Origin of the sequence: Sphingomonas yabuuchiae (assembly GCF_001477495.1) — a bacterium.
GTDB classification, from domain to species: Bacteria; Pseudomonadota; Alphaproteobacteria; order Sphingomonadales; family Sphingomonadaceae; genus Sphingomonas; species Sphingomonas yabuuchiae_A.
In genome coordinates this window covers 1-56,693 of record NZ_LDTF01000062.1, presented here as the reverse complement: position 1 = coordinate 56,693, position 56,693 = coordinate 1, and the positions used below count along the sequence as shown (strand labels likewise).

Below are 56,693 nucleotides of genomic sequence, written 5' to 3'. Positions count from 1 at the left end.
AAGTATAGTCGATGCGGCTGCGACCCGACGACGCGCTGATATCGTAGGAAAAGGCATCGGACAGCTCGCCGCGCAATCCGCTATCGGCCTGGATATCAGCAAAGCGCGTCCCGAAACGCGGGGTGAAGCCGACCGGATAGATGCTGCGGAAGCTGAACCCCGGAAAGGCACTGCTGGCATTATAGACGCTGCCCGTCCCCGCCGGATTGCGCCAGTTGAAGTCGGTCACGCCCTCCCCCTGCTGTGCCGTGCCAAAGGCATAGAGGGTTACGCCGGGAACGAGTTCATAATGCATGTCGAGCGCGCCGCGCAGCCGTTCCTCGTCGGGCTGGCCCCAGCGCTGGACGGGATTGGGGACGGTCAGCGTCGGGTTCGCCGCCTGGAACGCGATGGCGTCGGGGCGCTGGCGGGTGCGCGAGGTGGCCTCGGCATGTTCGAACTGGCCGGTGAAGACGATCGCGCCGCGCTCGCCCAGCGCGATGCCGCCACGCATCCCCGACTGATAATCATTGCCGTCGCCCGCATCATATCGGCCGAACTGGCCATAGGCCTCCATGCCGGGCGCATCGTCGAGGATGATGTTGATGACGCCCGCAATCGCGTCCGACCCATATTGCGCCGAGGCGCCGTCGCGCAGCACCTCGATCCGCTTGATCGCCAGGCTGGGGATGCTGGCGAGGTCGGGGGCCTGTGCGCCGCGCGTGCCGAGCAATGCCGAGCGGTGGTAACGCTTGCCGTTGACCAGCACGAGCGTCTGGTCCGCCGACAGCCCACGCAGGGTGGCCGGGCGGACGAATGCCTGGCCATCGGCGGCAGGCAGGCGCTGCACATTGAAGGAGGGCAACAGCTGCGCCAGCGTGTCGTTCAGGTCGCCCGACACGCCCGAGCGGATCAGCGTTTCGGGCAGCACGTCGACCGGGGCCAGCGTATCGAACTGCGTCCGGCCCCGCTCACGGGTGCCGGTAACGATCACGTCGCTGTCCGCGCCCGTATCCGGCGCGGTCTGCGCCCAGGCGGCGGGGGCAAAGGACAGATGCAGCGCCACAATGGCGCTGGCGGTAACGAATTTCATGATGGAGCCTTCCCCATAGGCGATGCGCGTGGCGCTTGTGGGGGCTGCGCCTATGGGGAGGACGTTTCAGGCGCGTTACGTCCCGGCGGCGATTTGATGACGCCCTTTTTTAAGCGCACGATGCCGCTCCGATGCGGTAACGCTTTGCACAAGCGATATTCCGGACGGACGACCGACCCTCATGAGCGACGCGAAAGCCTATCCCCTGATGAAGGACATTCTGGGCGTCGAGGCGGTGACGATCATCGCCGATGCCGGTGCCGCGGCGTCGCCCGTCTTCGACCGCGCGGCGTTTCTCGATACGGCGTTGGAGGGACTCAACGGGCTGTCGATCATGGAGCGGGTCCGCCATATCGCCGACGCGCTCCATGAAGCCCTGGCCACCGATTACGCGACCGCAATCCATGTCGTCAGAGCCATCGCGCCGCGCCTGACCCATGCTTTCCAGGCGATGGCCGTCACCGAATTCGTCGCCAGGCACGGCTTGCACGATTTCGATCGGTCGATGGAGGCGCTGGCCGATCTGACCCGGTTCGGCTCGGCGGAGTTCGCGATCCGTCCGTTCCTCGCCGCCGATCCCGGGCGGGCGCTGGCGCAGATGCTCCGCTGGACCACCGACCCGAACGAGCATGTCCGCCGCCTCGCCAGCGAAGGCAGTCGCCCGCGCCTGCCCTGGGCCTCGCGCGTCCCGGCGCTGCGGGCCGATCCGACCCTGGCTGCCCCGATCCTGGATGCGTTGCGCGACGATCCCAGCCTCTATGTCCGCAAGTCGGTCGCCAACCATCTGAACGATATCGGCAAGGATCGTCCCGATTGGCTGGTCGAACATCTGCAAGGCTGGGACCGGGAAAGCCCGCGCACGGGCTGGATCATCCGCCATGCGCTCCGTTCGCTCATCAAGAAGGGCGATCCGCAAGCGCTGGCGCTGATCGGGGTCGCGCACGGGGCAGAGGTGCGCGTCGACCGGTTCACCGTCGAGCCTGCAACCGTCGCGCTGGGCGAGGCCGTGACGATCGCCGTTGAGCTATCCTCCCTCACCCAGGCCAACCAGCGCCTCGTCGTCGACTACCGCCTCCATTACGCGCGGGGCGCGGGCAAGACGGCGGCCAAGGTCTTCAAGCTCAAGACCTTCAACCTTGCCGGATCGGCCACCGCCAGGCTGGGCATCCGTCAGGTCATGCGCGACTTCAGCACGCGCCGCCACCATTCCGGTTGCCATGAGGTCGAATTGCTCGTCAACGGCCGGACCATGGCCACCGCCGCATTCGATCTGGTCTGCCCGGTCTGAGCCCCCTATCTCCTCCCCTTGCAGGGCAGGAATAAAGCCGAATTTAGCCTCAATTCCCCTCGGCGTCGACCGTGAAGACCACCGGCCGGCCGCGCGACATCGGGTCCCATCCCGCCGCCAGCGCCGAGCGTACGCAGCGCGTGATCGTCGGTTCGTCGAGCTGGAGCCGCCCGCGCGGCAAGCCCTTGAGCAGCCGCTTCGGAGCCGGAAACTCCATATGCGCCTCGCGCCCGGCGCCCTGTTCCGAAAGCGCGATGGTCATGCCCTTCCACCCTTCGTCGTCCGACAGATGAGGCTCGCGCTGGAGGTGCCAGTCATAGGTGATGCCGTCGACGATCACGCTGCCGGCCTGAATTTGGGTTTTCGACATGGCCCGCCCCTAGCACGTTCGCCGCGCCAAGGCACAGGCCACAGCCAACACGATCACTTTCCGAAATTCTCGTCCGATTCCGAAGCTTTAGCACCTTGATAACGAATTCGGGCTTTTGATCAGGCGTGATTTGGAGGCACAATATCGTGAAACCCTATCTCGCACCTCTCGGCATTGCGGCACTGGGCTGCATGCTGATCGCCGATCCCGCCGCCGCGCAGCAGAGCACGCAGTTTCAGGTGTCGTTGACGATCCAGGCCGAATGCCGCCTGACCTCGGCCAGCGACCTGGCCTTCGGCAATACCGGCGTGATCCAGGCCGCGATCACCTCGACCAGCACGATCGGTGTCCAGTGTACCAACACCACCCCCTATAATATCGGCCTGAATGCCGGTGCGGGTACGGGGGCGACCGTGGCGGCGCGGCGGATGACCTCGGGCGCGGGGGCCACAATCGTCTATGAGCTGTTCCGCGACCCCGCCCGGTCACAGATCTGGGGCAATACCGCAGGCACCGATACGCTGGCCGGGATCGGCAACGGCGCGGTCCAGTCGCTGACGGTGTACGGGCGCGTCCCGGCCCAGACCACTCCGGCGGCGGGCAGCTACACCGATACGGTCCAGGTCACGGTGACGTACTGATGATCCGCTGGCCCAGAAGGTCGCTTGCGGGGATGGCGATAGTCCTGGCGATCCCGGCGGTCGGCCACGCCTCGGACATACGGGTCGCGCCGGTCGCCATCGACCCTCTGCCGGGCGCGCGCACGACCTCGCTGACGCTCAGCAACGCCGAGCAGCGGCCGGTGCGGGTCCAGGTCCGCGTGATGAAATGGACCTCGCGCGACGGCACCGATGTCCTCACCCCCACGAATGACGTGGTCGCCAGCCCGCCCTTCTCGACGCTGGCGCCGCAGCAGCAATATCTGATCCGTGTCGTCCGCACGGCCAAGGCGGCGCCCGTCGGCGAGGAAGCGTATCGCGTCCTGATCGACGAAGTGCCTGAGCCGACCCGCGCGCAACCGGGCACGGTCAATCTGGTCGTGCGTCAGTCGATCCCCGCCTTCTTCTCCGACATCCCGCGCCGGATGCCCGATGTGGAATGGCGGATCGACCGATCGGGCGGCGGCGCGGCGCTGATCGGGCGCAACAAGGGCAACAGGCGGCTGCGGGTCGCCGACCTCCAGCTGATCGCGGGCAGTCAGCAGCTTCTCGCCCGGTCGGGGCTGGTGGGCTATGTGCTGGCCGGCTCCGAACTTCGCATTCCGCTGAACCCCGGTAACACCCTGCCCGGCGGCACCGACCTGCGGATGCGGGCCGTCTCCGATGGCGGCCCGATCGAGGTCTCCCTTGCGACCCAGCCGCGCCGGTGAGCTGGCCTGGATCATCTTGGCCATGCTGGGCTGCGCGCAGACGGCCGGTGCGCAGGACAGCGACAGCCTTCGCGTCGGAGTCGATGTCGACCCCAGCCGCCAGGAACAGGCGCTTCAGCTCGAGGTCTATCTGAACGACAAGCCCACCGGCTATGTCGCCTCGTTCACGCAACGCGCGGACGGCAGTTTCACCGCACCCGTCGCGCAACTACGGACTCTGGGCGTCAAGGTCCCGCCGGATGCCCAGACGGGCGACGTGTCGCTGGAGCGTATTTCCGGGCTGCGCTATCGATATGAGCAGATGCGCCAGATCATGTGGCTGGCCGCCGGCCCGACCGTGCAGAGCCCGACGCTGATCGACGGCGGGCGCGGGAACCGTTCCGCCCTGACGCCCGACCGGCCGCCCTTCGGCGCGGTGCTGGACTATACGTTGTTCGCCAGCGGGGACCGGAGCGCGGTCGGCCCGCGCTTTACCGGCGCATCGGGGGCGTTCGGGACGCGCGTCTTCGGCGCGTTCGGCCTGTTCGAGAGCAGCGCGGTCGGCCTGTTGTCGGGCGGGCCGCGTTTCACCCGGCTGGCCACGAGTTACAGCTATGAGGACCCCAGGCGTCTGGTGACGCTGCGCATGGGCGACACGATCAATGGCGGCCATGCCTGGACCCGCCCGATCCGCATGGCGGGTCTTCAGATCCAGCGGACCTTCGGCATGCGGCCAGACCTGGTCACCATGCCCGTGCCACGCCTGCTGGGCAGCGCCGCCGCCCCCTCGACGCTCGACCTGTTCATCGACCGCGTCCGCACCCTGTCCGCCGACGTGCCCCAGGGCCCCTATGCCGTCATGCACCCGCCGGTCGTCCAGGGCGCGGGCGTCGCCACCGTCGTCGTCCGCGACGCGCTGGGCCGGGAAACCGTGCAGACCGCGCCCTTCTATGCCTCGCCCCAGTTGCTGGCGGAGGAGCTGACCGATTTCAGCACGGAGATCGGCTTTGCGCGGCGAAGCTATGCGATCCTGTCGAACGACTATGACCGGCGGCTGATCGCCTCGGCATCGGTACGGCGCGGCATGACCGACCGGCTGACGCTACAGGGTCACGCCGAGCTGGGCGCGGGTCTGGTCCAGCTGGGCGCGGGCGGCGTCGTGACGTTGCAGGACCAGGCCTTGTTGTCACTGGCCGGGGCGATCAGCCAGGCGGGTGGCCGCACCGGCGGGCTGATCGACATCGCCTTCGAGACCCGCCGATCCGGCTTTTCGGTGCTGATCCGATCGATGCGGGCGATCGGCCGCTATGAGGATCTGGCGTCGCGCACATCGTCCTTTGGCCCGATCCTGGTGGGCGACCGGCGCATCTTCGGCGCGCCGCGCGAGGTCGACCAATTCTCCCTGTCGCTGCCCGTCCCAGCGACCTCGGCCTCGGTCGGGGTCAGCCTGGTCAATTCCAAGACGGCGGCGGGCGACCGGTATCGACTGGCCAGCCTGTCCTCGACCGCCAATGTCGGGCGGCTGTCGCTGTTCGCCAATGCCGTCGCGGACCTGACCGGCGGTCGGAGCTTCGGCCTGTTCGTTGGAGCCAGCCTGCCCTTCGGGCGGCGCGCCTCGGTCACGACCGGTGCAACGGTGTCGGAGGGGCGAGTCTCGGGCTATGCCGAGATGTCGCGGCAGGGTGCACACGAGCCCGGCTCCTGGGGCTGGTCGGTGCGGGTGGCCGATGGGCGCGAGCGGGCGGGGCATGCCATCATCCGCCACACGACCGGCTTTGCCCAGTTCGAGGCGACCGGCCTCTATGCGGGCGGCAACGTCTCCGGCACCTTGCAGGCCGAGGGCGCGGTCGCGCTGATCGGTGGCGACCTCTATGCGGCGCGACGGCTCGACCAGTCCTTTGCGGTGGCCGATGCGGGCGCGAGCGGCGTGCGGGTATATCGCGAGAACCGGCTGGTCGGCACCACCGGCGCGTCGGGCAAGCTGTTGGTCCCCGACATCGCCCCGTTTGAGCCGAGCGCGATCTCGATTGATCCCTCCTCGCTGCCGGTCGATGCACGCATCGCCTCGACCCATGCCGAGGCCGTGGCCTTTACCCGGGTGCCCGCACTGGTCGCGTTCGGCGTGGCGCGTGAGACCGACACGGCGCTGGTCGAGTTCGTCGATGGCCAGGGTCGGCCGCTACCGCTGGGCTCGGCGATCGCCCGGCCCGGTCTTCCGGAGGATGTGGTCGGCTATGACGGTGCCGCGTTCCTGAATGCGCTCGGGGCGCGGAACGAGGCGATCGTCACCGATCCCGATGGCCGCCGCTGCCGCGCGAATTTTCCCTTTGCCGCTCAGCCGGGCGAGCAGGTTCGTATCCAGGCCGTCTGTACACCCATGGCGAGCGCGGCCCCGTGACCCGGCTGATCCTCTTGTTGCTCGCCGTCATCGCCTGTCTGGCCATGCCCGCCCCGGCACAGGCGCAAACCTGTTCGGCCACGGTGTCGTCGACCGACTTCGGCAGCCCCTCGCTGCTGACCAGTGGACCCGTCGACGTGACGGGGACGGTCACGGTCACCTGTACCAGCATTCCGGTGCTCAACGTCGTCAAACTCTGTCCCGGCATCGGCGCGGGCAGCGGCGGCACGGACGGCTCCGGCCGCTTGATGACCAGCACCGGAGGAACGCTGCGCTATCAGCTCTATCAGGATGCGGCGCGATCGGTCGCCTGGGGATCGCAGGACAATCCGGCGTTGGGCACGGTGCCCGCGATCATCATCTCCAACCTGCTGAACGGGGCCGGTTCGGCGACGCGGACCATCTATGCGCGCTTGTTCGGCGGCCAGGCGACCGCGGTGCCGGGCGCCTATCGTTCCAGCTTCATCGGCAACGCCACGCTCTTCAGCTATGGGGCCGAACTGCTCGGCACCAGCACCAACTGCACCGGCTTCGCCGGCACCGCCTCCGTCCGTCCGACCTTCGAGGTGACGGCCACGGTGCCCAAGGGCTGCACCGTGGCGGCCACGGCGCTGACCTTCCCGACGACCGGCGTGCTGGCTCAAGCGGTCACGGCACAAAGCGGCCTCACCCTGACCTGTACCAGCCAGACGCCTTATGCCCTGCGGCTGGATACCGGGCGCAATGCCGATGCATCGGGCGTCCGCCGGATGCGCGGCCCCTCGGGCAGCTTCATCACCTATGGCCTGTTCCGCGATGCCGCCTTTTCGTCCAGCTGGGACAGCGGCATCCAGGCCTCGGGCACCGGCCTTGCCCAGACGCTGACCATCTATGGGCGGGTGCCCGCGCAACCGACACCCGCCCCCGGCCTCTATACCGATACGGTCGTCGTGACCGTGACCTATTAGGTCGCATACGCATCGAAAGCTGGGCATGCCCGTGCGTCCCGCCGCGTCGACAGCGAACAGCCGAAAAGCCATTCCGAAGCTGGAACGAGATCGCTTAGGCCTTGTTTTGTCCGGAGTTAAGGGAGACCATATGAACGCCAGCTCGCGCCTGACGGCCTTGACGCGGATCGGCTTCGCGACGCGCGGGCTGCTCTATATCGTCATCGCCATGCTGATCGTCCGGACGGGCCGGGCGGAGGATCAAAGCGGCGCGATCGAATATCTCGGCCGAGGCGGCGGCCAGATACTGCTGGCGATCATCGCCGTCGGGCTGACCGCCTATGGCATATGGCGGCTGGCCGATGCGGCGCTGGATATCGAACGGCACGGAACCGACCGTAAAGGCGTGATGGAACGGGTCGGGGCGGGTGTCAGCGGTGCCATCCACCTCCTGCTCGCCTCGCAATCGGTGCAGTTGATGCGCGGAGCGGCCCTGTCGGGAGACGGCGCTCAGGAAAGCGCGCGGACGGCGATGCAACTGCCCGGCGGCTGGGCGCTGGTCTTGCTGGGGGCCGCCGTGATGGTGGTGCTGGGCGTGGTCCAGTTCGCAAAGGCCGTCAAAGGCTCGTTCCTGCGCTATCTGAATCCATCGGTGGCGAGACAGTCCTGGGTGCAGTGGAGCGGACGCGTAGGCTATGCGGCACGCGGCCTCGTCTTCCTGATCAGCGGCTATCTTCTGGCGAAGGCCGGGATCGAGGAACATGCCAGCGAGGCGGGCGGCATGGCACGGGTGCTGTCCTGGCTGACCGATCCTTTCGATATCATCGTCGGCATCGGGCTACTGGCCTTCGGGCTCTTCAGCCTGGTCGAGGCCCGCTATCGGCAACTTCATGACGTACCGGTCGACAAGGCCATCCAGCGCGCGACCCGCTGGGGTTAGGCAGGCAAGAAGAACAATGGGATCTTGGCCATGGTGAAGGAGAGCCCGGCCGGTCAAGACCGACGAGCCCCCCTTCCCCGAACTTACGCCTCTGCCAGAGGCTTTGTCAGCTTCGGGGTCTGCTGATGCTGCACGACCCGCCAGACCTCATGCTCCAGCCGCCGGATGACCGAGGTGCAATAGGCCTCATAGGCCTCCCCGTCCCGGCTGGCCGCGACATGATAGCCGATGACGATCAATCCCTCCTGGGGGCGTGACACCTGCCGCTCGGTCAGTTCGGCGTTGTCCCAAACGGGCGTATCCGCCACCGCCGCCACGGCGGCGTCGCCGGTCAGCACGAAGGGCGGCCGGGGCAGCACCATCACGACCTCGGCATCCACCTTTTCCCGGTAATTGTCCGGGCCTTGGGTCCAAAGGCTCTCCTCGAAACTCCAGAGGCGTTCGTCATCCATGATTGGCACTCCCGATGGTGAATAGAATGGCGCGGAGCTCGTCAGGCAAAGTCGCCGAGCGCAGCGGCTTCGTCATCCGCCCGTTCGGATACCGATTTTTCGTCGACCGGCCGGGACCCCGGACGCGCGGTGCCCCCCGCGTCCGCCGCGTCTTTCTGGGGTGATGCGGCTCCGGGCACAGGGGAAGGGCTGGGACGATCGGACATGTCGGCTCCTTTGGCGCGACCGACATTTCGCCAGCGGCCAGGCCATAGAACGCCCTCGCCCCCTATCGGAGCCGTTCAAACGGAAGGAAAATATGGAGCGGGCGGCTTTCCCCCGCTCGCGCCGTCAGCTTTTCGCCGTCACCGGCACAGACGCCCGCACGGAGGCCACCGGCGGACGGTCCGTCGTGCGCCCATCATCCCCCAGGTGCCGCATGGCGTGAAGACGCCGCAGGATGAGCGCCAGATCGTCCTCGGTCAGTTCGGACACCGGATCGATCAGTGCCCGCTCGGGCAACGATTCCACCCACATCGCCAGCCGGTTGCAGGCTGCACCAAGATCGGGATCGGAACTGTCGTCGAAAGCCGCCATGCAATCAGCCTAAGCCTTTCCCCGCCGCCCGCAAGCCTCATCGACGCCGAACCGCCAACCCGCCCGGAACGCTGCACCCTGACAGGCGTCTGACGATATGTCGTTCCTATCGAGGCAGAAAGCGTGACCAGCACCGGATCGGCCGAGCGCGTTAGCAATACCGGGACCTCGGGCAGGATGAGGAATGATCTCGCCCGTCCCGGTGGCCCGTCGATGCCCAGAAGCAAATCCCCACCACCGGTCACCCCCGATGGCCGCTATATCGTCGTGCGCGGGCGGCTGTGGCGCAAGAGCAACCCGGCCCTGACGCCGGATGAGCGACAGGCACTGGTCGATGCGTTGATGCAGGCCCGCCGCGCCATACGAACGGCGATGGCACATGACGACGCACCGGGTCTTCGCCAGGCGCGAACCCAGGTCTACGCCGCCAAGGTCGCGCTCGGCGAACGTGGGCCGGTCTGGTGGGACGATGGCGCTCCCGATCTTAACCGGCACATGGTCCACACCACCGGCTATGCCGACTGGTACCGCGACGCCTCGCGGCCCTAGGCGAGGTTTGAAAGCTAAAGCAGACGCCCATGAACTGCGATCGTCAGCGCTTGATGAGCGTCTTGCCGAACCATGCGACGACATACTCGATCAACGCCGGTTGGAACCATGGTCCGTCGCCATGCCCGGCACCGTCCACCACGACATGGTCGACATCCGCGTCACGCTCTCGCAAGGCGGCGGCCATCTGCTCGCTCTGCACCGGCGATACGAGATCGTCGGCGCTTCCGTGCATCAGCAGCAGCGGGGGCTTTTGCCCCGAAAGATGGCCGATCGGGCTGGCCGCGAGCGCCTTGGCCGGATCGCTGTTGATCGTCGCTCCCGCAAAATCGCCGAACGCGACGCCGTGCACCAGCAGCGCCTCGGTCGAGGCGGTCGAGGCATGGACCCGGCCGATCGCGTCGGAAAATCCCGCACCGATGTTTCGCAGGTCGGAAATGCCATAAAGCGACACCGCCGCCTGCACGGCGGATGACGTGTCCCGCCAATCGCCCCGGTCATAGTCGGATGTGTCTCCGGTCATCGCCAGCATCTGCGCCAGCCAACCGCCGGCGCTGTCGCCCAGCACGCCGATCCGGTCGGGATCTATGCCATAGTCTTCGGCATGCGCCCGCAAATAGCGGACCGCCGCCTTGCCGTCCTCAAGTGGAGCCGGAAAGACATCCGGCACGACGCGATATTCAGCGGCGGCGACGACGAAACCCGCCTGCGCGAGCGCGAGCCGCATCTCGATGAATTTGCGGTGCGCCGCCGACGTGAAGCCACCGCCCGGCACATAGAGGATCGCAGGCTTCGGATCGGAGGTGCGCGGCACCAGCAGCGTCATGCGCAGTCCGCGGACCGCATCGATCCGCTTCACCTGATAGTAAATCACCTCCCCGACCTCGTCGATGCGAGGCCGGTCCGTGGTGATGGTCAGTGTTCCGGCCGTCGCGCGGTCGTGGGTATGCGTCGGTGGAGTATCGGAAACCATGCCAGACCTTTCTGCGTCCGCCCTGCTTCGGGGCGATCGCGCTAAATCGTGGGACCGCGCCACCGGTTCCGAAGCCCACGACGTTCCCGAGCGTATGAAACCTCCGCGCCCACACGCCGTTGGACCAGCGCTTCGCGATCCTGCCGGGTCGTGAGGGTGGAGGAGACGAGGATGACCGACCTGCCGACCCGGGTGACGCTCGACAATGATGGCACCGATGCCGAGCAGCCGCCGGTGCTGCCCTTCCTCCATATGTGGACCGGAACGGATGGCGGTAGCCGGATCGACCTGTCGCGGATGACCGGCTTCGGCCAGAAAAGCGTGGGCGGCGGGGCGGACCCGCAATGGATGCGGCCGTTCCCCGGCGAGGTGAGCGCGATCAACTTTGCGATTTTGCCGGTGGGCTGGGTCGGGGACTGGCACGAAAGTCCCAAGCCGCAATGGGTGATCCCGTTGCGCGGTCGCTGGTTCATCGAGACGATGGACGGAAGTCGTGTGGAAATGGGGCCGGGCGACATTCATTTCGGCCAGGACCAGAACACGACCGACGAAAAAGGGCACCGATCGGGTCAGGTCGGCGACGAGCCCTGTTTTCAGATCATGATCCAGTTCGCCACGTCGCCCGCCGCGCAGACACGCGATCCGTTCGGGGCATGACGGACGCACGGACGCCGCCGCTCGCCCCGCTGCTGATACCGGCAAGACTGCGTCCGCCCGGGCCGCCCGAGCCGACCGAGGTGGCACCACCAGTGATCCATCATGCCGATGCTCACGCGGTGCTCGGTAACGCCAGGCTCGTCACGCTGTACGATCAGGCAAGCTGGAGCGAAGGACCCATATGGTGGCCGCGCGAGCGGACGCTGGTGTGGAGCGACATCGTCGGCCGCCGCGTGCTGGGCTGGCGCGAGGACGGTGCGGTGGACGTACTCCTCGATGCAACGCCGTTCATCAACGGCAATGCCGTGCTGCCGGACGGAACGCTGGTGCACTGCGAACATGGTCGCCGCGCGATCAGCCGGTCCGACGGTAAAGGTGTCACGACCCCAATTGCATGGGCGGCAGAGGGCAGCCGCCTCAACGCGCCCAACGACCTGATCGTCGCCCCCGATGGGGCAATCTGGTTCAGTGACCCGACCTTCGGGCTGGAAAATCCCAAACAGGGCGTGCCCGGTCGTTCGGAAAGTGGGCGCACGGCGATCTGTCGGATCGGCAAGGACGGCTCCGTGCAGCGGATGGTCGACATGGTGCAGCCCAATGGCCTCGCCTTCTCGCCCGACCAGCGCATATTCTATGCCTCGCAGACGCCCGAGCATGGTGAAGGTGAAGTCGCGATCTATGCATTCGACTGGGACGGGACCACGCTGTCGAACCGACGCCGGTTCGCGACGGTGGCCGAGGGGATACCCGATGGCTTCAGCGTCGATCGGCGCGGCTGGTTATGGAGCAGTTCGGCAAAGGGCGTCGAACTGTTCGACTCCGCCGGCACGCATCTCGCCACCGTACCGACGCCCGGGACGTGCAGCAATTGCACGTTCGATATCCAGGAGACACGCCTGTTTGTGACGGGCGGCGCACATCTTTGGATGCTGGATCTGGCATAGCTCCTGCCGGTTGCAGGGTGTTGTCAGGTGAAGCGGGACCTCCGGAGGAAGCACGAGACCAGGTCGTGATGCCCGCATGATGACTGCTTGTCAGGGAGCAGAATGTCCAAGCCCGAGCTTCGTGCGCGACAAAGTGCGGATAGCTTTGGCGGCAGGCGGAGATCCATGGTGAACCTCCACGCTATGTCCAGCCGCAGATGCCGACCCGGACTCCTCGTAACATAGCACCAGAATCGTAGCCAATGGAGCGGTGGTGAGGAGCAGCAGAAAAAGACCCATCAGCCATCCGCTGGTCTCCAGCGGCTGCGAAAAGCTTCCGCTGGGCTGCATGGATGGGTGAGGTCGCATCGGCCGCCGGCCAACCTTCCTCGGGTGAAGCGGGCGATCCGCCATAGCCTGATCGATGGATGGCCCGGGCTGCAAGCGATCATAGGCGGCGCGGGCGTCTTTCTTCCCCAAAACGGCATACGCTTCGTTGATCTCTTTCGCGCGAGCCGAAACGTCCGCGCCATGATTGGCATCGGGGTGATATTGACGGAGCAGCGCCTTCCACGCGGCGTGAATGGTTTCGCGACTTGCCGTCGAGGATACCCCAAGAACGGCATAATAATCGGGTGATGAAGCCATCCGGTTGTCACCTCTCGCTATAACGCAAAAACGATCGTCCACCTGGCGGGCGATTGCAATCGGGCCTGTCCGGCGATGCGAAGCGCGGCCTTCGGCTCCAACCGTCAGACGATTACCATTTTTATACGCGGTTTTGGTGCTTTCGACAAAACCGCATTCTGCTCAAATTGCTGAATTTGGGGTCATCGGCGTGGCGGCACCGCTGGATGACACGCCCAACACATAGGAGGCGGTCGGCGTTCGAGGCCACGACGCCGCCGCCGCATCGACGTCATGTTCGGCCGCCTCAAGCACTGGCCCAGTCTGTTCGATTTGACGGTGTCCTTACGGGAGAGGCGGCATGGCCGTGGCCGTCTTCGCGATCTCCGCTCGCAACGCGGCCAGTTGGTGCAGATTGTTGTCGCGCCCGACGACCTCGACCAGTGGGTTATGATCGCCTGGACGCTCTCCCTGGCCGTCGAGTACCGCGAACCAGCTGGCATCGCGGAACAGCTCGTCACTCGACAGGACGATCCGGCCCGAGCTTCGAAAATGCGCCAGCTTCTCCGCCAGCGTATCGGGGATCGCCATCTTCTGCCGCTCGCGCCACATCGGTTCGTCGCGGCCCGTAGTCGCGTGGTAATGCAGGATCAGGAAATCGCGTACGTCCAGCATCTCCTGCCCGAATACCCGGTTGAACTGACGCGCCAGCAGGGGCGAACAATCACGGGCGGGGAAAAGCGACAACAGCTTGGCGATCCCGCTCTGAATGAGGTGGATGCTGGTCGATTCCAGCGGTTCGAGGAAGCCGCTCGACAGGCCGATCGCGACGACATTGGCCCGCCACGCCTCCCGCCGCATGCCGGGGATGAAGCGGATCAGACGCGGTTCGGCGAGCGGGGCACCGTCCATCCCGGCGAGGAGCGAGGCACGCGCCGCCTCTTCGTCCTGGAACCGGCTGGAAAAGACATAGCCGTTGCCGACCCGGTGCTGGAGCGGAATGCGCCAGCGCCACCCCGCCTCGGCCGCCGTCGCGCGGGTATAGGGCGTGCGATCGCTCTCCGCCGCACTGGGCGCCGCCCAGGCCCGGTCGCAGGGCAGCCAATGCGACCAGTCGTCAAAAGCGACACCCAGCGTCTGGCCGATCAGCAGCGCGCGCAGCCCCGAACAGTCGATGAAGAGGTCCCCGGCCACGACCTGCCCGTCGTCCAGCGTCAGCGACCGGACGGATGCGCTCTCGCCATCCTGCTGCACCGACGCGACCACGCCTTCGATCCGGCGCACACCGCCACGCTCGGCCAGTACGCGCAGATAGCGCGCATAGAGCCCGGCATCGAAATGATAGGCATAGCCCAGCGTCGACAGCAGCGAGCGGCGATCGTTCACCGGGAGCGTGAACCGACCCGCACGTGCCGCCTGCACGGTCAGCGAATAGGCCTCGGTCGGGGCCATGTCGCCATCGGCGCGGGCGCGGATCAGGCGGTGGAGGAACATCGCCCCGTCGCCCGGTGGCCCGAACGTGCCGAAGGGATGGAAATAGCGGCTCCCTTCCCCGTTCCAGCCGACGAACTCGATGCCGAGCTTCACCGTCGCCTGGGTCTCGGCCATGAATTGGCGCTCGTCCAGGCCGATGATCTGGTTGAACCAGTGGATGGTCGGAATCGTCGCCTCGCCGACGCCGATGGTGCCGATCGCATCGGACTCGACCAAAGTAATGGCGACACCCTGCCCCGCCAGCGCGCGCGACAGGGCGGCGGCCGTCATCCAGCCCGCCGTCCCCCCGCCCATGATCACGATCCGGCGAATACGCTTGTCCGTCATGACCGCGAGCCTAGCCCATCATCCCCGTGCCTGCGAGCATCAACGGGCCGAACAGGCGACCGCCTGCCCCGCCGGGCGACGCAGCGCGAGATAGACGGTACTCCACAACTGCGCCGCGTTGGACTCGTCGACATCGGCACCCGCCGCCCCGAAGGGCACGACCTGATAGCGGCCATCGGCATAGCGCCACGACCATAGCTCGGAACTTTGCACGCTGCGCGTCGCCTCGATCCCGTCCCACAGGCAGGATTGCGCGCGGGCCAGCGATGCGCGGACATCGGCGGGCAGGTCGCGCCGTTCCAATTGCCGGGCCAGCCCCGCCGCGACCAGCGCCTGCTGCCAGCTCCACACCACCGTGCCGTGATAGGCATTGGGCGAGAATTTGCGCTGGATCGCCGCGTCGGCAAAGGCCGGATTGGCAACCAGCATCCCCGCCCCCGTGCGCAGCCCCGCCGGGAAGGCGTCGCGGAACCCACTCGTCATGACTTTCAGCGCCTCGGCTGACGGCCGGTCGAAGAGCAGCGCGAAACCGGGATCGCTGTTCTGCACCGGGATCGGTCGCCCTTGCGCATCCAGTGCAATGGCCGGGAAGCGGACCGGCGCGTCGCCGATCGCCGCCAGCGCGGGCGCGTCCGGTACGCCGATCATGCTGGCATAGCGGGTGACCGCCCGGCGCGCCTCGGCGGGGGCCAGGGTGACGTCGAACAGCGGCGGGGCCTTGGCCCGCCAGATATCGGCCACGGCCCGTGCCTCGGCAAACGCCTTGGCATCCGCTCCGATCAGGTAGGGGCGTAGCAGCCCACTTGCCTCCAGCGCCGCCGCCGAATCCAGCGCGGCTGGCACCAGCACGGCGTTGACGTCATAGGGAATGCGCCCACCCGCCAGTCCATCATTGCTGTCCCGCCATTCGCCCGCATCCATGCCGGGCTTCAGCGCGATCAGCGTCGCCGGGACCGGATCACGGGCAAAGGGCTGGGCCTGGCGCAGGACGAAGCGGAGATTGCGCACCATCCGCGCACCCAGCGTCTCGCCATTCACCCGCTGCGACAGGAACGCCGCCGCCCGCGCCCGCCCCCGGGGATCGTCGAGCAGCCACGCCCGCGCGACCGGTGCCAGCATATAGTCGCTGTCGACCATGTTGTAGTTATAGACCGGCGCGTCCGACGAACTGGCATCGGCCTTGCGGTGGTCGAGGATCGCGAACTCGCCGATATCCTCCTCATGCGCAACCTCGCCCTGCGGCGACAGGCGTACCAGTACCGAAGAGAGCCCAGTCTCCACCGCCGCCGGTTGCAGCGCAGGCATCAACAGCCGGACCGACATCAGCGTATCACGCCCGAAATAGGTATCGAACCGCCACGATCCGGCCAGGAACTTCTCGGCATAGCTGAGGAAGGTCAGCGCGTTGCGGGCGCCCTGATCGGGCTGCGCCTTGGCGTTCAGCAGGTCCGCCCCCCCGCGCGGGGTCAGCGGCGTCTCGCCGGTCAGCGCCGTCACGGCGAAGCGGATCGTCCCGCCCTTCCCCGCCACGATCGCGCCGCCTTCGATCCGCCCGTCTGTGACCGTCATCGACAGGTCATAGCCCGCCGCGCCGTCCAGCCGTTCGCGCGACCAGCGGATCGTGTCGGCGCTCGTTCGGGCTGGGGTCAGCACCTCGGCGGGGGCGGTACCTAGCGCCTGATAGTCGCGGATGACACGGATGCTCGACAGCACGGCCTGACGCGGAACCAGGCGATCCGCATCGATCGTCACGGTAAAGCGTACGCCGTGGAACGGCCGCCCCTTCGCATCGCTGAGCGTGACCGGCTGAGGCTCTCCCTCCAGCCGCCACTCCGCGTCCCGGGCCAGCGGCCCGAACCACAGGGCGGTGCCGCTATTGCCCGCCGGGAAGGCGACGAGCAGGCGGGGCTGCTTGCCCGATCGCAGCACGACATGCGCCGCGACCCGGCCGGAGCGCGTGAAGCTGTTGATGTTCAGCCCCTCGCGCAACGCATAATGCTCGACCGGTGCCGCGCCGGTCAGACTCAGCAAGACGGCCAGCCCCAGCGACAGCCGCAACCCCGCCTTCCCCCTCACAGCTTCAGCGTCGCGCTGAACAGCGCATTGCGCCCGATGATCGCGCGGCCATAGAAATAGCCGTCCACGATCGTCTGCGTCTGCCCCTGACGCGGATTGCCCTCGGTAAAGCCCTTCACATCGGTCAGGTTGTCGACGCTGACCGACAGGTTCAGGCGTGGCGTGGCGTCGATGCTCGCCCCGATCGAGAAGACCCCGTATTCGGGCAGCGCAATGCCGTTGCCGCTGTCGGCGAAGATCTTGCCGACATATTTGTACCGCCCGTAAATCTCGCCCAGCCCGCCGGGCAGGACGAAGGACGGGGTGACGGTCAGCAGCTTCTTGGGCGTACGCTCCGGCGTATTGCCGTCATATTGGGGCTGGGCCACGCCGTTGAAGCGCAGATTGCTGAGCTTGGGGTCCTGATAGACGCCCTGCACGTTCAGGCTGAAGAACTCGACCGGGCGCAGCGTCGCATCCAGCTGCACGCCATTAGTGAAATTGTCCGCCAGCGCATTGCTCGCCTGTGCCGGATTGGCCGGGTTGATGAACTGATAGGACTGGTCGCGGAACTCCGTGCGGAAGCCGATGGCCGAGGCGTTGAAGCCGTTGGCCTTGAACCGCACGCCGCCTTCGTACAGCGTCAGCCCGGACGGCGCATGGGTGCCGCCGGTGTCGCCGCCATTGGTCTGGAACCCATGCGCGCCGCGCACATACAGGGCGACATGGTCGGTCAGCTCGTAATTGATGCCCGCCGTATAGGCCCAGTCGGAATAATTGGCGGTCTGGCGGGTATAGGTGCCGCTGAACGTGCTGCCGACATTGTCGTACAGGCCCGGCGTTCCCGCGGGCACGGCGGCGTTGACGGCGGCGCTGTTGCCGATGTCGACCCGGACATGCTGATGCTCATAGCGGGCACCGAAGTCGATATGCAGCCGGTCGCCGATGGTCAATTCGTCGTTGAAATAGGCCGACAGCGACGTCACTTCATCGTTGAACAGGCCCTGCCCCCAATTGCCGTAATTGACCATGCCGTTGTTGGTCAGCGAGCCCAGCACGCCGCCTGCCGCATTCAGCGCGACCATGTCATAGACGTTCGAGTCGTTGCGAACATCGTTCAGCACGGTCGCCACCGCGGACTGGTTGTTGGAGCGACGGACATTATAGACCATGCCGCCGACGGTCAGCGAGTTGTCGATATTGCCGCCGCCGAAATCCCATTTCGCGCCGAAGTCACTACCGAAATCCTTGGTCTTCAGCGTCTGGTGATTGAGCACCGTCTGCTGGAGCAGACCATTGCCGTTTAGGGCGTTGAGCGCGGCAGTATTCGATGCCGCAATCACCTGCCCCGTGCGGATGTTGCGCAGGCCATATTGCGCGACGCCGGGGAAGCGGAGCGCCGCAACCTGAAAATAGGTCAGCGGCGAACCCTGAAGCGGGGTCAGCCCGGCCAATGGCGAAGACGCGGGCGTCAGATAGTTGAGCGCCGAGGTCAGGCCCGCGGTTCCCGACCCGCTGCCCGGGAAGATGCCGTTGAAATCATAGGACCCGTCCAGATAGCGCGCGCGGCCGAACAGGCGCAGGCTGGGGCTGACCGGTACCTCGACATCGATGCGATAGGTGTTGGCCTTCACATGGATACCCTCGGCCGAACTGAACCGGCGCAGACTCTCGCCGGTCGCGGGCGCGTTGGGCACCAGGAACTGGGTAAAGCCGCGCCCGCCCGCATCGTCACGCTGCAGGTCCAGGCCGGGCACGCTGCTGATCGTGCCGTCCGCCGCTACGCGGAACGGCATCCCGGCGTAATAGGGGAAATGCTTGTCGCCATGCTTCACGGTGAAGCGGACGAGCCCGCCATTGGAGAATTTCTTCTCCAGCATCGCCTTCACGTCATAGGCGTTGAAGGTAAACGGCGTACGGCGGACACCCTTTTGAGAGGTCACATAGCCGCCGACGTTGAACGCCCAGCCATCGGCGATGGGCGCCGAGAAATAGCCATCGGCGCGCAGGTCGCCATAGGTGGTGCCGGTGTAGCGCACCATCGCCGTCGCCTTGTCATGGTTAGGCTTCAGCGAGATGAAATTGATCGTCGCGCCCGCGCCATTGGGGGCCAGTACGCCCGACGTGCCGCCCTCGACCGCCTCAAGGCGGTTGATGGTGATGTCGTTCTGGAAATAGAAGTCCGCGCCGCCCCCGCCATAGAGGATCGGCATGCCATCCTCTTCCAGCGTGATGAAGGTCTGGCCGCCGCCGCGCAGGCCGCGCACGGAATAGTTGTTCGAGATCGGCCCCGCCGTGCCCTCGACGAAAACGCCGGGCACCAGTTCCAGCGTCTCGGCCGTTGAACGAGGAGCCTTGCGCAGCAGGTCCGCCGCGCTGGCCAGCGTGACGTTGGATGAGGAGTTGAACAGCGTCCGACGGTCCGACGTGTTGCCGGTTACGATGATCTCGTTCTGCGCCCCATCATCGGCCTGCACATTGTCGGCGGCCGAACCATCGTCCACCATGGCAGCAGGCGTGCTGCCCGGTCGGGGTCCAGCGTCCTGTGGCAGGGTGTAGCCCACCGTCCGCGTCGCCGCCGGCTTACCCGCCCCGATCACCGCCGTCCGCCCGTCGAACGACACCAGCCGCAGATGGCTGGGCCCGATCAATCGCTTCAGCCCTTCCTCGATGCTCAGCTGTCCTTTGACGGCCGACACGGTCTGGCCGCGCGTCACATCGCTCGGTGCGAGGATTTGAATCCCTGCCTGCTGCGCGAAGCGAACCAGTCCGGTTGTTGCGGGCTGACGGGGAATGTCGAAATTGCGGACCGTCGATTGCGCGGCGACGGCGGGCGACGCGATCCCGGCGACAATCGCTATGGTCGACACAAGCGGAATGGTCAGAATCTGGCTTCGCATGGCACCCCTCCCAGAAATTTTTTGACGCGCTTCATACGGCGCTGATCCAAAGGATGCGCGGCCGCCCCGTTTCCGTCACCACGTCGCCAAATTTTTCAAAACGGTTTTACTGGGGAATAATCCGGGTCACATCGCCCTTGCCGGGCACCTGGTTACGCTCGACTCGACCATCGACCATGGCAGCGCTGGCGGCCGCGAAGCCGTCGACATCGTAGATGCGGAACCAGCCTACGACCCGCCGCCCGGCCAATTGCGGCGCGACCTCCAGCTTGTCGTTGTTGTAGCGGTTGAACTCCGCCACCGCCTGCCCGAGCGTCATATCGTCGAGCACGATGCGCCCTTCCCGCCACGCCAACTGCTGGTCCGAGGCCTGGGGCTCCATCGCCCGCACGGCCATCCGGCCGGGATGCAAGACCGCCCATTCGCCCGCGGACACGCGGCGCGGGGGTTCGACGCTGTCGACCGACCAGATTTTCACGGCCCCCTTCGTCACCACCACACGGGCGGCTTCGCCCTCCCGTCGGACATCGAAGGCCGTGCCGACCGCCTGGACCCGATAGGATCCGCTCGCCACCACGAATGGCCGCTTCGGATTATGCGCGACCTGGAACCAGGCCTCGCCCTTGCTGACATCGATATGCCGCTCGGCGGGTGTAAAGGCCACGCGCAGGGTCGTACCGCTGTTGACGAGCGCGACCGATCCGTCGGCGAGCGGCATCCGCCGGATTTCGCCGATCCGCGTATCGATACGCTCCGCCCGGTCGGGCCAGAACCCGAGGCTCAGCCCGGCGACGAGCGCGGCCGCCATCGCGCCGCCGCCCCACCGCCGCCAATGGCGTCGATCTCCACGCGGGACCTCCTCGTCTCCCGAAAGCCCCGACAATGCGCGGGCACGATCAAGCAGACTCAGGGCCGCTGTTGCGCGCAGAAGAGCCCCCCGGTGCCGACCATCCTCCGCCAGCCACGCGGCCAGCATGGCCTCCTCGTCGCTATCCAAGCCCCGGTCGATCGCTGCGGCCCAGCGACAGGCGATATCGTCGATCATCGCTCGCTCACTGCCCCCCGGCGGGCCGCGCGCGCCTTCCGCGACGGACGACGGATGGGAAGCTCGGCCTTTTCTTCCTCGCTCAATTGGTCCAAAATTCGCTTCAGGCCGCGTGCGACGTCGTTTTCGACTACGGTTTCCGGAACATGCAGCCGCATCGCGATGTCGCGTTGCGCCATGCCGTCGATCTTGCGCAGCCGGAAAATCTGCCGCGCCCGGTCCGGCAGCGCATCGATCAGCCGCTCGATCCGGGCCAGCATATGCCGTTCGGCGACGATCTCTTCGGGCGAATGGGACAGGTCGGGTGCACTGTCCAACTCGGCCAGCCCACTCGCCGCGTCGATGCTGACGACCCGCTCACGCCTGATCTGCTCCAGCACGACGTTGCGCGCGGCACGGAAGAAGTAACGGCGCGGGTCGTCGATATGGGCGACCCCATCGAGCCTGCTGATCCGGCAATAGGTTTCCTGTACCACGTCATCCACGTCAACAGCCGGAAACGCCGCGCGCAGCCAGACCCGCAACTGCCGTTCGTGCGGCAGAATGTAGCGACCGACCCAAGCGACAAGCTGATGCGAACTCACGCGGCTCCCCTCATCGCTCAAGATGAAGCAGACGAGCATTTCCGTCGAGACGGTGGATAATTTTGCGGTCGACCGATCAGGCTCGAGCTATGTCTGCGGAACATCGAAGGCGACAGGCCGAAGCGTCAACGTTTCAAGCGCGACCCGATCGGTTGTTTCCACATCGGCATCGCCTTGGGTGGCAGACTGGCGGAGGCAAAAGGACCTCGCCGTCATTGGCCGCCGGATCATACCGTCATTTATATATCTCATTCTGTAAAAGAGCGAGATCCTGTCAGGTTGATCGGGGGTCTACCGCACCATCGCGACATGGTCGACTGAGTTGCTTTGGTGTATCCGACTGATTTCGCACGAAACAAACGCAGCCAACTAAAAGATTTCAAAAAATATCTGAGCAGATGATCGATCCGTCGGCCTATGAAACGAATCGGCATGTCGCTGACGAATCGTGCGAAATCAACAACGTGCGACTGCTTTACCGCGCCTTAAGTCTTGCCTTCTACGCTTTCCGCAAAATTTAGGAATGTAGTCATGCAACCCACTGGCGCGAAATTCACCTCCATTGGCACGCGGATCCTAACGATCCAGCTGGCATCGGGAATTGCCATCGCGGCAATCATCGGCGGCGCTGGCTTCTACGGCATGAATGCGCTGACCAAGGCCATGACCTCCATCTATGACGATCGCCTCGTCCCGGTCCGTCAACTTAAGACGGTATCGGACGCCTATGCCATCAACATCGTCGATACCACGCACAAGCTGCGTGCCGGCAAGCTCGACTGGGCACAAGCCAGCGCCTCCGTCGCCGATGCGAAACGGACCATCGACCGGGACTGGGCGGCCTATATGCAGACCAGCCTGACCGACGAGGAACGGTCGGTCGTCACACAGGTTCGCCAGAATATGAACCAGTCGGATCAGACGGTAGCGCGGCTGAATGCCATAATCCTGGCGCGCGACAGCGCCGCGCTGGTCCGCTTTGCGGACAGCGAAATGTATGCCGGAATTGATCCGACCACGGCGCAGATCGGCCGGCTGTCCGATTATCAATTGAAAGCCGCCGAAACCGCACGGGCCGACGGGGCTGCGCTGTCTCGCACCCTCAACTGGTTGATGCTGGTCGTGGCGCTCGTCGTCCTGAGCGTCGCATCGGCGGTGGCACTGGTGGTCACCAAGGCGATCCGCCGCAGCCTGCGCCAAGCCACCGATCTGGCCGATGCGGTCGCACAGGGCGATGTGTCCCAGACCGCCGCCGTCCAGTCGAACGACGAAGTCGGACTGCTGACCAACGCCCTGAACGACATGGTCGGCAATCTGCGTCAGACCGCCGGCGTGGCCGACTCCATCGCGCAGGGCGACCTGTCGATCGATCACAAGCCGCTGTCGGACAAGGACCGGCTGGGCCATGCGATGGTCGCGATGACGAACGGCCTGCGCAAGTCGGCGACGCTGGCCGATACCATCGCGGTCGGCGACCTGTCCGTCGATTATGTCCCGCTGTCGGACAAGGATCGGCTGGGACATGCGTTGGTCGCGATGACGAACGGACTGCGCAAGTCCGCGACCCTGGCGGACCAGATCGCGCAAGGCGACTTGACCATCGACCATACCCCCTTGTCCGACCGCGACAAGCTGGGCCATGCGCTGGTGTCGATGGTCGAACGGCTGCGGGTCGTGGTGGGCGATGCGACAAGCGCGGCGGACAATGTCGCCGCTGGCAGCCAGCAGCTCTCCGCATCGTCGGAACAGGTAAGCCAAGGTGCGACCGAACAGGCCGCCGCCGCCGAGGAAGCCTCCGCCTCGATGGAGCAGATGGCCGCCAACATCAAACAGAATGCCGACAACGCGGCCCAGACCGAGAAGATCGCGCGCCAGTCGTCGAAGGACGCCGAGGCGAGCGGTGTCGCGGTCGACAAGGCGGTCGATGCGATGCGCACCATCGCCGCCAAGATCAGCATCGTGCAGGAAATCGCGCGCCAGACCGACCTCTTGGCGCTGAACGCGGCGGTCGAGGCCGCCCGTGCGGGCGAACATGGTCGCGGCTTCGCCGTCGTCGCGTCGGAAGTACGCAAGCTGGCCGAACGCAGCCAGGCCGCCGCCGCCGAGATCAGCGCGGTGTCAGGCGACACGGTGCAGGCGGCGGCGCAGGCGGGCGAGATGTTGACCAAGCTGGTGCCGGATATCCGTCGGACCGCCGAACTGGTCGCCGAGATCAGCGCCGCGTGCCGCGAACAGGACGTCGGTGCGTCTCAGGTCAATCAGGCCTTGCAACAGCTCGACACCGTCACGCAGCAAAATGCGTCGGCGTCCGAAGAGATCACTTCGACCGCCGAGGAATTGGCCAGCCAGGCGGACGAATTGCAACAGAGCATCGCCTTCTTCCGCATCAGCGACGATGCCGCTCCCGCCAAAGCAGCCGCGTCCCGCAAACCGGCGGCGGGTCGGACCAAGGCAGCCCCAGCCGCAAAGGCAAAGCAGAATTCGGTCTTGGACCAACAGAGTCGCACTCGCGGCTTCGCGCTCGACCTGGCGCAGGGTGGACCAGACGAGTATGACGACGCCTTCGGCCGCGCCGCCTGACCGGAGCGGCTACCATCACCGCGCAGCGGATGGCTGCCGCTCGTGGCGGCCCATTGCCCCGAAAGCGATGTCAATCCAACCCGGTGCCCCAGATGTCCCATATGTCGTGGCAGACGCTTAGCGGCAGCAGAGTTATGGGCACCAATTCCATCATCCTGGAAGCGGGCACCGAAAACCGACGAGGCCGCATTCTGACGATCGAATGGGGTGGCAGCGGCCACCCCGCATATCTGATCAAATGCCAAGTCGCACCGTTTGGCCCGGTTTCACGGCCACCTCCGCGCGCAGCCGTTCCACCAACTCCAGCGCATCCGCCGCTGGCCAGTGACGCAACTGGCGCGCGACGACAGCGAAGTACCTTTGCGTGCGGCACGGGCTCGGGCATCGCCGTTCGTTTGGCGAGGGGCATCAGTTGTTTGATCACGTTCGCCGGTGGTGAAGCCGAAGGTCCGCAGCGACAGCCGGACATCCAGGGCACAATTGTCCAATAAACGGTGAATTCGCCGCCACCAGAATATGTGCCCGCGCCGGTAAACATGCTGAAGACAGTCCAAAGCCGCGGCCTTCCCGGCCAGCGCATTGGCACAATCCGATGCAAGATTGTGCAGGTGCCAATGGCCGAACCTGATAGTAAGCCAGCGTCTTCAGACACTTAGCAGCCAATTGGCTGAGATTTCAGGCAGATGGCTGGGGCGGCAGGATTCGAACCTGCGTATGACGGTACCAAAAACCGTTGCCTTACCGCTTGGCGACGCCCCAGTGGAGAGGCGCGCCTTATACTCGGCGCGCCGTGGTTGAAAAGCCCTATTTGCCTCGAAATCGTCAGCCCAGGCGGCGCATCCAGCCATGGGGGTCGGGAGCCTGGCCGCGCTGGATCGACACCAGCTGTTCACGAAGGCGGGTCGTCAGCTGGCCGGGGCCGCCGCTGCCGATGGTGAAGCGGCCCGCGGGCTCGGCGACGCTGCCGATCGGGGTGACGACGGCGGCGGTGCCGCAGGCAAAGGCCTCGACCAGGCGACCGCTGGCGGCATCGGCGCGCCACTGGTCGATGGCATAGGGCTCCTCGCGCACGGTCAGCCCCTGCGCACGGGCGATCGTCAGGATCGAATCGCGGGTGATGCCGGGCAGGATCGTGCCGGTCAGCGGCGGGGTCACCAGCGATCCGTCGTCAAACACGAAGAAGACGTTCATGCCGCCCAGCTCCTCGACCCAGCGGCGCTCGACCGCGTCGAGGAACACCACCTGGTCGCAACCATTGGCGATCGCTTCCTTCTGCGCGAGCAGGCTGGCGGCATAGTTGCCGCCGCACTTGGCCGCGCCGGTGCCGCCGGGCGCCGCGCGGGTATAGCCCTGGCTCACCCAGATGGAAACCGCAGGCGCGCCGCCCTTGAAATAGGCGCCGACCGACGAGGCGATGACCATGTAGAGATATTCGGCCGAGGGCTTCACGCCCAGGAACACCTCGCTGGCGAACATGAAGGGGCGCAAGTAAAGCGCGCCGCCATCCTGTTCGGGGATCCAATTGCGCTCGATCTCGACCAGCCGCTCGACCGATTCCAGGAACAGGGTCTCGGGCAGTTCGGGCATCGCCATGCGCCGCGCCGAATCCTGGAAGCGGCGGGCATTCGCCTCGGGCCGGAACAGCGCAGTGCCGCCATCGGCCAGACGATAGGCCTTCATGCCCTCGAAGATTTCCTGCGCATAATGCAGGACCGAAGCGGCCGGATCGACGCTCAGCGGCGCTCGCGCGGTGATCTGTGCGTCGTGCCAGCCCTTTTCGTCGCTATAGCGGATCAGCGCCATGTGATCGGTGAAGACGCGGCCGAAGCCCGGGTCTACCAGACGCGCCGCCCGCTCGCTCGCCGCGACGGGGGTCGCGGACGGATCGAAACGAAACGTAAGGGCTTGGGGCGCTTCCATGGTCATCTCTCTGTTTTGGGTTGCCGTGGCCTAGGGCGTGTGAGTAGACGGGTCAACATGGCTGCCTCTAACCAGTCCGCATCGGCACAGTTTCTCCGCGAACCAGAACTCCGCAGGGGTATGGAATTGCTGTATTTCGGCAATAGCCATCTCGTGCGCTCGATCGATCGCGGTCTTGCCGCGCAGGGGTTGGGCCGTGCCCATCACCGCGCCCTTTATTTCATGGCGCGCAAGCCCGACATGACGGTCAGTGAGCTGTTGTCGCTGCTGGCGATCACCAAGCAATCGCTGGGCCGCGTGCTCAACGAACTGGCGAGCCGCGACCTGATCGAGACGCGCCCAGGCGATCGCGACCGGCGGCAAAGGCTGCTCCGGCTGACACCGACCGGGGCGGCGATGGAAGCCGAGCTGTTCGACGCGCTGCGCGAAAAGCTGTCCAAGGCCTATGCGCGCGCGGGTCAGCAGGCCGTGACGGGGTTCTGGACGGTGCTGGAGGGGTTCATTCCGGAGAATGAACGCGCCCGGATCGAAGATCTGCGGTCCAACGACGGCTGATTTTCTGTTCGCGCGATGACGCGACGGCACGAAGAGAAGGCGTTTTCGCGCGGAGGCGCCAGAGGACGCGGAGTTGTGACAGGCGCAACTCCAGCATGCTTTTGTCGTTACCGGTGGCAGGAAAAGGATAGCCTTTGGCCATCCCTCTCCGCACGAAACACAATTTTCTTCGCGGCTTTGCGTCTTCGCGCGAACGTAGACTCAGCGTCGCGCGGCAGCCGCCATTTCGCGATTGCGCCGTTCCGAAGCGGTCAGCGTCTCGGCCATGAGCCGCTTGAGCGCGTCATCCGCGTCCAGCACGTTCAGCCCTTCGCGGGTCGAACCGCCCGGGCTCGCCACACGGTCCGCCAGCACGGCGGGCGGAGCGTCGGCTTCGATCGCCATGGCCCCTGCCCCGTCGACGGTGGCCAGCGCCAGTTGCTGCGCCAGTTCGGGCGACAGGCCCAGCCCGACCCCGGCCTGCGCCAGTGCGTCGATGAAGCGGAACACGAACGCAGGCCCACAGCCCGCCAGCGCGGTCACCGCATCGAACCGCGACTCGTCCTCCACCCAGGGGGCGAGGCCGAGCGGTCGAGCGAGCGCTTCGGCGGCATCGCGGACGGCGACATCGGTCGAGCTGGTGTAGAGCGCCGTCACCCCCTGCCCGATCGCGACGGGCAGATTGGGCATCATCCGCACCACCGCGTCCGCCGGAATGTGGCCGGCCAGCGTCCGTTCCTCGACACCAGCCAGGATGGACACCAATATCGCCGGGTTCAGATGCGCCAGCGTCGGCGCGATGTCGCCCAGCTGCTGCGGCTTGAATCCCAGCATCAGGATCGCCGGCGTCTCGTCGACCGGGAGTGCCGTCAGCGAGCGGACACCCTCGGGCGCACGCGTGCCGCTGCGCGTGATGACGGTCACCTGTGCAGGGTCGAGCCCTTCGGACAACCAGCGACGCAGCATCGCGCCCGCCATGTTGCCGCACCCGACCAGCCAGATCGGCCCGACCGGAAAACTCACGCCTCGCCCTGGGTTTCGATCAGCGCGGCGGCCAGCGCCTCGCGCGGGGTCTTGCCGCCCCACAGGACGAACTGGAAGACCGGATAAAAGCGCTCGCACTCCTCGATCGCCGACTCGACCAGCAATTCGGTGGCGGACAGCGAGATGGTCCCGTCCTCGCCGCCATCGACCATCGCGGCATGGCGATAGAGCAGGATGCCGCTGTTCGACCACAGCTCGAAATGGCCAATCCACAGCTGTTCGTTGACCAGCGCCAGCGCCTCATAGATGCTGGAGCGGCGGTCGTCGGTCACCTTGATGTCGGGGAATGCCAGGAATTGCAGCACGCTGTCGTCGTCGCGCCACAGCGCACGAAGCTCGTAGCTGGCCCAGCTGCCCTTGACCGTCGCGACGATCTCCTCGTCGTGGCGCTCATGTTCCCATCCATGCGCGGCGAAATAGGCCTCCAGCATGTCGATGGGGGCCGATTCTTCGGCTTCATGATCGGTCGATTCAAGCATCAGAAGCCCTTGCGAACAAACCCGGACCAGCGCAGGTTGCACTGCGCAGGGCCGGGCCGCAAGCCGTCGAGTGCCGAAAGCTGTGGATAGCTGCCCGGCCGGTCGAGCCGGACAGAGTCCGCTCCGATCTCGGGCCGGTCAGGATTCCACCCCGGCGGTCGCCCCGTCCGTCGTGCCGTTCAGCCGCGCTTCCAGCGCGTCCAGACGTGCCTTCAACGCATCCGCCTCGTCCCGCGCCGCAACGGCCATCGCCTTGGCGACCTCGAATTCCTCGCGGCTGACAAAGTCCAGACCGCCGATCCACTCACGCGCGCGCGTCCGGGCGCTCGCCTCGGCCTCGCGGCCCATGCCCGCCACGGTGCCCGCGAGGCCGTTCATCACCTTGGCGAAATCGTCGAACAGCTTGTTGTCGGCCTGCATATCAAATTCCCAAAAGTCGTTTCACAGCATTTGGGAGGTCTGCGCCCCCGGCACAAGCCTTTCCGCATCCGGATTGAGCTGGTCGATCCGCCAGTTGAGCACGCCCGCGAAGGACAGCCAGACCAGATAGGGCACCATCAGCCATGCCGCGCCCTTGCGGATGCGCGAAAAGGCCACCGTGGTGGCGATCGCCAGGAACAGGATGGCGATGATGACGAACAGCGCCAGCCGCACCTTGTGCGCCCCGAAGAACAACGGTGTCCAGGACAGGTTGAGCAGGAACTGCGCCGCGAAGAGGCCGATCGCCACCCCACGTCCGTTTGCGCCGCGCGCATGGACGATCATCGCCAGCGCCAGGCCGATCATGATGTAGAGCGTCGTCCACACCACCGGAAATACCCAGCCCGGCGGGTTCAGCTCGGGCTTGGTGAGCGCCATGTACCAGCCATTCTCGCTGCCCGACGGCACCACCCGGCCCGACGCGAAGCCGAGCAGCAGGATCAGCGGAACGATCACGACCGCCCAGCGGAGGAATGACATGCGCAACTGGCCCTTCGACGCGATCGTGCCCACTCGTCCCTCTTTCGCCATGATGCCCGTCGATCTGCCCCAGGGTCGGGGCACAGTAAACGGAAAGCTCAACGCCAATCAGACCTTACCCGTTCAATTTCGGGATGCGGCCACCAAAAACTCGATATTCCCCTCGGGCCCGGTGATCGGACTTTGCGTCACGCCCGCGACCTGCCAGCCGCTGTCCGAGAGCCACGCGATGACCTGATCGCAGACCCGTTGGTGGACGGTCGGATCGCGGACCACCCCGCCCTTGCCGACCTCTTCGCGCCCCGCCTCGAACTGCGGCTTGATCAGCGCAAGCAGGCGCGCGCCGGGCTTCGCGAAGCTCAGCGGCCGCTCCAGCACCTTGGCCAGCCCGATGAAGCTGGCGTCGCACACGATGATATCGACCGGTTCGGGGATATGCGTTTCGGTCAGGATGCGGGCGCTGGTCTGTTCATGGACGATGACGCGCGGGTCCTGACGCAGCGACCAGGCGAGCTGGTTGGTGCCGCTGTCGACCGCATAGACGCGCGCGGCGCCCTTTTGCAGCAGCACATCGGTAAAGCCGCCGGTCGAGCTGCCCACGTCGATCGCGACCGCGTCGGTCACGTCCCAGCCGAAATGCTCCAGCCCATGCGCCAGCTTGATCCCCCCGCGCGACACCCAGGGGTGATCGCGCCCGCGCACGTCGAGCACGGCGTCCTCGGCCAGTTGCTGGCCGGGCTTGGCGATCTTCGTCTCACCCGAGAAAACGAGTCCCGCCATCACCAGCGCTTGCGCGCGGGACCGGGATTCGACGAGTCCGCGATCCACGAGCATCTGGTCGACACGCTGCTTGGCCATCGCCCGCCCCTACAAGCCGCCTCGGTCCGTCGCAAGCCGTCATCCACCGGGCGCATCGCCTATTGCCTATTAGATTAGTAGGAATATCTTCCCATGCAGGATCGGGAGTCGACCCGGCCCTATCGAGGAGATGCCATATGGGTTCGTTCGCATCCTATGAGGCCCGCAAGCCAACGGTCCTCACCGTCCCCGGTCTCGGCGGCTCTGGCCGCTCGCACTGGCAATCCCTGTGGGAAGAGGCGCGACCCGATACGATCCGTGTCGAGCTGGGCATGTGGTCGACCCCGCATCGCAATGCCTGGGTCACGCGGCTGGACCAGGCGATCCGGCAGGCGCAGGCGCCGGTGATCCTGGCGGCGCATTCGCTGGGCTGTCTGGCAGTCGCCTGGTGGGCGGAATTGTCGCCACAGCCCTATGGCTGGCCGGTCGCGGGCGCCCTGCTGGTCGCGCCTGCGGATGTCGACCGCACCGACGCGCCCGACGCACTGAAAGGCTTCGCCCCCAGCCCGCGAACGCCGCTTCCCTTCCCTTCGATCCTCGTCGCCAGCCAGGATGACCCGTGGATCTCGCTCGACCGCGCGCACAGCCTCGCGGTCGATTGGGGCAGTCATTTCGTCGATGCCGGACATCAGGGGCATATCAATGCCGCGAGCGGCCTGGGCTGGTGGCAGGAAGGACAGGAACTGCTCGGCCGAGTGATCGCGGCGAGCGGCATGGACAGGCCATCGCCGTCCGGGCCTTTATCGCCGAGTGAAGCGCGGGCGGTGCTGGCGGTGAATGCGACCGACGCGGCGCAGGCGCATTATCTGGGGCGGTGAGTGTTTGGGTTAGCCCCTTACCCGTTCCGCCTGAGCCAAAGAAAGAACCCTACCACTTGACGCTCCCCGGCGAAGGCCGGGGCCCAGTCTCGACGAAGATGAGAGGGAATTGGAACGACGAGTGGGAGGCTATAGCCATCGGCGGCGATCGCCTCCCACGCGCAATCACCGCGCCATCGCAGTCGCGCCGAAACTGGGCCCCGGCCTTCGCCGGGGAACAGTTTGGTTTTCAGCTACGCCCGTGGCCTTCGACTTCGCTCAGGCTGAACGGGAATGGAGGTCTTGATCGGCCTCGATCGCCTCCCGCTCCGCCTCGGCCTTTGCGGCGGCCGTGGCGGCCTTCATCCGCCGCCACATGCGTACGTTCAGCCCGACCATCATGACCACCGCCAGCGTCGTGAAGACGATGACGGCGGTCCAGCCACGGATCACGCCCGCGCGCCTTCCGTGACGTTGGCGCTGTTGTGGCGCAGCGCCTTCAGAACCGTCTCTACGATCGCATCTGCATCCAGCCCGGCCTGCGCGTACTGCACCTCGGGCTTGTCCTGATCCTGGAAGATGTCAGGCAGGCGCATCGTGCGCAGCTTGAGGCCACCGTCGATCAGCCCTTCGTCCGACGCCATGGTCAGGACATGCGCCCCGAAGCCGCCGATCGCGTTCTCCTCGATCGTCACCGCCACCTCATGCGTGGTCAGCATCCGGCGGATCAGCGCCTCGTCGAGCGGCTTGGCGAAGCGCAGGTCGGCGACCGAGGTCGACAGCCCCTTGGCCTCCAGCGTGTCGGCGGCGCGCAAAGCCTCGGCCAGGCGGGTGCCGAGCGAGAGGATCGCAACCTTCTTGCCCTCGCGCACGACGCGACCCTTGCCGATCTCCAGCAATTGCGGCGTCTCGGGCAGCTCCACGCCGACGCCGTTCCCACGCGGATACCGCACCGCGATCGGGCCGCTGTCATGGTTGACGCAGGTATGGACCATATGGACCAGTTCCGCCTCGTCGGCCGCGGCCATCACCACCATGTTGGGCAGGCTGGCCAGATAGGTGACGTCGAACGAGCCGGCATGGGTCGCGCCGTCCGCCCCGACCAGACCCGCGCGATCGATCGCGAAGCGGACCGGCAGGTTCTGGATCGCGACGTCATGGACCACCTGGTCATAGGCGCGCTGGAGGAAGGTCGAATAGATGGCGCAGAAGGGCCGCATTCCCTGCGCCGCCAGACCGGCGGCAAAGGTCACCGCATGCTGTTCGGCGATGCCCACGTCGAAGAACCGCTCCGGATGCGCGTTCGCGAACCGGTCCAGCCCGGTGCCGGACGGCATGGCGGCGGTGATGGCGCAAATGCGCGGATCGCTGTCCGCTTCCTTGGCCAGCGTCTCACCGAAGACATTCTGATAGGCGGGCGGTCCCGGCGGCGCCTTGGCCTGTGTGCCGGTGATGACGTCGAACTTCTGGACGCCGTGATATTTGTCCGCCGCCGCCTCGGCCGGGGCATAGCCCTTGCCTTTCTTAGTGACGACGTGGATCAGGATCGGCCCCTGCTCCGCGTCACGGACATTCTCCAGCACCGGGATCAGATGGTCGAGATTGTGGCCGTCGATCGGGCCGACATAATAAAAGCCCAGCTCCTCGAACAGCGTACCACCCATGGTCATGCCGCGCGCGAATTCGTCGGTCTTCTGCGCCGCCTTCTGGATCGTGCGCGGGAAGCGCTTGGCGAGCTTCTTGAGCACGTCGCGCACGCCCAGGAACTCGCGACTCGACACCATGCGCGACAGATAGGCCGACAGGCCACCCACCGGCGGCGCGATCGACATGTCGTTGTCGTTCAGGATGACGACCAGGCGATTGCCCGCCTGCTCGGCATTGTTCATCGCCTCATAGGCCATGCCCGCCGACATCGCGCCGTCGCCGATCACGGCGATGCCCTTGCCGGGCGTCCCCGCCAGCTTGTTGGCGACCGCAAAGCCGAGCGCCGCCGAGATCGAGGTCGAACTGTGCGCCGCGCCGAACGGGTCGTATTCGCTTTCCGACCGCTTGGTGAAGCCCGACAGGCCACCGCCCTGGCGGATGGTGCGGATACGCTCGCGCCGCCCGGTCAGGATCTTGTGCGGATAGCATTGATGACCGACGTCCCAGATCAGCCGGTCATCGGGGGTGTTAAAGACATAATGGAGGGCGACGGTCAGTTCGACGACGCCCAGCCCCGAGCCCAGATGGCCGCCGGTGGTGCCGACGGCCGAGATCGTCTCGGTCCGCAATTCGTCGGCGAGCTGCCGCAACTGCTCGGGGGCCAGGCGACGAAGGTCGTCGGGGGTGTGCACCGTGTCGAGCAGCGGGGTCTGAGGAATGTCTGCCATCTGACCGGCTTATCGCAGCAAAACGATGGTGTCGATTGCCACTGTTCATCCCATCGTCATTGACGCGACCGAATAATTGCCCCGAAAAGGTGCGATGTTCACCTTCCGCTGGGCCGACACCGCCGACATTCCCGCCATTGCCGTCCTGATGGATCGCGCGATCTCGGTGCTGCAAAACGACTTCCTCTCCCCTGCCGAGATCGTGGCCAGCCGTTCGGTCATGGGTCTGGATACGCAACTGATCGCCGACGGCACGTATCTGCTGGCTGAGCAGGACGGGCGGCTGGCGGCCTGTGGCGGATGGAGTGCGCGCGCCACACTCTATGGCGGCGACCATAGCCATGGCTTGCGCGACGCGGCGATGCTCGATCCGGCCAGCGACCCCGCCCGCATCCGGGCCATGTATGTCGACCCCGATTTCGCCCGGCAGGGGCTGGGCCGCGCCATTCTTACCCGATGCGAGGCGGCGGCCCGGGCGGCGGGCTTCACGTCCGCCGAGATGATGGCCACGCTGGCAGGCGAACCGCTCTACCGCGCGTGCGGCTACGCCCCGATCGAATCGATCCGGTCGGCCCCGGTCGAAGGGGTACAGGTTCCGCTGATCCGCATGGGCAAGCCGCTTTAATCGGGTGCTTGCGTTCTCAGACGGGGGAAGACTTCGTCGATCGGCTTGGTGTCGGGCAGGATATAGACATAGCCGCCCTTGCGACGGAAGGTCGGCCGCAACTGGCGTGTATAGAAAGCCTGGGGCACGTTGATGCAGCCGAATGTGATGCGATTGTCGTCCGGCGTCGGCGACAGCATCCGCTCGCGCCGTTTCTCGCGCGCGCCCGCATCCTTCGGGATCGGATGCAACGCCACCGAGGTCGCATAATCGACCCACAGCACGCGCTCACCCGCCACCGGCAGCCCGAACTTGGCAAGATAGCGTCCGGCGGGCGTCGTCTTCTCGGCGGGGCCGAGCGAGGCCAGCGCCTTGGTGCCGACACCCGGACTCGCCTCGTCGCCCGGCATGATGCCGAGCAGGACCGGCACCGCCGCCTGCTGGGTGCCGTCGGGCGCGAACAGGAACAGGGTCGCGTTGACCTTGTCGACCACGGCCCAAGGCAGGCCGCGATTGTCATGCGCGCCGGACACCCAGTCGATCACCCGCTGCGCCGCCGGGGACGGGGTCAGGACCGGCTCGGGCGCGGCGACGGTCGCGGGCTTCGGCTTCGCCTTCGATTTGGACGGGGCCTTCAATTTGGACGGGGCCTTGCGGGCGGCCTTGGGCGGTTCGGCAGCGCGGGCATCGGCGACCGCAGGGGCCAGCAGGGCGAAACCCGCCAGCGACAGGATCAGGGACTTCATCGGGGCAGGCATGTCATCGGTGCGGCATACTCAGGCAAAATGCCGGCCCCTTCCCCAGCGCGGGGGAAGAGACCGGCACGTCATTCAGCGGATATCGTCGTTCAAGCCGTTGCCATCAGTGGCGCGGGCGACGGGCCGGCTTCTGCTCCTGCACGGTCAGACGCTGTTCGACGCCATCGACGCGGCCGCCCAGCTGGTCGAGCCGCTGGCCGTTCTGCTGCGCCTGACCCGAAGCGGCCTGCGCCTCGGCCAGCGCCTGCTTGGCCGTACCATCGGTTTGCTGGAGCCGCGATTCGAGCGAGTCTACGCGCTGGCTTACCGGGGCGATCTGTTCGCGCACGAAGGACTTCGTCGCGCAACCACCAAGACTGACGGCACCCGCCAGCGTCACGATAGCGAGGAGGGATTTGGACGCGTAAGCAGACATAACAGTTCTTTCAGTCGTTAACCAACCGCAACAACGAAGCCGAGTGGAAAAAGTTCGACAATCCTGTTTCTGTTCGACCGTGCCGGTTTTTCGACCAAGCGTTTACTGCAACACTATTTGCAGCAAGCCCTATTGTGTTAAGATGCCGTTCAGGGTTCAGCGTTTGCGCGACGCCGCCTTGGCGAACGGATCGCGGGGAATGCCGTCCGCCGCATCTCCCGAACGGGTCGCCTTGGCCAGCGGGGCCTTGCGCGCCGTGACGCACTCGCGCAGCGCGGCGATGGCCGCGCCGCTGCCCGCCAGCGACAGGCGCTCGACCGGTACGTCACCGCGCGCGATGTTCAGCGTCTGAGACCGGGCGAGATAGGTCGGGAACGGCTTTTCGAAGCTGGTGACGAAACCCTGCTGGTCGTCGGAGGCCAGCCCGACCGCGAAATGCTTCGGATAGCTGCCGCCCGTCAGCGTGAAGTCGAGCGCCAGCCGCTCCTTCGGATTGATCGACCAATTGGCGTTCAGCACCGTCAGATGGTTCGACCCGTCACGGTCGAGCCCCAGCAACAGCGTCGTGTCGCCCGGCCGGTCATAGATACGCGTCAGGAAACATCCGTCGCCATCCTCGCTGACCGCCAGCGTCCAGTCGCCGATCTTGCGCGGCAGGCCGTCCTTGTCGGCGGCGTTCGCACCGGTCGGCGATAACGCGACCGTTAAGCCGAGCAGCGATAGAGCGGACAGACGACGTGAAAACTTCATAGACTTCTTCCTCCACCGCCGACCCTATCCGGCCCCGTCGCGATTGGCCAAGTCTTTGACCGAACGGCATCCATGCGCCCTCTTCTTCCCTCGCCCCTCTGTGAGGGGCGAGGGATAGTAGAGCGTTATACCATCCGCTCGCGCACCACCCGTTCCAGCACGTCGAGCGGCATCGCGCCGAGCGTCAGGACGCGATGAAAGGCCTTGGGGTCCCATTTCGTGCCCGCCTTGGCCTTGGCTTCGTCGCGCAACCGGGTCCAGACGGTATGCCCGATCTTGTAGCTGCACGCCTGTCCCGGCCAGACGGTGTAGCGGTCGATCTCTCCCTGGCTGCGGCCGCGCGCGATGCCGGTGGTGGCGATCAGATAATCGGTCGCCTTCTCGCGGCTCCAGCGCTTGGCGTGCATCCCCGAATCGACGACGAGGCGGGTCGCACGGAACAGCAGCGATTGCAGATAACCGACCTGCCCCAGCGGATTGCCCTCATACATGCCCATCTCGTCGGCCAGTTGCTCTGAATAGAGCGCCCAGCCCTCCGAATAGCCCGAATAGAAACCGCGCCTGCGGATCAGCGGAATGTCCTGGCTCTCCAGCGCGGACATGACCTGCAGGTGATGGCCCGGCACCGCCTCATGATAGGTCAGCGTCGCCAGCCCGAATTTCGGTCGGTCGAACGTATCGCGCAGGTTGATGAAATAGATGGCGGGCCGCGATCCGTCGAGCGACGCCGACTGGTAATAGCCGCCCGGCGCGCCCGCCTGGATCGCCTCCGGCACGCGGCGGATTTCGACCGGCGCCCTGGGCAGAACGGCGAACTGCTCGGGCAGGCGCCGGGTCATGGCGGCGACCTGCGCGCGCAACTGCTCCAGCAATGCTTCTCGTCCCGGATCGGTGTTGGGGAACAGCTGATCCGGCCGCTTGTTCAGCGCAACCAGCCGCTCTCCGACGCTGCCCTGCGCCATGCCTTGCGCCTTCAGAATGGTGTCGATCCGCGCGCCGATCTCCGCCACCTGTGCCAGCCCGAGCCGGTGGATGTCGTCGCCGGTCATCTCGGTCGTGGTCGCGGCGGCCGCCGCGGCGGTGTAGTAGGCCTCGCCGTCCGGCAGCCGCCAGACGCCCGCGTCATGGACCGCGCGACCGCGCAATTCGGTGACGAGCGCGCGTTGCCGGTCGAGCGCGGGGAAGACCCGCTCGGTCATCAGCCGTGCGACTGCCTGGGCGCGCTCGGGCGGCAGGTTCGCGGCCTTCAGCTTGGCGGTCAGATCGACCGCCGGGCCGGTCGCTTCGGCAGGCTTGTCGCGGACCGCCGCCAGCTGTTTCAGCGTGGTGTCGAGGATATAGTCGGGGGCGAAGACGCCCTTGGCCGCATCCTCGCGCTGGCGCTCGGTCTCGGCATCGATGGCCGGACCGAACGCTTCGACCCGCGCGACATAGGCGTCGGCATCGGCGGCATTGGCGACGCGGTGCTGGCTGCCCAGGAAATCGGGCACGTCCCGGTAAGCCCCCGACAGCTGGCTGAGCACATAGGGGGCATAGCGGCCCGCGCTTGCCCCATAGGGAAAGCGCTCGCCCGCGATCACCCGGTCGAGGCTATAGGCGAGGATGTCGTAATCCAGCCGCGCCCCCTCCCCCAGCGCATCGCGCGGAATGGTGGCGAGTTGCGCTCGTTCTTGCCGAGCCCGGGCGAACTGGCGCATCTCGCCCGCCCGCGACGCATCGCTCAGCCGCGCCTTCAGGCCGGCGCGCGGGCCGGTGTCGAGGCCCAGCGAGGTCGCCTGCTCCGGGCTGTCCTCCAGCCGCGCATAGAAGAAGCGGTCCAGCATCGCCCGCAACTCCGCATCACGCGCCCCTTTTCCTGGGGAAACCTTGGCCCAGGAGGGCGTGGCGGCGGCCGCCGCGACAAAGCTGGCGGAGGCGAGGAACTGGCGACGCTGCATGAACACTCCCGGATCATTTTGTCTTGGCGGGTCAGGCTAAGCCGTTGATCCGGGAGTGCAAAGCGATTTGTCCGCGCTGGTCCGCCCGGTCAGCGATAGCGGCCCATCACGACCTTCAGCACGACGGGCCGGTCGATCAGGTTGATGCCGTAGTCGGTCTGATCGCCGTTCCACACCCGGTCCATCACCCAGCGACCATCGGCGAAATGCCCCTCCTCGACCCGGACGATCATCGCCTTGGGGTCCGGGGTCGCGGGCTCGAAGCGGACGCGGACATGGTCGCCGGTCATCAGATATTCGTCGCGCGACAGTTGGACGACCGCCATGCCGCCGACCGGCTCGGCCTTCCATGGCGCAGGCTCGGACTTGAGCCAGCTCCAGCTCTTCTCGCCGAACTGCCATTGGCCGAACTCCGCCCGGATGCGCCAGTCGCCCAGCACCGCCTCCCGGTCGCTGCCATCATCGGGCTTGGCGGCGCCCCAGCTCGCATGCTCGAACGCCGCCTTCGCCCAGTCGCGCATCACGCCGCCCAGCGCCGCATAAGGCCCGGCAAAGGTGTCCAGCGTCGCGTTGTCGAGCGCCTTGGCCCCCAAAGGATAGTTGAAGAAACCGGTGTCATCCATGCCGAATGGCGCAAAGCCGATCGCACCGTGCCCCAGCGCCTCGTAGAAATAACGCGCGAACTCGCGCGCATTGCCGATCTCGGGCACCAGTAGCGGATTGTCGGGCCGGGCATAGGCGTTCATGTACGCCACCACATTGGCGCTCGCCCGGTCATAGATGTCGGGCGCTTCCGCATCGATCGAGGGCGCGGCGACCTTCCAGATGTCGAGCACGTCCTGCTGCGGCCCGCCGCTCGCCACGCCGTCGGGATCGGGAACGTTGGACGGGCCCGCCAGCGCGGCGTTGACGTACATGGGCAGCGGCTTCACCGCCTTGCCCGCCGCGACGATCTCGTCGATGTAGCGGGCCGTATACCAGGTGTTGAAGGCCCGGTCGGCCTGCGCGCCGAACACCGCCGCCCAGGTCCCGCGCGGCTTGCCGAGCCTGCGGGTCAGCGTCTCCGGCACCGCCCCGTCGAACAGTGCCTGCGCCGCCGCCGAATAGTCGCGCGGGTTGCGATAGCTGCCGACTTCGTTCTCCGGCTGGACCATGATGACCGTGTTCTGCGGATCATGCTCCTTAAGATACGTCATCAGCCGAACGAAGGCGCGCTTGTCCGCCTCCAGCGTGGTGCGCGCCATCGGGGTCAGGGCGTAATGATCCTGCCCTCCCCGCGTCTTCATCCGGGGAAAGCGGCGATTGTCGAGCTTGACCCAGTCGGGCGTGTAACCGGGCGAGGTGTTCTTCCACGTCGCGAACCATAGCAGCACGACACGCTTGTCGTGGGCGCGCGCCTGATCGAGCAATGTCTGGACGAAGCCGAAGTCGAAACGCCCCTCTTCCGGCTCGATCTGTTGCCAGGCGACGGGGATTTCGATGGTATTGGCGTGGATGCGGTCCAGCACCGGCCAGACCTGCGGCAGGGCGGCGGCATAGTTGCTGGAGTTGTTGACCTGCGCGCCCAGCATCAGGAAAGGGCGGCCATCGACCATCAGCGCGTGGCGCCCGCCCTTGCTGACGATCTGTGGCACTGGCGTCGTCTGCGCCATCAGCGGGCTGGCCAGCCCCAGCGCCAAGACGGCGAATCCCTTTGCCAGGCGCATCACATCCTCCCCTTTTTTGCGATCGTTCGCCTGAGCCTGTGCAACGGACGGTTCGCGCGATCAACGCCTATCGAACGGGCACCTCAAGCGGCCAGCCCGCGAGCCGCCGACGCCATGTCGGGCGGACACGGCATCGGCGCGGCCAGGCGATAGTCCTCCGCCAGGCGGGCGATGTCCAGGACGGTGAAGTCGCGGTCATAGCGCCCCACATCCTCTTCCTCCTGCTCGCGCCAGTCGCCGATGTCCGCCATGCGGATCGGCCGAGACGCAACCAGTCCGACCCAATGGGCCAGCAGCACGTCCAGTTCGCGCAGGCCGTTCGCCGTCACCCGCGCTCGGACATGGCGATGCCGGTTCGACAGGGCGGACGCCTCCGTTGCCCAGAGTGGCGCGATCCGCCTCTCCAGCACATCGATGCCGGTCATCAGCGCGTGATAAGCCCGGTCCCACTCCGTCGCGTTGCTCGGCAGCCGGACGATCAACGGGGCACGCCCCCAAGACGGGACAAATAGTGCATCCGGGCGGCTCCATCGCGACAAGCGGGAGCACAAGGGTCTCTCAGCCGCCAGTGCTTGCGGTTGTCAAACCGGCGATAGGCGGTGCTACCACGCCCGACGTGCGGCGTCGTCGGATTTCTCGCGCGCCAGGTACGTCCCAGTGGCGAGTACGGCGATTTCTATCCCATGATAATTTCACCCCGCCACCAAAACCACTCACGTGCGTTATGAACGAAATGTCAGCCAGCGGTGTACGCGCCAGCGGTTGAATAAGGAACTGGACAGGGTGCAAGGGAGCCGGGACATTGGCAGACAGCAGTGAGTTTACCGTGTCGCGACGCGGCGTGATCGTCGGAGGTGCGGCCACCGCCATGGCCGCCTCCGCCCCGGCCGAGGCGCAAACCCAGAGGAGCACCATGCCCGCCGATCCCCCCGCCATGGCCGTCACGTTCAAGGTCAACGGCAAGCCGCGCACCCTGTCGCTCGATCCGCGCACGACCCTGCTCGATACGCTTCGCGAGCATCTGCACCTGACCGGCACCAAGAAGGGCTGCGACCATGGCCAGTGCGGCGCGTGCACCGTGCTGGTCAATGGAGAGCGGATCAACAGCTGCCTCTCCCTCGCGCTCCAGCATGACGGCGACAGCATCACGACCATCGAGGGCCTAGGCACGCCCGAAAAGCTCCACCCGATGCAGGCCGCCTTCGTCCGTCATGACGGCTATCAGTGCGGGTATTGCACACCAGGCCAGATCTGCTCGGCGGTGGCGGTGCTCGACGAGATCAAGCGTGGCATCCCCAGCCATGTCCAGGCCGACCTGACCGCCGAGCCGCAAGCCTCCGGCATAGAGATGCGCGAGCGGATGAGCGGCAATATCTGCCGCTGCGGCGCCTATTCCAACATCGCCGATGCGATGGCCGACGTCGCGGGAGCTAAGGCATGAGGCCCTTTACCTATGAACGCGCGAAGGACGCAGTCTCGGCAGCACGCGCGGCGACCAAACCTGGCGCCAAGTTCCTCGCAGGCGGCACCAACCTGCTCGACCTGATGAAGATCGAGGTCGAGACGCCGACCCATCTGATCGACGTACAGGATCTGAAGCTCGACCGCATCGAGAAGACGAAGGACGGCGGCCTGCGCATCGGCGCGTTCGTCACTAACACCGCGTTGGCCGCCGACGAGCGCGTGCGGCGCGATTACGGCGTCCTGTCCCGTGCGATCGTCGCCGGGGCCAGTGGACAGCTGCGCAACAAGGCGACGACAGCAGGCAATCTGCTCCAGCGGACGCGCTGTCCCTATTTCTACGACACCAACATGGCCTGCAACAAACGCAAGCCCGGCAGCGGGTGCGGCGCCATCGGCGGCTATTCGCGCCAGCTCGCCATCGTCGGCACCAGCAGCGACTGCATCGCCACCAACCCCAGCGACATGAATGTCGCGATGCGGGTGCTGGACGCGGTGGTCGAGACGGTGAACCCGGAGGGCCGGACGCGTGCCATCCCCATCGCCGATTTTCACCGCCTGCCCGGCAATACGCCGCACATCGAAACCGCGCTCCAGCCCGGCGAACTGATCACCGCCGTCACCCTGCCCCGCCCGGTCGGCGGCACCCATATCTATGAGAAGGTGCGCGACCGCGCCTCCTATGCCTTTGCGCTCGTCTCGGTCGCGGCGATCGTCCAGAAGGATGGCTCGGGCCGTATCGCGGTCGGCGGTGTCGCGCACAAGCCCTGGCGGGTCGAGGCGGCCGAGGCCGCCATGCCGCAGGGGGCCAAAGCGGTGACGGCGAGACTGTTCGCCGATGCCCGCCCGACCAAGGACAACGAATATAAGGTGCCGCTCGTCGAACGGACGCTGGCGGCAGCCATCAGCCAGGCGAGGACCGCATGAAATTCACCGAGCCAGCCAGCACCAATCCCATCGACCGCATGACCGTGGTCGGTCGACCGCACGACCGGATCGACGGCCCGCGCAAGACCACGGGCACCGCGCCTTATGCTTATGAACGCCATGCCGAGGCGCCCAATGCCGCCTATGGCTGGATCATCGGCGCCGCCATCGCCAAGGGGCGCATCCGATCGATGAACCTTGACGATGCACGCGGCGCGCCGGGCGTGCTGGGCATCGTCACCGCCGCCGAGGCGGGCAAGCTGGCCAAGGGCAATTTCAACACGGCCAAGCTGCTGGGTGGGCCGGAGATCGACCATTATCACCAGGCCGTCGCCATCGTCGTCGCCGAAAGCTTCGAACAGGCGCGCGCCGCCGCCGGGCTAGTGCGGATCGACTATGACCGTGCCAAGGGCCAATATGATCTGGACGAGGCGCTGAAGGGCGCGCCGCTGGCGGGCGGCGAAGAGGGCAAGCCCGGCAAGGAAGACCGGACCGGCTCGTTCGAGAGCGCTTTCGACGCAGCACCGGTGAAGCTCGACGCCGAATACACCACGCCCGACCACAGCCACGCGATGATGGAGCCCTTCGCCTCGCTGGCGATCTGGGAGGGCGACCAGCTGACGGTCTGGACGTCGAATCAGATGATCGCCTGGGGTCGTGGCGATCTGGCCAAGACGTTGGGCATGCCCAAGGAGAAGGTGCGGCTGATCTCGCCCTATGTCGGCGGGGGTTTCGGCGGGAAGCTGTTCCTGCGCGCCGATGCCGTGATGGCGGCGCTGGGCGCGAAGGCGGTCGGGCGGCCGGTCAAGGTCGCGATGCAGCGCCCGCTGATGGCCAACAACGCCACCCATCGCCCCGCCACGACACAGCGTATCCGCATCGGCGCGACCAAGGACGGCGCGATCCAGGCGATCGCGCATGAAAGCGGATCGGGCGACCAGCCCGGCGGCGGCCCCGAGACGGCGGTCAACCAGACCAAGCTGCTCTATGCCGGTCCCAACCGGCTGACCGCGATGCGCCTCGCCGTGCTGAATCTGCCCGAGGGCAACGCGATGCGTGCCCCCGGCGAGGCGCCTGGCATGATGGCGCTGGAAATCGCGATGGACGAGATGGCCGAGAAGCTGGGCATGGACCCGGTCGCCTTCCGCGTGAAGAACGACACCCAGGTCGATCCCGAAAAGCCCGAGCGCCGCTTCTCGCAGCGTCAGCTCGTCCGCTGCCTGGAAGAAGGCGCACAGCGTTTCGGCTGGTCGCAGCGCAGTGCCAAGCCCGCCCAGGTCCGCGACGGCCGCTGGCTGGTCGGCATGGGCGTCGCCGCCGCCTTCCGCAACCATATGAACATGAAGTCGGGCGCACGGGTCACGCTGAACAAGGACGGCCGGGTCGTGGTCGAGACCGACATGACCGATATCGGCACCGGCAGCTATACGATCATCGCCCAGACCGCCGCCGAGATGATGGGCGTGCCGATGGACGCGGTCGATGTCCGGCTGGGCGATAGCGACTATCCGGTGTCGGCGGGATCGGGCGGCCAGTTCGGCGCGGCCAATGCGACGGCGGGCGTCTATGCCGCCTGCGTCAAGCTGCGCGAGGCGGTGGCCCAGCGGCTGGGGTTCAACTCGGCCGATCTGAACTTCGCCGATGGGCGGGTGACGGGCGGCAATCGATCGGTCGCGTTGCGCGATGCCGTCACCTCCGGCCCGCTGACCGCCGAGGACCGGATCGAGTTCGGCACTCTCGACAAGAGCTATCAATTGTCGACCTTCGGCGCGCATTTCGTCGAGGTCGGGGTCGATGCCTATACCGGCGTGACGCGGCTCCGCCGGATGCTCGCGGTTTGCGCAGCGGGCCGCATCCTGAACCCCAAGGCGGCACGTAGCCAGATGATCGGCGCGATGACCATGGGCGTCGGCTCGGCGCTGATGGAGGAACTGGCGGTCGACAAGCGCTTCGGCTTCTTCGTCAACCACGACCTGGCGGGATATGAGGTGCCGGTCCATGCCGACATTCCGCATCAGGAGGTGATCTTCCTGGAGGAAGCGGACGACAAGGCCAACCCGATGAAGGCCAAGGGCGTCGGCGAATTGGGCTTGTGCGGCGTCGGCGCAGCGGTGGCGAATGCGGTGTATAACGCGACTGGCGTGCGGATCAGGGATTATCCGCTGACGCTGGAAAAGCATCTGGACCGCCTGCCCGCGATCGCTTGACAACCCAATTTTCCTCCCCTGCAAGGGGAGGGGAACCATGCGCAGCATGGTGGAGGGGTGTAGCGGGTGGTGAGGATACCTGCTCTCGCCAGCCTGAACACCCCTCCGTCAGGCCTTCGGCCTGCCACCTCCCCTGCGAGGGGAGGAAGAGCGTGTAATCAATCCAGCATTGCCGCGACCAACTCACCATGACTCGGCAGGTCCGCCACCGCGCGGTCACCGAACATCTGGAGTTTGCGGAACAGCCGTTCCGCCTCGCCAGACGCACCGGTGGGCCGCGTTTCGCCATCGGCAAAGCCCATGCCGTAGAGAATGTACTGATAGTTGAAATGGGCGAAGCTCTCGACATCCAGCGTGAAGTCGAACCGCCCCGGCGGCCGGTAACGCCATTGCTCCAGCAAGTCCCGTAGCCGGTCGGTGATGGTCGCCGCCGCACCATTGTCGCGCCAGAACGGCTCGGCCCGGCTGCTCAGGCAGTAATGCAGCTTGAGAAAGTCGACGATCGTCCGATACCGTGCGGTCATCAGCGCATTGAAGCGCGCGGCGGGCGCGGCGATCGGGCCGCGATGCAGGAACAGCTCGGCCAGCATGGCGACCGCCGCCTCGATCAGGACGATGCCGGTCGACTCCAGCGGCTCCAGAAAACCCCCGGCCAGTCCGATCGCGACGCAATTGCCGATCCAGGGGCGCTGGCGATACCCCGGCTCGAAGCTCAGCAGGCGCAGCTCCAGCCTGTCGGGATCCTGTCCCAGATAGGCGGCGAGCGTCGCCACTGCGGCCTCGTCATTCATATGCGCGTCGGAATAGACCGTCCCGATCCCCCGCCCCTCGGCCAGCCCGATATCCCAGGTCCAACCCGCCCGATGCGCCGTGGCGATGGTCATGGTCGGCAGGACATGTCCGTGCTCCGCGTCATAAGGCAGACGGCAGGCAAGTGCGCGATTGGTGAACAGCTGGTCGCGCACCGACGCCAAAGGCTCCCCCAGCGCGCCGGAGATCAGTTCGGCCCGCTGTCCGGTGCAGTCGACATAAAGGTCGGCGTTCAGCGTGCCCTGACGGTCGGTGGCGACATGCGCGATCAGCCCGTCCGCGCCCACCTGCGCACCGATCATCCTGCCTTCCAGATGCCGCACGCCCAGGCCCATGGCATGGTCGGCCAGCAGCGCGACCAGCCGATGCGCATCGAAATGATAGGCATAGCTAAGCGGCCCGTCGAACGCCCCTTCCCCCGCCTGTTTCGGTCCCCGCCCGGCGGCGGCGACGCGATGCTGGATCGTCACCGCCTCGGCAAAGGGCGCACGAGTCGCCGGGTCCTGCGCCAGCCAATGCGCGACGAGGTCGACGCCTTCCGCCCGGAAGGGCGGCTCGAACGGGTGGACATAGCGATGGCGCTTGCCTGCGTCCGGGGCGTACCGCCAGTCGTCGAAGCGGATACCCTGTTTGAAGGTCGCGCCCGCCGCGCGGATGAACTGCGCCTCGTCGATCCCCAGGAAGCGCAGGGTCGAGCGCATCGTCGGGAACGCCCCCTCGCCCACGCCGATGGCACCGATCGCCGGGTCCTCCAGCACGGTGATGCGGGTTGCAGGCCCCAGAAAGCGCGCGAGATAGGCCGCGGTCAGCCAGCCCGCCGTGCCGCCGCCGACGATCAGAATCGACCTGGCCTGCCCCTCCACCACGCTCACATCCTCACGAACAGGTTGCGGAACCATTGCGAGCCGCCCTTCGCCGCCTGCCGCCAGTCCTCGCCCATCTCGTCGGGCACAAAACCCCAGGGGCAGAACAGCTTGGGCCGCCCGACCTTATAGGCCGCGACATGCCGTGTGACGAGCGTCAAGCCATGGACCAGCGCCGTCGCCACCAAAAGGGCGTCGCGCGTCTGGGCATAGCCCAGCGCCGCCGACCGCCGCACCACCGCGACATCCACCGGCAGGATGCGCCCCTCGAACGCGGGCAGAACCTGCGCCGCGATCCAGTCGTCGGCGTCCTTGTTTTCCTGAAGGTCGAGCAGGGTGACCGCCGACAGGAACAGTTCGTGGTGCGGCACGCCCGAGGCCCAGTCGACCAGCCCCGGATCGGCCTGCCCCCGTCGCGCCCCGCGCAGTTCGACGACGACGCCGGCATCGAGCAGATACATCAGCGCGTCCGGTTCCAGTCGCGCGGCGGCGGCGCCTCGCCGGGCGTCGCATCGGATTGCGCCAGCAGGTCGACGATCGTCTCGGTCTGGCGCGCCAATTGGCGAAAGGCCTCGACGCCGAGCAGGACATGGGTGGGCCGACCGCGGTCGGTGATGAACACCGGCTCGATTCGGGCCAACCGCTTGGCGCGGCTGACATCCTGATTGAACTCGCGGCTGGTCAGCGTCTTCATCCGCCCCTCGAATATGTAGGTACGTACCTACCTTGTAGCGGTAACGACACAGTTTGCCAGTGACCCGCTACAATCGCGTCCCATCCGATGAAATCCCGTTGCAACGCGCTGCGACTTGGCGTCGCTATCGCTTGCGCCGGACCGCGCAAGGCCGGACGCGAGGGGGGATGCGAAGACCAATGAACGACGCGATTGACAGTTTCTGGAAGACCTTTGGCGGCATCCTGTCGCCGCATGGCCCGGCCAGCGCCGGGGCCGCCGCCACCTATGTTCCCGGCGACTATAGCATCCATTTCTTCCTGCAACTGGCGGTGATCCTGTTCGCCTGTCGCGTCGTCAGCTGGGCCGGACAGCGGTTCCTGAGTCAGCCGCCGGTCGTGGGCGAGATGATCGCCGGGGTCGTGCTCGGTCCGTCGCTGCTCGGCCTGGTCTTCCCCGACCTGCAGGCGGCGATCTTCCCCAAGGACACCCGCAATGTCCTGTATGCGGGGTCGCAGCTCGGCGTGGCGCTGTACATGTTCCTGGTCGGGCTGACGCTCCGCCTCGATCATTTCCAGTCCAAGGCGCGCAGTGCCATGGCCGTGTCCGCCTCGGGCGTGATCGCGCCGTTCCTGATCGCGGTGGCGATCACCCCCCTGCTGCTGAAGGTGCCCGGCCTGTTCACCGCCGGGATCAGCCAGGCCAATGCCACGCTGTTCATGGGCGCGTGTATCGCGCTGACCGCCTTTCCGATGCTGGCGCGGATCATCAACGAACGGGGGCTGGCGGACAGCCCGCTGGGCACATTGTCGCTGGCGGCGGGCGCGTTCGACGATGCGGCGTCCTGGTGCGTGCTGGCGATCGTGCTGGCGACCTTCGGCGGCGGCAGCGGGGTGGCGATCCTCGCGATCGGCGGGGCCTTCCTCTATGTCGGCTTCCTGATCCTGTTCGGCCGCCGCCTGCTGGCGCCGCTGGGCCGCGCGGTCGAGGCGCGAGGCGAGATGAGCACGACCGTGCTGGCGATCACGCTAATGGCCTTCTGCCTGTCCGCGTTCATCATGGACGCGATCGGCGTACATGGCATTTTCGGCGGCTTCATCCTGGGCGTCTTCATGCCGCGCGGCCTGTTCGTCACCGAGTTGAAGAAGAAGGTCGAGCCGCTGGCCGTCGTCCTGCTGCTGCCGATGTTCTTTACCTATTCGGGGCTGAACACGCGGATGGACATGGTCAATTCACTGCCGCTGCTGCTGATCGCGCTCGGCATCCTGGCCGCGTCGATCGCCGCCAAGTTCGGGGCCTGCTATCTGGCGGCGCGCGCCTGTGGCGAGGACAACCGCACGGCGATGGGGATCGGCGCGCTGATGAACTCGCGCGGGCTGATGGAACTGATCATCATCAATATCGGGCTGCAAAAGGGGATTATCGGCCCCACCCTGTTCTCGATGCTGGTGCTGATGGCGATCGTGACCACGATGATGGCCAGCCCGCTGTTCGAATATGTCTATGGCCGCCGGGCGCGGGTGCTGGGCGAGATGGAAACGCTGAACGGCGCCGCCGCCTGACCCGACGGGATTGGCCCTTCGCCGTCCTCTCTGGCAGGCACAAAAAGGGGCGGCTCCGAGGCCGCCCTTTTCGTTTCCCGGGCGATCCGCTCGGCGCTGAGCGTGGACCAAGCATAATGTCCAGTTGATCATACACGCCGCCGATGAAGCGGGCCGGGGCCAGCCGCGCTGCCCGTCACAAAAGCAACGCTTTTGCCGTTCTATATCTGCGAACTATATGTGAGCGGTAAACACCACCGCGCCACATCGCACCCCGGACCACTTGCCGCTACCATCCGCTCCGTAGAAGTTGATCCAGACTAAAGCGCTATTTTTTCGTTGTTTAATTGAAAAAGCTGGCACAGATTGCGGGCAAGGCGAGCATGAAAACCACGCCGCCCCGCGTTTTGGACAAGGCGTCAGACCGGTACAGTTCGCCGCCCTGCTCATGGTCGAAAATGATAGCGCTATCTATATTGAGGAGGGGTTATGCTGAAACACATGGGTGTCGCCTTGCTGGCGTCGGCGAGCATCATGGCGGCCTGCACCGTTCAGGCACAGGCTCAGGTCACGACGCAGGGCACGGCACCGGCCCTGTCCGTCACCCCGGCCGAGACGCTGGAGCGGCAGGGCTTGACCGTGATGGTCGACCAGAACCAGTTCAGCCCCATCTTCTTCGATGAGAAGAATGCCGGCATCCAGATCGTCCTGCATGGCGAGCGGATCGCCACCGACGGCGCGGTACGCCTCAACCCCACGCCCGAGCAATGGGACCCCGTCCCCGCCTTTGTCGGCCGGACGCGGGGGACCGAGCCCAACCAGATCGTCGTCCGCTCGACCTATAAGGACCAGAATCTCGCGTATCGGGTGAAGGTGACGGCGGAAGGCGACGGGTTTCGCATCGCCGTCGATCTCGATCAGCCGCTGCCCGCGGCACTGGCGGGCAAGGCCGGTTTCAACCTCGATTTTCTGCCGACCAGCTATTTCGGCAAGACCTATCTGATGGACACCGCGCCGGGCCTGTTCCCGCGCCATCCCACGGGCCCGATGGCCAAGGACGGATCGGGCGATCCGACGCCTCTGGCCTCGGGGGGCAAGTCGATCACCCTGTCGCCCGAAGACCCGCTGACCCGCGTGACGATCACGTCGGATGCGGGCGGGCTGGCGCTGTATGACGCGCGAAACCGGGCGCAGAATGGCTGGTTCGTCGTCCGCTCGCTGATCGCGGCGGGGGCGAAGGAGAATGCCGTCGTCTGGCATGTACGGCCCAATGTCGTGAAGGACTGGGTGCGCGCGCCGGTCGTCTCGTTCAACCAGGCGGGTTACACGCCCGGCCGCGCCAAGGTCGCGCTGATCGAAACCGATCCGCACGGGACCGTGCCGGGCGAGGCGGAACTGGTCCGACTCGCCGCAGACGGCACGCGCCAGTTGGTACTGCGGGCCGCCGTGACCCCGCGCGGACGCTGGATGCGATACAATTACGCCGCGTTCGACTTCACCCAGGTCCGCGAGCCGGGCATCTATGCCATCGCCTATGGCGGGAAGGTCACGAACCCGTTCCGTATCGCCGCCGACGCCTATGACCGCATCTGGCAGACCTCGCTCGATACCTTCATCGCCGAGCAGATGGATCATGTCGGCATTCGCGAGCAGTACCGCGTCTGGTCCGCCCCCTCGCATCTCGACGATGCGCGGCAGGCGCCGCCCAACCATGTCCATTTCGACGGCTACAAGATGGGGGCGAACCTCGACTCGCCGTTCAAACCCGGCGAACATATCCCCGGCCTGAATGTCGGCGGCTTCCAGGATGCGGGCGATTACGACATCCAGACGCCGCAAAATGCCCAGGTGGTCCGCGACCTCGCCTGGGGTCGCGAACTCTATGGCCTGGACTGGGACGAAACGAGCGTGGACGAAGCCGCCCGCGCGGTCGAAATCCGCAAGCCCGACGGCAAGCAGGACTCGGTGCAGCAGATCCGCCACGGCGTCCTGCAATTGCTCGCCCAATACAAGGTGTTCGGCCATGCCATCGTCGGCATCATCGATCCGGTGCAGCGCCAATATGCCCATCTGGGCGATGCCGGGTCGCAGACCGACAATCTGACCTATGACGCCTCGCTCGGTACCAGCGAGCGCAAGGGCGGATCGTCGGGGGCGCAGGACGATCGCTGGGCGTTCACGACCGACCTGCCCGCCAACAATCTGGCGGTCGCGGGCGCCCTCGCCGCCGCGTCCCGCGCGCTGGCGGACAGCGATCCGACGATGGCGGCCGAGGCCTGGGACGCCGCCAAGGTCCTGTGGGGACGCTATCAGAAGGGGCCGATCAAGTCGGGCGACGGGCGCGACGACTCCGGCACGCCCTGGTCGGCGGACGGCGCCAATGTCGGCGCGACCGTCGAGATGCTGATCACCAGCAAGGGCGAACGTGTCTATGCCGACCGCCTGCGCGCGCTGATGCCCGTCATCACGAAGAACTTCGCCTGGGTCCGCGCCTCGGCGGTACGCGCCCTTCCGTTCATGGATGCGAAGTACCGCGCCGCCTTGGTCCCGCTGGTCCGCCAGACCAAGGTCAAGATGGATGAAGAGGCCGCCAAGAACCCCTTCGGCGTACCGATCAGCGAGGGCGGCTGGGCGGGATCGCATCAGGTGGTCGAGTTCGGATCGACCGCCTTCCTGATGCACAAGGCGTTCCCGGAGATCATCGGCACCGAATATACGCTGAATGCGATCGACTATGTGCTGGGACGGCATCCGGCGAACAACCTGTCGCTCGTCTCGACGGTGGGCACCGCGTCCAAGCTGATCGGCTATGGCCATAACCGCGCCGATTACGGCTTCATCCCCGGCGGGCTGGTGCCGGGCGTGCTGATCGTGAAGCCCGACTTCCCCGAATTGAAGACCGAATGGCCGTTCCTGTGGTTCGAGAACGAATACACGGTCGCGACCACCTCGGCCTATATCCTGGCGGCCAACGCCGCGATCGAGGCGACGAAGGAAACACGCTGAGCGCCTGACGGGGGCGGGCCGCCTGGCCTGCCCCCGTCCTTCATGAACTTCATGTCATCTTCGCAACGAGAATTGACTGCCTAAGCAATCATTGCCATGGCAGCGATATGACAGCCGATACGCCTGATCCCTTCGATCCCGAACGCTCGGTCGGGTATCTGACCAAGCGCGTGTACCAACTCGCCCGCATCGGCCTGGAGCCGGTCTTCGCCGATGAAGAAGTCACCCATGTTCAATGGAGCGCGCTGATGGCGCTGCACCATGGCGTGGGCGGAACGGCGGCCGAGCTGGCCCGCCATCTGTGCCATGACACCGGCGCGACCACGCGAATCGTCGACACGCTGGAGGAACGCGGCCTGATCGAACGCTGCCGCTGCACCGAGGATCGTCGTGTCGTGCGCCTGTCGCTGACCGAGGCGGGGCGCGAAGTCACCGCCCGGTGCAAGGTCAAGGTCATTGAGCAGTGGAATGAATGGCTGGCCGACTGGTCTCCGCAAGAGGTCGAGCGCTTCGTCGGCGACCTGCTGCGCCTGCGCAACAAGCTGGAGACGGTGGCATGAAGCGGTTCGCATTTCTGACCGGATTGTTGCTGGCGGGCTGTTCGGTGCCGCAGGCGCATCCCGCCATCACGGCCACCTCGCCCGAGACGCTGGGACTGGGCGATGCGCAGGCGCCGCTGGTCGCCGCCGACTGGTGGCGTGGGCTGGGCGATCCGCAGCTCGATCGAATCGTCGGCGACGCGCTGAGCGGCAATCCCTCGCTCGACATCGCGCTGGCCCGGTTGCGGCAGGCGGAGTCGGCGCTGGCCACCCGCCGCGCCGATGACGGCCCCTCGGTGACGCTGGACGCGCAGGAACAGTATAACCGGCTGTCCGGCCGCTACATTATCCCGCCCCCTTATGCGGGGACGACCCAGTGGCTGGGCCAGGCGCAGGCCAATCTGAACTGGACGATCGACCTGTTCGGGCGGCAGGCCGCCGCGATCGACGCCGCCCGCGCCTCGACGCGCGCCGCCGCACTGGACGTGACGGCGGCGCGGCTGGCGCTGGCCGGATCGGTCGCGCAGACCTATGTCGAACTGGCCCGGGCCGAGCGGCAGGCGGCGATCGCGCGCCAGACGATCGCGACCCGCACCCGCTCGCTGGGGCTGGTTCAGGCACGCATCCGGCACCAGCTGGCCAGCCAGATCGACGCGTCCGGTGCGCAGACCTTGCTCGCCCAGGCGCGGGTGGCGCTGGCGCGGGCCGAGACGCAGGCCGCGCTGTCGCGCAACGCACTGGCGGCGCTGGCCGGTCGCGGTCTCGACTATCCCGCGACCATCGCGCCGACGAAGCTGGCCTTCGATGCCGCGCTACCCATCCCCGCCACCGTGCCCGCCGACCTGCTGTCGCGGCGCCCCGACATCGCCGCCGCGCTCGCCCGGATCGACGCCGCGAGCAAGGGACAGGAGGTCGCGCGCAAGGCGTTCCTGCCCAATATCAACCTGACCGCGCTGGCCGGTTTCCAGGCGGTCGGCCTGGGCAACCTGTTCACCGCCGATGCGGCGACGGCGGCGGCGGGTCCGGCGATCCATCTGCCGATCTTCGACAGCGGACGGCTTCGCGCGGGACTTGCGGGCGCGACCGCCGCACTCGATCTGGCGACCGCCGACTATAACAACCGCGTCGTCGTCGCGGTGCGCGAGGCGGCCGATGCCGTCACGCGCAGCCGCACCGTCGCCACCGAGCGCGCCCGCCAGGCCGAGGTGACGCGCGGCCTGTCCGAAACCCGCCGCCTGAATGCGATCCGCGTCTCGAGCGGGCTGCAATCGCAACTCGGCCTGATCGATCCCGACATCCGCCAGCTGGAGTCGGATCAGGCCGACGCCAATCTCGCCGCCGACGCCGTCCAGGCGCGCATCGCGCTGGCCGTCGCCCTTGGGGGCGGCTTCTCCTCTTCTTCGCAGGGTATCACGCAATGAGCGACACCGAAGCCGCCACCCCCTCCCCCGCCGCTCCGACCACGCAAGCCCCGAGCGGCGGCAAGCCCAAGGCCCGCAAGCTCGGCCTGACCATCCTGGTCGTCGTGGTGGTGATCGCCGCCATCGTCTGGGCCGTGTTCCACTTCCTGCTGGCCAAGCCCGAGGAAGAGACCGACGACGCCTATGTCGCGGGTGACGTGGTGGCCATCACCGCGCGCGATCCGGGGCAGGTGCTGGCGATCCATGCCGACAACACCCAGACGGTGAAGGCGGGCCAGCCGCTGATCGATCTCGACCCCGCCACCGCCGATGTCGGCCTCGCCTCTGCCGCCGCCGAGCTGGCTCGCGCGGTGCGCGCGACCCGTGCCGACTTCACCAAGGTGAACCAGAGCGGTGCCGCCATCGTCCAGGCCCAGGCCGAGCTGACCCGCGCCCGCGCTGACTATGCCCGCCGCCAGGGCGCGGCTGCCGAGGGTGCGGTGTCGGGCGAGGAACTGTCCCACGCCGCCGACGCGGTGAAGGTCGCGAACGCCAACCTCGCGCTCGCCCGTGCCCAGGCGGCACAGGCACGGACCACCGTGCAGGGCACCGATGTCGACACCAACCCCGCCGTGATGGCCGCCATCGCCGCCTATCGCCGTGCAGCCATCACGCGCAGCCATATGCACGTCGTCGCGCCCATCAGCGGCGTCGTCGCCCAGCGCACGGTCCAGGTGGGTCAGCAGGTCGCGGCGGGTACGCCGCTGATGGCCGTGGTGCCGCTCGACCGGCTATGGGTCGACGCCAATTTCCGCGAAACCCAGCTGAAGGATCTGCGCATCGGCCAGCCCGCGACGATCACCGCCGACATCTATGGCGGCAAGATCGTCTATCACGGCAAGGTCGTCGGCCTGGGCGCGGGTAGCGGCAACGCCTTCGCGCTGCTGCCGCCGCAGAATGCCAGCGGCAACTGGATCAAGATCGTCCAGCGCGTGCCGGTGCGCATCGGCCTGAACGCCAATGAACTGCGCCAGAATCCCCTGCGGGTCGGCCTGTCGGCGACGGTCACGGTCGACACCGCCGACCAGCGCGGGCCCCGCATCGGCACTGCCGCGACCCAGGTCGACAGCACCAGCGGGACCGATGGCAAGGACCCGGCGATCGAGGCGCGGATCGCGCAGATCATCGCGGCCAATCGCTGATGGCCGGGGCCTCCGCTCAAGGTGGCGCGGGGGCATCCCCGGCGCCGCTGAAAGGTCCGGCGCTGGCGCTCGTCGCCTTCGCGCTGGCGCTGGGCACCTTCATGCAGGTGCTCGACTCGACCATCGCCAACGTCTCGCTACCGACCATCGCAGGCAATCTGGGCGTCAGCTCGGACAACTCGACCTGGGTCGTCACCGCCTTTGCCGTGGCGAACGGCGTGGCGGTGCCCCTGACCGGCTGGCTGATGGGCAAGTTCGGGGTGGTGCGGACCTTTTGCGTTTCCGTCTTCCTGTTCACCATCGCCTCCTTCCTCTGCGGGATCGCGTGGAACCTGTCCTCGCTGATCGGCTTCCGCATCCTGCAGGGTGCGGTGTCGGGGCCGATGATCCCGGGCAGCCAGGCGCTGCTGATCTCGATCTTCCCGCCGCAGAAGCGGTCCACCGCGCTCGGCATCTGGTCGATGACCACACTCGTCGCGCCGATCATGGGGCCGATCCTGGGCGGCTACATCTCCGACAATTATCACTGGAGCTGGATCTTCCTCATCAACGTGCCCGTGGGCCTGTTCTGCGCGGGCGTGTGCTGGCGCGGGCTGTCCGCCAGAGAGACGCCGACCCGCAACCTGCCGATCGACAAAGTCGGGCTGATCATGCTGGTCGTCTGGGTCGGGGCGCTTCAGATGATGCTGGACCTGGGCAAGAATGACGACTGGTTCAACTCGACCCGGATCGTCGTGATGACCGTGATCGCGATCGTGGGCTTCATCGCCTGGCTGATCTGGGAGCTGACCGACGCCAATCCGGCGGTCGACCTGTCGCTGTTCAAGGGGCGCAATTTCAGCATCGGGACGCTGGCCTTTTGCCTCGGCTATGCGGTGTTCTTCGCCAACACGCTGCTGCTGCCGCTCTGGCTCCAGACGCAGCTGGGCTATACCGCAACCTGGGCGGGTCTCGTCGCGGCCCCCAGCGGGGCGGTGGCGGTGGTGCTGACCCCCATCGTCGCGCGCCTGTCGGGCAAGGTCGATGCGCGGATCATGGCGACCATCGCCTTTGCCGCCTTCGGCGTCTCCTACTGGATGCGCTCGGGGCTGAATACGCAGGCGAGCTTCAGCGATTTCGTGCTGCCGCTGATGGTGCAGGGCATCGCGATGAGCACCTTCTTCCTCGCCATGCTGACCATCGCGCTGGACGGCGTGCCGCAGGCGCGCATCCCCTCGGCCACAGGCATCTCGAACTTCGCGCGCATCACGGCGGGCAGCTTTGCCGCCTCGCTGACCACGACCATGTGGGACCGGCGCGAGGCGATGCACCAGGCCCATCTGTCCGAGGCGATCGGCCAAGGCCCGGTGTGGCAGATGGCGCGAAACGGCCTGAACCATCTGGGCCTGACCGACGTCCAGGCCGCCGCGGCCGTCACGCGGCAGATGGTGGGGCAGGCCTATCTGCTGGCGTCGACCGACATCTTCTATGTCTCGGCGTGGTTGTGCATCGTGCTGGCGGCGCTCACCTGGTTCACCCGGCGACCCAAGCCGCATGACGGTCCGATCGCGGCGGATTGATCGGCAATTTCTCCCCTGCAAGGGGAGGTGGCAGTCCGCAGGACTGACGGAGGGGTGTCACCATCAGCGGGGGCACCCCTCCACCATGCTTCGCATGGTCCTCCTCCCCTTGCAGGGGAGGAATGAATTGCCCTTCGCCCACAGCTTGCTACGCTCCCCCAAAAGGGAGACGGATGATGCTGAAAACGCTGATGATGATGGCGCTGGTCGCCGTGGCGCAGGCGCCGTCCGACCCACATCTGCCGCCCAAGGTGGTGGATAACGTCGCCCCCACCCTCCCCGCCGGACTGAAGCGCGGTGTGCTGATCGTCTCGAAGACCAATGGCTGGCGGCATTTCGAGCATATCCCGCATTCCAATGCCGTCTTGGCCGACATCGCCAAGGGCCTACACCGCCCCAGCTTCACCACCGAAAACGCCGCTGTCTTCAACGACGACCAGCTATCCCATTTCTCGGTGGTGGTCCTGAACAGCGCCAGTGGCGATTTCCTGACACCTGCGCAGCAGGCCGCCTTCGCCCGTTTCGTCGCGCGTGGCGGGGGCGTGGTCGCGCTCCACGCGGCGGGCGACAACAGCCACAAGTCGCCTTGGTATGTCGATACGATCATCGGCACGACCTTCACCGGTCATCCGAACGGCGCGGACCATATCCAGCCCGCGCGCGTCGAGATCGTGCAGCCCCGGCACCCGATCATGGCGGGTGTGCGGACGCCGTGGACACCCCGCGACGAATGGTACAGCTTCGACAGCAACCCCGCGACGCGCGGCATGACGATCCTGGCGCAGGTGGATGAGGCCAGCTACCGCCCCGGCGAGACGCTGCGCATGGGGGCCGCGCATCCCGTCATGTGGATCAATCCGCGCAGCAAGGGCCGGGTCTTCTACTCCGCGCTGGGGCATGAGCCGCAGCTGTATGACGATCCCGATTACCGCCGCATCCTGACCAACGCGATACGCTGGGCGGCGGGGAAATAATCAGCACTCGACGACGTTGACCGCGAGGCCGCCGAGGCTGGTTTCCTTATATTGGGATTTCATGTCCTCGCCGGTCTGGCGCATCGTCTCGATCACCTGATCCAGGCTGACGATGTGCTTGCCGTCGCCATGCAGCGCCAGATAGGCGGCATTGATCGCCTTGATCGCGCCCATGGTGTTGCGCTCGATACACGGGATCTGGACCAGCCCGCCGATCGGGTCGCAGGTCAGGCCCAGATTATGCTCCATGCCGATCTCGGCGGCATTCTCAACCTGCGCCGCTGAGCCGCCCAGCGCCGCCGCCAGCCCC

At 66.5% G+C, this 56,693-nt stretch carries 52 protein-coding genes and 1 tRNA gene (1 of these 53 running past the window's edge); 23 read left to right on the top strand and 30 right to left on the bottom strand.

What is annotated here, in order from left to right:
• Positions 1 to 1,072: the 5' end (the start) of a TonB-dependent receptor plug domain-containing protein gene (locus NS355_RS11620; protein WP_058745865.1), read on the bottom strand. It extends 1,292 nt beyond the left edge of the window; only the first 1,072 of its 2,364 coding nucleotides appear in the window; it begins with the start codon at positions 1,070 to 1,072; its stop codon lies off the left edge, out of view.
• Positions 1,073 to 1,253: 181 nt separating this feature from the next.
• Between NS355_RS11620 and NS355_RS11615 the strand changes: the two genes are divergently transcribed.
• Positions 1,254 to 2,360, top strand: a complete 1,107-nt coding sequence (locus tag NS355_RS11615; RefSeq protein WP_058745864.1) for a DNA alkylation repair protein — start codon at positions 1,254 to 1,256, stop codon at positions 2,358 to 2,360.
• Positions 2,361 to 2,409: 49 nt separating this feature from the next.
• Here the strand turns inward: NS355_RS11615 and NS355_RS11610 are convergent, their stop codons facing one another.
• Positions 2,410 to 2,730 (bottom strand): hypothetical protein, encoded by a 321-nt coding sequence (locus NS355_RS11610; RefSeq protein WP_058745863.1) that lies wholly within the window; start codon positions 2,728 to 2,730, stop codon positions 2,410 to 2,412.
• A 146-nt stretch (positions 2,731 to 2,876) separates the two neighbouring features.
• On the opposite strand from NS355_RS11610, the gene NS355_RS11605 reads away from it, so the two are divergent.
• From NS355_RS11605 to NS355_RS11585, 5 genes are all read left to right on the top strand, one after another.
• Positions 2,877 to 3,371 (top strand): Csu type fimbrial protein, encoded by a 495-nt coding sequence (locus tag NS355_RS11605; protein ID WP_244489662.1) that lies wholly within the window; start codon positions 2,877 to 2,879, stop codon positions 3,369 to 3,371.
• Between the two features lie 32 nt (positions 3,372 to 3,403).
• A complete protein-coding gene (locus NS355_RS11600) occupies positions 3,404 to 4,099 on the top strand; it encodes a fimbrial biogenesis chaperone (protein ID WP_058745861.1) in 696 nt (231 codons plus the stop codon).
• The gene (locus tag NS355_RS11595) at positions 4,077 to 6,476 is read left to right on the top strand and encodes a fimbria/pilus outer membrane usher protein (protein WP_058745860.1); all 2,400 of its coding nucleotides are present in this window, start codon (positions 4,077 to 4,079) and stop codon (positions 6,474 to 6,476) included. The genes NS355_RS11600 and NS355_RS11595 overlap by 23 nt, the downstream gene beginning before the upstream one ends.
• The gene (locus tag NS355_RS11590; protein ID WP_058745859.1) at positions 6,473 to 7,423 is read left to right on the top strand and encodes a Csu type fimbrial protein; all 951 of its coding nucleotides are present in this window, start codon (positions 6,473 to 6,475) and stop codon (positions 7,421 to 7,423) included. Before NS355_RS11595 ends, NS355_RS11590 begins: the two co-directional genes overlap by 4 nt.
• A 130-nt stretch (positions 7,424 to 7,553) precedes the next feature.
• Positions 7,554 to 8,342: a DUF1206 domain-containing protein gene (locus tag NS355_RS11585; protein ID WP_058745858.1), complete on the top strand. Its 789-nt coding sequence runs from the start codon at positions 7,554 to 7,556 to the stop codon at positions 8,340 to 8,342.
• 83 nt (positions 8,343 to 8,425) lie between these two features.
• Here NS355_RS11585 and NS355_RS11580 read toward each other — a convergent pair whose 3' ends face one another.
• Both NS355_RS11580 and NS355_RS11575 read right to left on the bottom strand, forming a co-directional pair.
• Positions 8,426 to 8,794, bottom strand: coding sequence for a hypothetical protein (locus NS355_RS11580; RefSeq protein ID WP_058745857.1), 369 nt, complete (start codon positions 8,792 to 8,794; stop codon positions 8,426 to 8,428).
• Between the two features lie 330 nt (positions 8,795 to 9,124).
• A complete protein-coding gene (locus NS355_RS11575) occupies positions 9,125 to 9,370 on the bottom strand; it encodes a hypothetical protein (protein WP_058745856.1) in 246 nt (81 codons plus the stop codon).
• A gap of 213 nt (positions 9,371 to 9,583) precedes the next feature.
• Here NS355_RS11575 and NS355_RS11570 point away from each other — a divergent pair, with 213 nt between their 5' ends.
• Positions 9,584 to 9,919, top strand: coding sequence for a hypothetical protein (locus tag NS355_RS11570; RefSeq protein WP_058745855.1), 336 nt, complete (start codon positions 9,584 to 9,586; stop codon positions 9,917 to 9,919).
• A gap of 43 nt (positions 9,920 to 9,962) precedes the next feature.
• On the opposite strand, the gene NS355_RS11565 is transcribed toward NS355_RS11570, so the two are convergent.
• The gene (locus tag NS355_RS11565) at positions 9,963 to 10,892 is read right to left on the bottom strand and encodes an alpha/beta hydrolase (RefSeq protein ID WP_058745854.1); all 930 of its coding nucleotides are present in this window, start codon (positions 10,890 to 10,892) and stop codon (positions 9,963 to 9,965) included.
• A gap of 171 nt (positions 10,893 to 11,063) precedes the next feature.
• Between NS355_RS11565 and NS355_RS11560 the strand changes: the two genes are divergently transcribed.
• On the top strand, positions 11,064 to 11,549 hold the full coding sequence (locus NS355_RS11560) for a hypothetical protein (RefSeq protein ID WP_058745853.1): 486 nt from the start codon (positions 11,064 to 11,066) through the stop codon (positions 11,547 to 11,549).
• The gene (locus NS355_RS11555; RefSeq protein ID WP_058745852.1) at positions 11,546 to 12,493 is read left to right on the top strand and encodes an SMP-30/gluconolactonase/LRE family protein; all 948 of its coding nucleotides are present in this window, start codon (positions 11,546 to 11,548) and stop codon (positions 12,491 to 12,493) included. The genes NS355_RS11560 and NS355_RS11555 overlap by 4 nt, the downstream gene beginning before the upstream one ends.
• A 90-nt stretch (positions 12,494 to 12,583) precedes the next feature.
• Here the strand turns inward: NS355_RS11555 and NS355_RS18350 are convergent, their stop codons facing one another.
• From NS355_RS18350 to NS355_RS11530, 6 genes are all read right to left on the bottom strand, one after another.
• The gene (locus tag NS355_RS18350; RefSeq protein ID WP_084787869.1) at positions 12,584 to 13,120 is read right to left on the bottom strand and encodes a J domain-containing protein; all 537 of its coding nucleotides are present in this window, start codon (positions 13,118 to 13,120) and stop codon (positions 12,584 to 12,586) included.
• Between the two features lie 324 nt (positions 13,121 to 13,444).
• Complete coding sequence (locus NS355_RS11550; protein WP_058745851.1) at positions 13,445 to 14,920, bottom strand: tryptophan halogenase family protein; 1,476 nt, start codon at positions 14,918 to 14,920, stop codon at positions 13,445 to 13,447.
• A gap of 39 nt (positions 14,921 to 14,959) precedes the next feature.
• Positions 14,960 to 16,996, bottom strand: coding sequence for a hypothetical protein (locus tag NS355_RS11545; protein WP_058745850.1), 2,037 nt, complete (start codon positions 16,994 to 16,996; stop codon positions 14,960 to 14,962).
• On the bottom strand, positions 16,993 to 19,875 hold the full coding sequence (locus tag NS355_RS11540) for a TonB-dependent receptor domain-containing protein (RefSeq protein ID WP_058745849.1): 2,883 nt from the start codon (positions 19,873 to 19,875) through the stop codon (positions 16,993 to 16,995). The genes NS355_RS11545 and NS355_RS11540 overlap by 4 nt, the downstream gene beginning before the upstream one ends.
• Before the next feature lie 106 nt (positions 19,876 to 19,981).
• Positions 19,982 to 20,920 carry a FecR family protein gene (locus NS355_RS11535; protein WP_058745848.1) on the bottom strand — a complete coding sequence of 313 codons (939 nt, stop codon included), beginning with the start codon at positions 20,918 to 20,920 and terminating at the stop codon, positions 19,982 to 19,984.
• The gene (locus NS355_RS11530) at positions 20,917 to 21,543 is read right to left on the bottom strand and encodes an RNA polymerase sigma factor (protein ID WP_244489661.1); all 627 of its coding nucleotides are present in this window, start codon (positions 21,541 to 21,543) and stop codon (positions 20,917 to 20,919) included. The genes NS355_RS11535 and NS355_RS11530 overlap by 4 nt, the downstream gene beginning before the upstream one ends.
• Positions 21,544 to 22,035: 492 nt before the next feature.
• Here NS355_RS11530 and NS355_RS18345 point away from each other — a divergent pair, with 492 nt between their 5' ends.
• Entirely contained in the window at positions 22,036 to 24,084 is a 2,049-nt protein-coding gene (locus NS355_RS18345) for a HAMP domain-containing methyl-accepting chemotaxis protein (protein WP_084787867.1), read from the top strand.
• 684 nt (positions 24,085 to 24,768) lie between these two features.
• Here the strand turns inward: NS355_RS18345 and NS355_RS11520 are convergent.
• Both NS355_RS11520 and NS355_RS11515 read right to left on the bottom strand, forming a co-directional pair.
• Positions 24,769 to 24,843 (bottom strand) — tRNA-Gln (locus NS355_RS11520).
• A 63-nt stretch (positions 24,844 to 24,906) separates the two neighbouring features.
• Positions 24,907 to 26,004 carry a branched-chain amino acid aminotransferase gene (locus tag NS355_RS11515; RefSeq protein ID WP_058745847.1) on the bottom strand — a complete coding sequence of 366 codons (1,098 nt, stop codon included), beginning with the start codon at positions 26,002 to 26,004 and terminating at the stop codon, positions 24,907 to 24,909.
• Positions 26,005 to 26,061: 57 nt separating this feature from the next.
• Here NS355_RS11515 and NS355_RS11510 point away from each other — a divergent pair, with 57 nt between their 5' ends.
• The gene (locus NS355_RS11510) at positions 26,062 to 26,559 is read left to right on the top strand and encodes a MarR family transcriptional regulator (RefSeq protein WP_056439560.1); all 498 of its coding nucleotides are present in this window, start codon (positions 26,062 to 26,064) and stop codon (positions 26,557 to 26,559) included.
• Positions 26,560 to 26,760: 201 nt separating this feature from the next.
• Here the strand turns inward: NS355_RS11510 and proC are convergent, their stop codons facing one another.
• The 5 genes from proC to NS355_RS11485 form a co-directional block, all read right to left on the bottom strand.
• On the bottom strand, positions 26,761 to 27,561 hold the full coding sequence (gene proC / locus NS355_RS11505; protein ID WP_275934724.1) for a pyrroline-5-carboxylate reductase: 801 nt from the start codon (positions 27,559 to 27,561) through the stop codon (positions 26,761 to 26,763).
• Entirely contained in the window at positions 27,558 to 28,061 is a 504-nt protein-coding gene (locus tag NS355_RS11500) for a YbjN domain-containing protein (protein WP_058745846.1), read from the bottom strand. Before NS355_RS11500 ends, proC begins: the two co-directional genes overlap by 4 nt.
• Before the next feature lie 138 nt (positions 28,062 to 28,199).
• Positions 28,200 to 28,481: an accessory factor UbiK family protein gene (locus NS355_RS11495; RefSeq protein WP_058745845.1), complete on the bottom strand. Its 282-nt coding sequence runs from the start codon at positions 28,479 to 28,481 to the stop codon at positions 28,200 to 28,202.
• Between the two features lie 21 nt (positions 28,482 to 28,502).
• Positions 28,503 to 29,072, bottom strand: coding sequence for a TspO/MBR family protein (locus tag NS355_RS11490; RefSeq protein ID WP_240456313.1), 570 nt, complete (start codon positions 29,070 to 29,072; stop codon positions 28,503 to 28,505).
• A gap of 72 nt (positions 29,073 to 29,144) precedes the next feature.
• Positions 29,145 to 29,879, bottom strand: coding sequence for a TlyA family RNA methyltransferase (locus NS355_RS11485; protein ID WP_084787865.1), 735 nt, complete (start codon positions 29,877 to 29,879; stop codon positions 29,145 to 29,147).
• Positions 29,880 to 30,016: 137 nt separating this feature from the next.
• Between NS355_RS11485 and NS355_RS11480 the strand changes: the two genes are divergently transcribed.
• Positions 30,017 to 30,697, top strand: coding sequence for an RBBP9/YdeN family alpha/beta hydrolase (locus tag NS355_RS11480; protein ID WP_058745844.1), 681 nt, complete (start codon positions 30,017 to 30,019; stop codon positions 30,695 to 30,697).
• A gap of 258 nt (positions 30,698 to 30,955) precedes the next feature.
• Here the strand turns inward: NS355_RS11480 and NS355_RS19015 are convergent, their stop codons facing one another.
• Positions 30,956 to 31,129, bottom strand: a complete 174-nt coding sequence (locus tag NS355_RS19015; protein WP_167345443.1) for a hypothetical protein — start codon at positions 31,127 to 31,129, stop codon at positions 30,956 to 30,958.
• Positions 31,126 to 33,051 carry a 1-deoxy-D-xylulose-5-phosphate synthase gene (dxs, locus tag NS355_RS11475; RefSeq protein WP_058745843.1) on the bottom strand — a complete coding sequence of 642 codons (1,926 nt, stop codon included), beginning with the start codon at positions 33,049 to 33,051 and terminating at the stop codon, positions 31,126 to 31,128. Before dxs ends, NS355_RS19015 begins: the two co-directional genes overlap by 4 nt.
• Before the next feature lie 94 nt (positions 33,052 to 33,145).
• Here dxs and NS355_RS11470 point away from each other — a divergent pair, with 94 nt between their 5' ends.
• Positions 33,146 to 33,676, top strand: coding sequence for a GNAT family N-acetyltransferase (locus NS355_RS11470; RefSeq protein WP_058745842.1), 531 nt, complete (start codon positions 33,146 to 33,148; stop codon positions 33,674 to 33,676).
• Here the strand turns inward: NS355_RS11470 and NS355_RS11465 are convergent.
• From NS355_RS11465 to NS355_RS11440, 6 genes are all read right to left on the bottom strand, one after another.
• Positions 33,673 to 34,401: a hypothetical protein gene (locus tag NS355_RS11465; RefSeq protein ID WP_058745841.1), complete on the bottom strand. Its 729-nt coding sequence runs from the start codon at positions 34,399 to 34,401 to the stop codon at positions 33,673 to 33,675. The genes NS355_RS11470 and NS355_RS11465 overlap by 4 nt on opposite strands.
• A gap of 115 nt (positions 34,402 to 34,516) precedes the next feature.
• Positions 34,517 to 34,828: a hypothetical protein gene (locus NS355_RS11460; RefSeq protein WP_058745840.1), complete on the bottom strand. Its 312-nt coding sequence runs from the start codon at positions 34,826 to 34,828 to the stop codon at positions 34,517 to 34,519.
• Positions 34,829 to 34,984: 156 nt separating this feature from the next.
• A complete protein-coding gene (locus NS355_RS11455) occupies positions 34,985 to 35,578 on the bottom strand; it encodes a hypothetical protein (RefSeq protein ID WP_058745839.1) in 594 nt (197 codons plus the stop codon).
• Positions 35,579 to 35,703: 125 nt separating this feature from the next.
• Positions 35,704 to 37,515 (bottom strand): DUF885 domain-containing protein, encoded by a 1,812-nt coding sequence (locus tag NS355_RS11450; protein WP_058745838.1) that lies wholly within the window; start codon positions 37,513 to 37,515, stop codon positions 35,704 to 35,706.
• A gap of 89 nt (positions 37,516 to 37,604) precedes the next feature.
• Positions 37,605 to 39,221 (bottom strand): DUF5597 domain-containing protein, encoded by a 1,617-nt coding sequence (locus tag NS355_RS11445; RefSeq protein ID WP_058745837.1) that lies wholly within the window; start codon positions 39,219 to 39,221, stop codon positions 37,605 to 37,607.
• A gap of 83 nt (positions 39,222 to 39,304) precedes the next feature.
• Complete coding sequence (locus NS355_RS11440; protein WP_058745836.1) at positions 39,305 to 39,703, bottom strand: hypothetical protein; 399 nt, start codon at positions 39,701 to 39,703, stop codon at positions 39,305 to 39,307.
• A gap of 320 nt (positions 39,704 to 40,023) precedes the next feature.
• On the opposite strand from NS355_RS11440, the gene paoA reads away from it, so the two are divergent.
• The 3 genes from paoA to paoC are packed head-to-tail and all read left to right on the top strand — an operon-like array spanning position 40,024 to position 43,816.
• A complete protein-coding gene (gene paoA, locus NS355_RS11435; RefSeq protein WP_058745835.1) occupies positions 40,024 to 40,662 on the top strand; it encodes an aldehyde dehydrogenase iron-sulfur subunit PaoA in 639 nt (212 codons plus the stop codon).
• Entirely contained in the window at positions 40,659 to 41,609 is a 951-nt protein-coding gene (locus NS355_RS11430) for an FAD binding domain-containing protein (protein WP_058745834.1), read from the top strand. The genes paoA and NS355_RS11430 overlap by 4 nt, the downstream gene beginning before the upstream one ends.
• Entirely contained in the window at positions 41,606 to 43,816 is a 2,211-nt protein-coding gene (paoC, locus tag NS355_RS11425; protein WP_058745833.1) for an aldehyde oxidoreductase molybdenum-binding subunit PaoC, read from the top strand. The genes NS355_RS11430 and paoC overlap by 4 nt, the downstream gene beginning before the upstream one ends.
• 158 nt (positions 43,817 to 43,974) lie before the next feature.
• On the opposite strand, the gene NS355_RS11420 is transcribed toward paoC, so the two are convergent.
• Genes NS355_RS11420 through NS355_RS11410 form a run of 3 tightly spaced genes read right to left on the bottom strand, consistent with a single transcriptional unit; the run spans position 43,975 to position 46,183 of the window.
• Complete coding sequence (locus NS355_RS11420) at positions 43,975 to 45,525, bottom strand: tryptophan halogenase family protein (protein ID WP_058745832.1); 1,551 nt, start codon at positions 45,523 to 45,525, stop codon at positions 43,975 to 43,977.
• Positions 45,495 to 45,950: a PIN domain-containing protein gene (locus NS355_RS11415; protein ID WP_058745867.1), complete on the bottom strand. Its 456-nt coding sequence runs from the start codon at positions 45,948 to 45,950 to the stop codon at positions 45,495 to 45,497. The genes NS355_RS11420 and NS355_RS11415 overlap by 31 nt, the downstream gene beginning before the upstream one ends.
• Entirely contained in the window at positions 45,950 to 46,183 is a 234-nt protein-coding gene (locus NS355_RS11410; protein WP_058745831.1) for a type II toxin-antitoxin system Phd/YefM family antitoxin, read from the bottom strand. The genes NS355_RS11415 and NS355_RS11410 overlap by 1 nt, the downstream gene beginning before the upstream one ends.
• A gap of 179 nt (positions 46,184 to 46,362) precedes the next feature.
• Between NS355_RS11410 and NS355_RS11405 the strand changes: the two genes are divergently transcribed.
• From NS355_RS11405 to NS355_RS11375, 7 genes are all read left to right on the top strand, one after another.
• Positions 46,363 to 47,724, top strand: a complete 1,362-nt coding sequence (locus NS355_RS11405) for a cation:proton antiporter (protein ID WP_058745830.1) — start codon at positions 46,363 to 46,365, stop codon at positions 47,722 to 47,724.
• 468 nt (positions 47,725 to 48,192) lie between these two features.
• On the top strand, positions 48,193 to 50,709 hold the full coding sequence (locus NS355_RS11400; RefSeq protein WP_058745829.1) for a glycoside hydrolase family 9 protein: 2,517 nt from the start codon (positions 48,193 to 48,195) through the stop codon (positions 50,707 to 50,709).
• Between the two features lie 107 nt (positions 50,710 to 50,816).
• Positions 50,817 to 51,269, top strand: coding sequence for a MarR family winged helix-turn-helix transcriptional regulator (locus NS355_RS11395; RefSeq protein WP_058745828.1), 453 nt, complete (start codon positions 50,817 to 50,819; stop codon positions 51,267 to 51,269).
• Positions 51,266 to 52,669 carry an efflux transporter outer membrane subunit gene (locus tag NS355_RS11390; protein ID WP_058745827.1) on the top strand — a complete coding sequence of 468 codons (1,404 nt, stop codon included), beginning with the start codon at positions 51,266 to 51,268 and terminating at the stop codon, positions 52,667 to 52,669. Before NS355_RS11395 ends, NS355_RS11390 begins: the two co-directional genes overlap by 4 nt.
• Positions 52,666 to 53,850 carry an efflux RND transporter periplasmic adaptor subunit gene (locus tag NS355_RS11385; protein WP_058745826.1) on the top strand — a complete coding sequence of 395 codons (1,185 nt, stop codon included), beginning with the start codon at positions 52,666 to 52,668 and terminating at the stop codon, positions 53,848 to 53,850. Before NS355_RS11390 ends, NS355_RS11385 begins: the two co-directional genes overlap by 4 nt.
• Positions 53,850 to 55,409, top strand: a complete 1,560-nt coding sequence (locus NS355_RS11380; RefSeq protein ID WP_058745825.1) for a DHA2 family efflux MFS transporter permease subunit — start codon at positions 53,850 to 53,852, stop codon at positions 55,407 to 55,409. The genes NS355_RS11385 and NS355_RS11380 overlap by 1 nt, the downstream gene beginning before the upstream one ends.
• 173 nt (positions 55,410 to 55,582) lie before the next feature.
• Positions 55,583 to 56,383 (top strand): ThuA domain-containing protein, encoded by an 801-nt coding sequence (locus NS355_RS11375; RefSeq protein WP_058745824.1) that lies wholly within the window; start codon positions 55,583 to 55,585, stop codon positions 56,381 to 56,383.
• Here NS355_RS11375 and NS355_RS11370 read toward each other — a convergent pair.
• A partial coding sequence (locus NS355_RS11370) for an L-serine ammonia-lyase, iron-sulfur-dependent, subunit alpha (RefSeq protein WP_209445072.1) occupies positions 56,384 to 56,693 on the bottom strand: 310 nt, incomplete at its 5' end.

What these genes read in the sequence shown, in the direction of transcription:
- NS355_RS11470 (WP_058745842.1), top strand. Translation starts at nt 33,146, where the DNA reads ATGTTCACCTTCCGCTGGGCCGACACCGCCGACATTCCCGCCATTGCC.
- NS355_RS11510 (WP_056439560.1), top strand. Translation starts at nt 26,062, where the DNA reads ATGGCTGCCTCTAACCAGTCCGCATCGGCACAGTTTCTCCGCGAACCA.
- NS355_RS11600 (WP_058745861.1), top strand. Translation starts at nt 3,404, where the DNA reads ATGGCGATAGTCCTGGCGATCCCGGCGGTCGGCCACGCCTCGGACATA.
- NS355_RS11580 (WP_058745857.1), bottom strand. Translation starts at nt 8,794, where the DNA reads ATGGATGACGAACGCCTCTGGAGTTTCGAGGAGAGCCTTTGGACCCAA.
- NS355_RS11540 (WP_058745849.1), bottom strand. Translation starts at nt 19,875, where the DNA reads ATGCGAAGCCAGATTCTGACCATTCCGCTTGTGTCGACCATAGCGATT.
- NS355_RS11585 (WP_058745858.1), top strand. Translation starts at nt 7,554, where the DNA reads ATGAACGCCAGCTCGCGCCTGACGGCCTTGACGCGGATCGGCTTCGCG.
- NS355_RS11430 (WP_058745834.1), top strand. Translation starts at nt 40,659, where the DNA reads ATGAGGCCCTTTACCTATGAACGCGCGAAGGACGCAGTCTCGGCAGCA.
- NS355_RS11490 (WP_240456313.1), bottom strand. Translation starts at nt 29,072, where the DNA reads ATGGCGAAAGAGGGACGAGTGGGCACGATCGCGTCGAAGGGCCAGTTG.
- NS355_RS11410 (WP_058745831.1), bottom strand. Translation starts at nt 46,183, where the DNA reads ATGAAGACGCTGACCAGCCGCGAGTTCAATCAGGATGTCAGCCGCGCC.
- NS355_RS11530 (WP_244489661.1), bottom strand. Translation starts at nt 21,543, where the DNA reads ATGCTCGTCTGCTTCATCTTGAGCGATGAGGGGAGCCGCGTGAGTTCG.
- NS355_RS11390 (WP_058745827.1), top strand. Translation starts at nt 51,266, where the DNA reads ATGAAGCGGTTCGCATTTCTGACCGGATTGTTGCTGGCGGGCTGTTCG.
- NS355_RS11480 (WP_058745844.1), top strand. Translation starts at nt 30,017, where the DNA reads ATGGGTTCGTTCGCATCCTATGAGGCCCGCAAGCCAACGGTCCTCACC.
- NS355_RS11405 (WP_058745830.1), top strand. Translation starts at nt 46,363, where the DNA reads ATGAACGACGCGATTGACAGTTTCTGGAAGACCTTTGGCGGCATCCTG.
- NS355_RS11560 (WP_058745853.1), top strand. Translation starts at nt 11,064, where the DNA reads ATGACCGACCTGCCGACCCGGGTGACGCTCGACAATGATGGCACCGAT.
- NS355_RS11415 (WP_058745867.1), bottom strand. Translation starts at nt 45,950, where the DNA reads ATGTATCTGCTCGATGCCGGCGTCGTCGTCGAACTGCGCGGGGCGCGA.
- NS355_RS18345 (WP_084787867.1), top strand. Translation starts at nt 22,036, where the DNA reads ATGCAACCCACTGGCGCGAAATTCACCTCCATTGGCACGCGGATCCTA.
- NS355_RS11445 (WP_058745837.1), bottom strand. Translation starts at nt 39,221, where the DNA reads ATGCGCCTGGCAAAGGGATTCGCCGTCTTGGCGCTGGGGCTGGCCAGC.
- NS355_RS11610 (WP_058745863.1), bottom strand. Translation starts at nt 2,730, where the DNA reads ATGTCGAAAACCCAAATTCAGGCCGGCAGCGTGATCGTCGACGGCATC.
- paoC (WP_058745833.1), top strand. Translation starts at nt 41,606, where the DNA reads ATGAAATTCACCGAGCCAGCCAGCACCAATCCCATCGACCGCATGACC.
- NS355_RS11450 (WP_058745838.1), bottom strand. Translation starts at nt 37,515, where the DNA reads ATGCAGCGTCGCCAGTTCCTCGCCTCCGCCAGCTTTGTCGCGGCGGCC.
- NS355_RS11565 (WP_058745854.1), bottom strand. Translation starts at nt 10,892, where the DNA reads ATGGTTTCCGATACTCCACCGACGCATACCCACGACCGCGCGACGGCC.
- NS355_RS11460 (WP_058745840.1), bottom strand. Translation starts at nt 34,828, where the DNA reads ATGTCTGCTTACGCGTCCAAATCCCTCCTCGCTATCGTGACGCTGGCG.
- NS355_RS11455 (WP_058745839.1), bottom strand. Translation starts at nt 35,578, where the DNA reads ATGAAGTTTTCACGTCGTCTGTCCGCTCTATCGCTGCTCGGCTTAACG.
- NS355_RS11555 (WP_058745852.1), top strand. Translation starts at nt 11,546, where the DNA reads ATGACGGACGCACGGACGCCGCCGCTCGCCCCGCTGCTGATACCGGCA.
- NS355_RS11550 (WP_058745851.1), bottom strand. Translation starts at nt 14,920, where the DNA reads ATGACGGACAAGCGTATTCGCCGGATCGTGATCATGGGCGGGGGGACG.
- NS355_RS11495 (WP_058745845.1), bottom strand. Translation starts at nt 28,481, where the DNA reads ATGCAGGCCGACAACAAGCTGTTCGACGATTTCGCCAAGGTGATGAAC.
- dxs (WP_058745843.1), bottom strand. Translation starts at nt 33,051, where the DNA reads ATGGCAGACATTCCTCAGACCCCGCTGCTCGACACGGTGCACACCCCC.
- NS355_RS11615 (WP_058745864.1), top strand. Translation starts at nt 1,254, where the DNA reads ATGAGCGACGCGAAAGCCTATCCCCTGATGAAGGACATTCTGGGCGTC.
- NS355_RS11420 (WP_058745832.1), bottom strand. Translation starts at nt 45,525, where the DNA reads ATGGTTCCGCAACCTGTTCGTGAGGATGTGAGCGTGGTGGAGGGGCAG.
- NS355_RS18350 (WP_084787869.1), bottom strand. Translation starts at nt 13,120, where the DNA reads ATGGCTTCATCACCCGATTATTATGCCGTTCTTGGGGTATCCTCGACG.
- NS355_RS11375 (WP_058745824.1), top strand. Translation starts at nt 55,583, where the DNA reads ATGATGCTGAAAACGCTGATGATGATGGCGCTGGTCGCCGTGGCGCAG.
- NS355_RS11395 (WP_058745828.1), top strand. Translation starts at nt 50,817, where the DNA reads ATGACAGCCGATACGCCTGATCCCTTCGATCCCGAACGCTCGGTCGGG.
- NS355_RS11500 (WP_058745846.1), bottom strand. Translation starts at nt 28,061, where the DNA reads ATGCTTGAATCGACCGATCATGAAGCCGAAGAATCGGCCCCCATCGAC.
- NS355_RS11575 (WP_058745856.1), bottom strand. Translation starts at nt 9,370, where the DNA reads ATGGCGGCTTTCGACGACAGTTCCGATCCCGATCTTGGTGCAGCCTGC.
- NS355_RS11465 (WP_058745841.1), bottom strand. Translation starts at nt 34,401, where the DNA reads ATGAAGTCCCTGATCCTGTCGCTGGCGGGTTTCGCCCTGCTGGCCCCT.
- NS355_RS11535 (WP_058745848.1), bottom strand. Translation starts at nt 20,920, where the DNA reads ATGATCGACGATATCGCCTGTCGCTGGGCCGCAGCGATCGACCGGGGC.
- NS355_RS11400 (WP_058745829.1), top strand. Translation starts at nt 48,193, where the DNA reads ATGCTGAAACACATGGGTGTCGCCTTGCTGGCGTCGGCGAGCATCATG.
- NS355_RS11380 (WP_058745825.1), top strand. Translation starts at nt 53,850, where the DNA reads ATGGCCGGGGCCTCCGCTCAAGGTGGCGCGGGGGCATCCCCGGCGCCG.
- NS355_RS11515 (WP_058745847.1), bottom strand. Translation starts at nt 26,004, where the DNA reads ATGGAAGCGCCCCAAGCCCTTACGTTTCGTTTCGATCCGTCCGCGACC.
- NS355_RS11485 (WP_084787865.1), bottom strand. Translation starts at nt 29,879, where the DNA reads ATGGCCAAGCAGCGTGTCGACCAGATGCTCGTGGATCGCGGACTCGTC.
- NS355_RS11570 (WP_058745855.1), top strand. Translation starts at nt 9,584, where the DNA reads ATGCCCAGAAGCAAATCCCCACCACCGGTCACCCCCGATGGCCGCTAT.
- NS355_RS11385 (WP_058745826.1), top strand. Translation starts at nt 52,666, where the DNA reads ATGAGCGACACCGAAGCCGCCACCCCCTCCCCCGCCGCTCCGACCACG.